This window comes from Enterococcus sp. DIV0546, assembly GCF_051712785.1.
In the GTDB taxonomy this organism is placed as follows: Bacteria; Bacillota; Bacilli; order Lactobacillales; family Enterococcaceae; genus Enterococcus; species Enterococcus faecalis.
The window spans coordinates 2,106,272-2,163,942 of the sequence record NZ_JBIOPO010000001.1 but is presented as its reverse complement, the minus strand read 5'-3'; the positions used below and the strand labels follow the sequence as shown (position 1 = coordinate 2,163,942).

The 57,671-nt window shown below is 37.4% G+C and carries 58 protein-coding genes (2 of these 58 running past the window's edge); 44 read left to right on the top strand and 14 right to left on the bottom strand.

The window, feature by feature from the left end; all coding sequences use genetic code 11:
* The 3 genes from IGJ24_RS10455 to pepF form a co-directional block, all read left to right on the top strand.
* Positions 1–502 carry the 3' portion of an adaptor protein MecA gene (locus IGJ24_RS10455; protein WP_002356478.1) on the top strand. The gene continues 161 nt to the left of window position 1, outside the view, so 502 of the gene's 663 nt are visible here — the last part of the coding sequence; the start codon falls outside the window, past its left edge; its stop codon occupies positions 500–502.
* A gap of 88 nt (positions 503–590) precedes the next feature.
* Positions 591–1,769, top strand: a complete 1,179-nt coding sequence (locus IGJ24_RS10450; protein ID WP_010824839.1) for a competence protein CoiA — start codon at positions 591–593, stop codon at positions 1,767–1,769.
* A 47-nt stretch (positions 1,770–1,816) separates the two neighbouring features.
* On the top strand, positions 1,817–3,628 hold the full coding sequence (gene pepF / locus IGJ24_RS10445) for an oligoendopeptidase F (protein WP_002380671.1): 1,812 nt from the start codon (positions 1,817–1,819) through the stop codon (positions 3,626–3,628).
* A 91-nt stretch (positions 3,629–3,719) separates the two neighbouring features.
* On the opposite strand, the gene IGJ24_RS10440 is transcribed toward pepF, so the two are convergent.
* Both IGJ24_RS10440 and IGJ24_RS10435 read right to left on the bottom strand, forming a co-directional pair.
* Positions 3,720–4,379 (bottom strand): ClpXP adapter SpxH family protein, encoded by a 660-nt coding sequence (locus IGJ24_RS10440; protein WP_002356482.1) that lies wholly within the window; start codon positions 4,377–4,379, stop codon positions 3,720–3,722.
* Between the two features lie 69 nt (positions 4,380–4,448).
* The gene (locus IGJ24_RS10435) at positions 4,449–5,027 is read right to left on the bottom strand and encodes a CYTH domain-containing protein (protein WP_010712743.1); all 579 of its coding nucleotides are present in this window, start codon (positions 5,025–5,027) and stop codon (positions 4,449–4,451) included.
* A gap of 196 nt (positions 5,028–5,223) precedes the next feature.
* Here IGJ24_RS10435 and IGJ24_RS10430 point away from each other — a divergent pair, with 196 nt between their 5' ends.
* Genes IGJ24_RS10430 through mgtE form a run of 4 tightly spaced genes read left to right on the top strand, consistent with a single transcriptional unit; the run spans position 5,224 to position 9,001 of the window.
* Positions 5,224–5,898, top strand: a complete 675-nt coding sequence (locus IGJ24_RS10430; protein ID WP_002356484.1) for a GTP pyrophosphokinase — start codon at positions 5,224–5,226, stop codon at positions 5,896–5,898.
* Positions 5,899–5,910: 12 nt separating this feature from the next.
* On the top strand, positions 5,911–6,708 hold the full coding sequence (locus IGJ24_RS10425) for an NAD kinase (RefSeq protein WP_002356486.1): 798 nt from the start codon (positions 5,911–5,913) through the stop codon (positions 6,706–6,708).
* A gap of 7 nt (positions 6,709–6,715) precedes the next feature.
* Complete coding sequence (locus tag IGJ24_RS10420; RefSeq protein WP_289865622.1) at positions 6,716–7,609, top strand: RluA family pseudouridine synthase; 894 nt, start codon at positions 6,716–6,718, stop codon at positions 7,607–7,609.
* A gap of 30 nt (positions 7,610–7,639) precedes the next feature.
* A complete protein-coding gene (gene mgtE / locus IGJ24_RS10415; RefSeq protein ID WP_002362548.1) occupies positions 7,640–9,001 on the top strand; it encodes a magnesium transporter in 1,362 nt (453 codons plus the stop codon).
* Positions 9,002–9,118: 117 nt separating this feature from the next.
* On the opposite strand, the gene cutC is transcribed toward mgtE, so the two are convergent.
* Positions 9,119–9,748 (bottom strand): copper homeostasis protein CutC, encoded by a 630-nt coding sequence (gene cutC, locus IGJ24_RS10410; RefSeq protein ID WP_002359565.1) that lies wholly within the window; start codon positions 9,746–9,748, stop codon positions 9,119–9,121.
* Between the two features lie 129 nt (positions 9,749–9,877).
* Here cutC and IGJ24_RS10405 point away from each other — a divergent pair, with 129 nt between their 5' ends.
* The 4 genes from IGJ24_RS10405 (at position 9,878) to recD2 (ending at position 15,040) form a co-directional block, all read left to right on the top strand.
* Positions 9,878–10,723: a methyltransferase domain-containing protein gene (locus IGJ24_RS10405; RefSeq protein WP_129193750.1), complete on the top strand. Its 846-nt coding sequence runs from the start codon at positions 9,878–9,880 to the stop codon at positions 10,721–10,723.
* 313 nt (positions 10,724–11,036) lie between these two features.
* Positions 11,037–11,543 carry a tRNA (uridine(34)/cytosine(34)/5-carboxymethylaminomethyluridine(34)-2'-O)-methyltransferase TrmL gene (gene trmL / locus IGJ24_RS10400; RefSeq protein WP_002356493.1) on the top strand — a complete coding sequence of 169 codons (507 nt, stop codon included), beginning with the start codon at positions 11,037–11,039 and terminating at the stop codon, positions 11,541–11,543.
* A 216-nt stretch (positions 11,544–11,759) separates the two neighbouring features.
* Complete coding sequence (locus IGJ24_RS10395) at positions 11,760–12,404, top strand: histidine phosphatase family protein (protein ID WP_002365042.1); 645 nt, start codon at positions 11,760–11,762, stop codon at positions 12,402–12,404.
* Between the two features lie 26 nt (positions 12,405–12,430).
* On the top strand, positions 12,431–15,040 hold the full coding sequence (recD2, locus tag IGJ24_RS10390; protein ID WP_129193748.1) for an SF1B family DNA helicase RecD2: 2,610 nt from the start codon (positions 12,431–12,433) through the stop codon (positions 15,038–15,040).
* A gap of 66 nt (positions 15,041–15,106) precedes the next feature.
* Here recD2 and IGJ24_RS10385 read toward each other — a convergent pair whose 3' ends face one another.
* Positions 15,107–16,066, bottom strand: a complete 960-nt coding sequence (locus IGJ24_RS10385) for a diacylglycerol/lipid kinase family protein (RefSeq protein WP_002397978.1) — start codon at positions 16,064–16,066, stop codon at positions 15,107–15,109.
* A gap of 262 nt (positions 16,067–16,328) precedes the next feature.
* Here IGJ24_RS10385 and IGJ24_RS10380 point away from each other — a divergent pair, with 262 nt between their 5' ends.
* Positions 16,329–16,835, top strand: coding sequence for a QueT transporter family protein (locus IGJ24_RS10380; RefSeq protein WP_002356499.1), 507 nt, complete (start codon positions 16,329–16,331; stop codon positions 16,833–16,835).
* A 237-nt stretch (positions 16,836–17,072) separates the two neighbouring features.
* The gene (locus IGJ24_RS10375) at positions 17,073–18,278 is read left to right on the top strand and encodes an aminoacyltransferase (protein WP_016616089.1); all 1,206 of its coding nucleotides are present in this window, start codon (positions 17,073–17,075) and stop codon (positions 18,276–18,278) included.
* Between the two features lie 54 nt (positions 18,279–18,332).
* On the opposite strand, the gene IGJ24_RS10370 is transcribed toward IGJ24_RS10375, so the two are convergent.
* Genes IGJ24_RS10370 through IGJ24_RS10355 form a run of 4 tightly spaced genes read right to left on the bottom strand, consistent with a single transcriptional unit; the run spans position 18,333 to position 21,304 of the window.
* Positions 18,333–18,968 (bottom strand): ECF transporter S component, encoded by a 636-nt coding sequence (locus tag IGJ24_RS10370; RefSeq protein ID WP_002356501.1) that lies wholly within the window; start codon positions 18,966–18,968, stop codon positions 18,333–18,335.
* Between the two features lie 3 nt (positions 18,969–18,971).
* A complete protein-coding gene (gene coaC, locus IGJ24_RS10365; protein ID WP_289865624.1) occupies positions 18,972–19,526 on the bottom strand; it encodes a phosphopantothenoylcysteine decarboxylase in 555 nt (184 codons plus the stop codon).
* Positions 19,523–20,296: a phosphopantothenate--cysteine ligase gene (gene coaB, locus IGJ24_RS10360; RefSeq protein ID WP_129193747.1), complete on the bottom strand. Its 774-nt coding sequence runs from the start codon at positions 20,294–20,296 to the stop codon at positions 19,523–19,525. The genes coaC and coaB overlap by 4 nt, the downstream gene beginning before the upstream one ends.
* A 15-nt stretch (positions 20,297–20,311) precedes the next feature.
* Positions 20,312–21,304 carry a YhdH/YhfP family quinone oxidoreductase gene (locus IGJ24_RS10355; RefSeq protein WP_129193746.1) on the bottom strand — a complete coding sequence of 331 codons (993 nt, stop codon included), beginning with the start codon at positions 21,302–21,304 and terminating at the stop codon, positions 20,312–20,314.
* A gap of 263 nt (positions 21,305–21,567) precedes the next feature.
* Between IGJ24_RS10355 and IGJ24_RS10350 the strand changes: the two genes are divergently transcribed.
* From IGJ24_RS10350 to IGJ24_RS10300, 11 genes are all read left to right on the top strand, one after another.
* Entirely contained in the window at positions 21,568–22,110 is a 543-nt protein-coding gene (locus tag IGJ24_RS10350) for a helix-turn-helix domain-containing protein (protein WP_002356507.1), read from the top strand.
* A 25-nt stretch (positions 22,111–22,135) separates the two neighbouring features.
* On the top strand, positions 22,136–23,221 hold the full coding sequence (locus IGJ24_RS10345; RefSeq protein WP_002356508.1) for an ABC transporter ATP-binding protein: 1,086 nt from the start codon (positions 22,136–22,138) through the stop codon (positions 23,219–23,221).
* Positions 23,222–23,239: 18 nt separating this feature from the next.
* Entirely contained in the window at positions 23,240–24,046 is an 807-nt protein-coding gene (locus tag IGJ24_RS10340) for an ABC transporter permease (RefSeq protein WP_002356510.1), read from the top strand.
* Positions 24,046–24,882 carry an ABC transporter permease gene (locus IGJ24_RS10335; protein ID WP_002356512.1) on the top strand — a complete coding sequence of 279 codons (837 nt, stop codon included), beginning with the start codon at positions 24,046–24,048 and terminating at the stop codon, positions 24,880–24,882. The genes IGJ24_RS10340 and IGJ24_RS10335 overlap by 1 nt, the downstream gene beginning before the upstream one ends.
* On the top strand, positions 24,879–25,952 hold the full coding sequence (locus IGJ24_RS10330; protein ID WP_002359578.1) for an ABC transporter substrate-binding protein: 1,074 nt from the start codon (positions 24,879–24,881) through the stop codon (positions 25,950–25,952). Before IGJ24_RS10335 ends, IGJ24_RS10330 begins: the two co-directional genes overlap by 4 nt.
* Before the next feature lie 148 nt (positions 25,953–26,100).
* Positions 26,101–26,784 (top strand): TVP38/TMEM64 family protein, encoded by a 684-nt coding sequence (locus IGJ24_RS10325; protein ID WP_289865625.1) that lies wholly within the window; start codon positions 26,101–26,103, stop codon positions 26,782–26,784.
* Positions 26,785–26,893: 109 nt separating this feature from the next.
* On the top strand, positions 26,894–28,186 hold the full coding sequence (locus IGJ24_RS10320; protein WP_438775402.1) for a GntP family permease: 1,293 nt from the start codon (positions 26,894–26,896) through the stop codon (positions 28,184–28,186).
* Between the two features lie 21 nt (positions 28,187–28,207).
* A complete protein-coding gene (locus IGJ24_RS10315) occupies positions 28,208–29,356 on the top strand; it encodes a glycerate kinase (RefSeq protein ID WP_289865626.1) in 1,149 nt (382 codons plus the stop codon).
* A 141-nt stretch (positions 29,357–29,497) separates the two neighbouring features.
* A complete protein-coding gene (locus IGJ24_RS10310) occupies positions 29,498–30,511 on the top strand; it encodes a CdaR family transcriptional regulator (RefSeq protein ID WP_174097356.1) in 1,014 nt (337 codons plus the stop codon).
* A gap of 122 nt (positions 30,512–30,633) precedes the next feature.
* Positions 30,634–31,536 (top strand): diacylglycerol/lipid kinase family protein, encoded by a 903-nt coding sequence (locus IGJ24_RS10305; protein WP_289865627.1) that lies wholly within the window; start codon positions 30,634–30,636, stop codon positions 31,534–31,536.
* A 119-nt stretch (positions 31,537–31,655) separates the two neighbouring features.
* The gene (locus IGJ24_RS10300) at positions 31,656–32,390 is read left to right on the top strand and encodes a YcjF family protein (protein WP_002384134.1); all 735 of its coding nucleotides are present in this window, start codon (positions 31,656–31,658) and stop codon (positions 32,388–32,390) included.
* Positions 32,391–32,673: 283 nt separating this feature from the next.
* Here IGJ24_RS10300 and IGJ24_RS10295 read toward each other — a convergent pair whose 3' ends face one another.
* The 4 genes from IGJ24_RS10295 to IGJ24_RS10280 form a co-directional block, all read right to left on the bottom strand.
* Positions 32,674–34,383: an ABC transporter permease/substrate binding protein gene (locus IGJ24_RS10295; protein WP_002356521.1), complete on the bottom strand. Its 1,710-nt coding sequence runs from the start codon at positions 34,381–34,383 to the stop codon at positions 32,674–32,676.
* Positions 34,376–35,566, bottom strand: a complete 1,191-nt coding sequence (locus IGJ24_RS10290; protein WP_289865628.1) for a quaternary amine ABC transporter ATP-binding protein — start codon at positions 35,564–35,566, stop codon at positions 34,376–34,378. Before IGJ24_RS10290 ends, IGJ24_RS10295 begins: the two co-directional genes overlap by 8 nt.
* A gap of 199 nt (positions 35,567–35,765) precedes the next feature.
* On the bottom strand, positions 35,766–36,398 hold the full coding sequence (locus tag IGJ24_RS10285; protein ID WP_085444096.1) for a GntR family transcriptional regulator: 633 nt from the start codon (positions 36,396–36,398) through the stop codon (positions 35,766–35,768).
* A gap of 14 nt (positions 36,399–36,412) precedes the next feature.
* Complete coding sequence (locus IGJ24_RS10280) at positions 36,413–38,359, bottom strand: ABC-F family ATP-binding cassette domain-containing protein (RefSeq protein WP_002381483.1); 1,947 nt, start codon at positions 38,357–38,359, stop codon at positions 36,413–36,415.
* A gap of 213 nt (positions 38,360–38,572) precedes the next feature.
* Here IGJ24_RS10280 and IGJ24_RS10275 point away from each other — a divergent pair, with 213 nt between their 5' ends.
* Positions 38,573–39,223, top strand: a complete 651-nt coding sequence (locus IGJ24_RS10275; protein ID WP_002356528.1) for a redox-sensing transcriptional repressor Rex — start codon at positions 38,573–38,575, stop codon at positions 39,221–39,223.
* A 39-nt stretch (positions 39,224–39,262) separates the two neighbouring features.
* Here the strand turns inward: IGJ24_RS10275 and IGJ24_RS10270 are convergent, their stop codons facing one another.
* Positions 39,263–39,916 (bottom strand): CPBP family intramembrane glutamic endopeptidase, encoded by a 654-nt coding sequence (locus tag IGJ24_RS10270; RefSeq protein ID WP_002356529.1) that lies wholly within the window; start codon positions 39,914–39,916, stop codon positions 39,263–39,265.
* A gap of 18 nt (positions 39,917–39,934) precedes the next feature.
* Complete coding sequence (locus IGJ24_RS10265) at positions 39,935–40,111, bottom strand: hypothetical protein (protein WP_002356530.1); 177 nt, start codon at positions 40,109–40,111, stop codon at positions 39,935–39,937.
* Positions 40,112–40,343: 232 nt separating this feature from the next.
* On the opposite strand from IGJ24_RS10265, the gene groES reads away from it, so the two are divergent.
* The 19 genes from groES to atpH all read left to right on the top strand — a co-directional run.
* A complete protein-coding gene (gene groES / locus IGJ24_RS10260) occupies positions 40,344–40,628 on the top strand; it encodes a co-chaperone GroES (protein WP_002356531.1) in 285 nt (94 codons plus the stop codon).
* Positions 40,629–40,685: 57 nt separating this feature from the next.
* Positions 40,686–42,311, top strand: coding sequence for a chaperonin GroEL (groL, locus tag IGJ24_RS10255; protein ID WP_002362559.1), 1,626 nt, complete (start codon positions 40,686–40,688; stop codon positions 42,309–42,311).
* A gap of 302 nt (positions 42,312–42,613) precedes the next feature.
* The gene (locus tag IGJ24_RS10250) at positions 42,614–43,333 is read left to right on the top strand and encodes a response regulator transcription factor (protein WP_289865629.1); all 720 of its coding nucleotides are present in this window, start codon (positions 42,614–42,616) and stop codon (positions 43,331–43,333) included.
* Between the two features lie 23 nt (positions 43,334–43,356).
* Entirely contained in the window at positions 43,357–44,067 is a 711-nt protein-coding gene (locus tag IGJ24_RS10245; RefSeq protein ID WP_289865630.1) for a hypothetical protein, read from the top strand.
* A gap of 15 nt (positions 44,068–44,082) precedes the next feature.
* On the top strand, positions 44,083–45,630 hold the full coding sequence (locus IGJ24_RS10240) for a glucosaminidase domain-containing protein (protein WP_289865631.1): 1,548 nt from the start codon (positions 44,083–44,085) through the stop codon (positions 45,628–45,630).
* 218 nt (positions 45,631–45,848) lie between these two features.
* Positions 45,849–46,259 (top strand): GtrA family protein, encoded by a 411-nt coding sequence (locus IGJ24_RS10235; RefSeq protein ID WP_002356537.1) that lies wholly within the window; start codon positions 45,849–45,851, stop codon positions 46,257–46,259.
* Between the two features lie 77 nt (positions 46,260–46,336).
* The gene (locus IGJ24_RS10230) at positions 46,337–47,821 is read left to right on the top strand and encodes a nicotinate phosphoribosyltransferase (RefSeq protein ID WP_077932753.1); all 1,485 of its coding nucleotides are present in this window, start codon (positions 46,337–46,339) and stop codon (positions 47,819–47,821) included.
* A 2-nt stretch (positions 47,822–47,823) separates the two neighbouring features.
* Positions 47,824–48,651, top strand: coding sequence for an ammonia-dependent NAD(+) synthetase (gene nadE, locus IGJ24_RS10225; RefSeq protein WP_141428739.1), 828 nt, complete (start codon positions 47,824–47,826; stop codon positions 48,649–48,651).
* 168 nt (positions 48,652–48,819) lie between these two features.
* Positions 48,820–50,649 carry a heavy metal translocating P-type ATPase gene (locus IGJ24_RS10220; protein ID WP_002368884.1) on the top strand — a complete coding sequence of 610 codons (1,830 nt, stop codon included), beginning with the start codon at positions 48,820–48,822 and terminating at the stop codon, positions 50,647–50,649.
* A 91-nt stretch (positions 50,650–50,740) separates the two neighbouring features.
* A complete protein-coding gene (locus tag IGJ24_RS10215; RefSeq protein WP_002356543.1) occupies positions 50,741–51,025 on the top strand; it encodes a (4Fe-4S)-binding protein in 285 nt (94 codons plus the stop codon).
* A complete protein-coding gene (locus IGJ24_RS10210; protein ID WP_002356545.1) occupies positions 51,015–51,290 on the top strand; it encodes a GNAT family N-acetyltransferase in 276 nt (91 codons plus the stop codon). The genes IGJ24_RS10215 and IGJ24_RS10210 overlap by 11 nt, the downstream gene beginning before the upstream one ends.
* Before the next feature lie 167 nt (positions 51,291–51,457).
* Positions 51,458–51,694, top strand: coding sequence for a preprotein translocase subunit SecG (secG, locus tag IGJ24_RS10205; protein WP_002356546.1), 237 nt, complete (start codon positions 51,458–51,460; stop codon positions 51,692–51,694).
* A 145-nt stretch (positions 51,695–51,839) separates the two neighbouring features.
* Positions 51,840–52,613, top strand: coding sequence for an alpha/beta hydrolase (locus tag IGJ24_RS10200; protein ID WP_002384145.1), 774 nt, complete (start codon positions 51,840–51,842; stop codon positions 52,611–52,613).
* Positions 52,613–54,976 carry a ribonuclease R gene (gene rnr, locus IGJ24_RS10195; protein WP_289865632.1) on the top strand — a complete coding sequence of 788 codons (2,364 nt, stop codon included), beginning with the start codon at positions 52,613–52,615 and terminating at the stop codon, positions 54,974–54,976. Before IGJ24_RS10200 ends, rnr begins: the two co-directional genes overlap by 1 nt.
* 12 nt (positions 54,977–54,988) lie before the next feature.
* Positions 54,989–55,453, top strand: coding sequence for an SsrA-binding protein SmpB (smpB, locus tag IGJ24_RS10190; RefSeq protein WP_002356550.1), 465 nt, complete (start codon positions 54,989–54,991; stop codon positions 55,451–55,453).
* Positions 55,454–55,755: 302 nt separating this feature from the next.
* Positions 55,756–56,475 carry a F0F1 ATP synthase subunit A gene (atpB, locus tag IGJ24_RS10185; protein ID WP_002356551.1) on the top strand — a complete coding sequence of 240 codons (720 nt, stop codon included), beginning with the start codon at positions 55,756–55,758 and terminating at the stop codon, positions 56,473–56,475.
* 48 nt (positions 56,476–56,523) lie between these two features.
* Positions 56,524–56,745 carry an ATP synthase F0 subunit C gene (gene atpE, locus IGJ24_RS10180; protein ID WP_002356552.1) on the top strand — a complete coding sequence of 74 codons (222 nt, stop codon included), beginning with the start codon at positions 56,524–56,526 and terminating at the stop codon, positions 56,743–56,745.
* 137 nt (positions 56,746–56,882) lie between these two features.
* On the top strand, positions 56,883–57,413 hold the full coding sequence (gene atpF / locus IGJ24_RS10175; protein ID WP_002365031.1) for a F0F1 ATP synthase subunit B: 531 nt from the start codon (positions 56,883–56,885) through the stop codon (positions 57,411–57,413).
* Positions 57,400–57,671: the 5' portion of an ATP synthase F1 subunit delta gene (gene atpH / locus IGJ24_RS10170; protein WP_002356554.1), read on the top strand. It continues 271 nt past the right edge of the window; only the first 272 of its 543 coding nucleotides appear in the window; it begins with the start codon at positions 57,400–57,402; its stop codon lies off the right edge, out of view. Before atpF ends, atpH begins: the two co-directional genes overlap by 14 nt.

The following is a 57,671-nucleotide window of genomic DNA, read 5'->3' as shown; positions in this document are numbered from 1 at the left end:
CCAAGGCAGTGAAGCAGTCACTTTCCAAGTCTTACCTAAAAATGATGGTTTAGAACTGTTTATTAGTAAAAATGTCGCTATGGACGACTTGTCTTCCTTAGAAGGTCTGAGCGAAGTCAATGCAGATGTTAGCGAATTAATTCGCAAACAAATTGAAGCAGACAAAGCAGCCGCCGATGAACTTGATGAGATGGAAGCCACAGATGAAACAAACAGAAATGTAATCTTTGAATTAGATAATTTTGAAGCGATGATCCAATTATCCAAAGAAGTCTTCATGCAATCTGTTTTGACTAACTTATACACGTACAACGATCGTTATTACTTACAAGTTTTGTTCTTAACCGATGAATTAGAAAAAACAAATGTTGACAATGAAATTGCACAGATTTTAGAATTTGCTCATAAAACAACTGTCACTCAGGATACTTTAGTCGAATATGGCACTTGTATTATGGAACGCAGTGCGTTGGAATTAACACGTTATTACTTTAATGATTAAGCAAAAAAGCAAAAACTTTCGAGTTTTTGCTTTTTTTTTGATGAAAATTAAGAAACTTTGCGTAGTTTATTTATGAGAGGTGAAAATCATGTTAACAGCTTTAACGGCAGACAACCAAGAGTTATTTTCTTTAATCGATTGCTCGATTGATGAATTAACACAGATACGAAGCGAACAAGCTTTTGTGTGTCCAATGTGTCATCAATCGGTCATTTTGAAGGCAGGCCCCATTAAAATACCCCATTTTGCTCATCGTAAAAAGAATAGTTGTTGGTACGAAGCAGAAGCTGAAACAGAAGAACACCTCCGCTTGAAGCAGCTTTTTGCGGAAAAGTGTTTACGTGAAAAGCTGTCTTTTCAAGTTGAGGCATACTTACCCGCCTTGAAGCAACGCCCAGATTTACTCATTGGGAAGATAGCCATTGAAATTCAATGTAGTCCATTGCCAATTAAACGTTTGGTGGAACGGACGGAGACTTATCAAGCTCATGGCTATCAAGTTGTTTGGATTTTAGGTGAACGATTAGTGCCTAAAGACAAGCTCACGCAATTAACGAAACAATTTCTTTACTTTTCGGAGTCCTTGGGGTTTTATTTATGGACGGCCAATAAGAAGCAAGAACGAATAGAATTACTTTGTCATATTGAAGAGAGTCAATGTCAACAATTTTATAGAAGAAAACAATCATGGGATTTTTACGAAAAAAAATTACTAGAAATCATCCAACTACCGACTGCTAATTTAAATTTACTGCCAGATAGACGGCACACTGGCCAATTGATGCATGATTATTATCAAAAATTGACGCAACAACTTGGTTACAGAAATGCTCAGTTGCTTAGAACACAAAGCTTTTTATACACGAAAGGTTGTCACCTTCTCCAGTTACCTTCTTGGTTTTACTATCCTGGATTGAAGCTATTACCTTCTTCTGAAGAAGATATTCATTTAAAAATGCTTGTTTGGGAAGCACTAAAAACCAAAGAAGAGCGTTTAGTGACCAAACAGGAACTATGGCGTATCTTGGAAGTTAGTTTTTTGGAAGAAGGAAACTTTATTTGGCAACCGCTGCCGAATATTGACTTAAAAAAACTTTTTAAAATCGTGGGGAATAGCTTATTGAGCTGGTTACAAGAATGTTATGTGTTAATTAAAGTAAATAATAAGTACCTAATAACTAGTATTTTCCTAAGAGAAGATCCTGAAAAGCTCATTCATTGGCTAAAAAAAGTGAAAAAACAACATTTTTTTAGTCACACGTGTTAAATTATGATAGTATAATGAGTAAAACGTTTCTTAAAGGAGAGTAAACTATGAGCGAAATTAAACAATTACCAACACGTGATGAAGTTCCAACTCCATTAACTTGGGATTTAACCAAAATTTTTAAAGATGATGCTGCTTTTGATGTTGCGTATAATCAGTTGACAGAAGAGCTAAATCAAGCAGAATCATTTAAAGGAACCTTAGGGAATGGTGCAGAAGCTTTTCTAGCTGCGTTAGAATACGTTTTAGATGTCTATCGAAAAGTGGAAACATTATATGTCTATTCTCATTTAAAAAATGATCAAGACACTACAAATACAGCTTACCAAGCTTTATATGCCAGAGCTAGTTCTTTATATGCACAAGTTAGTGAAGCTGTTTCTTGGTTTGACCCAGAGGTTTTAACATTAAGTGATGAACAAATCTGGGGATATTTTGAAGAGCAGCCGAAATTAGCTGTTTATCGTCACTATATTCAAAATATTTTAGATGAACGTCCCCATGTTTTATCGATGGAACAAGAAGCTTTACTGGCGGGGGCTAGTGAAATTTTTGGTGCCTCAAGTAATACATTTTCAATTTTAAATAATGCAGATTTAGAATTTCCAACTGTACAAAATGCTGAAGGCGAAACGATTCAACTTTCTCATGGCGTTTATGGTCAGTTAATGGAAAGTGTCGATCCATCTGTTCGTGAAGCAGCATTTAAAGGTTTGTACAAAGTGTACAAACAATTTAGAAATACCTTAGCCTCAACTTTAGGTGCACATGTTAAAACGCATAATTATAAAGCAAAAATTAGAAATTATGATTCTGCTCGGGCAGCATCTTTAGCAAGTAATCATATCCCTGAAAGTGTTCACGAAACATTAGTAGCTGTAGTAAATAAACATTTACCTTTGCTACATCGTTATGTAAAATTAAGAAAAAAATTATTAAACGTAGAAGAATTACACATGTACGACTTGTATGCGCCTTTGCTAGGTGAAGCACCAATTCGTTACAGCTATGAAGAAGCAAAAGAAAAAGCAATTGAGGCTTTAAAACCACTAGGTGAAGACTATTTATCTATTGTTAAAGAAGCTTTTTCAAGTCGCTGGATTGATGTGATTGAAAATCAAGGAAAACGAAGCGGCGCATATTCTTCAGGAGCTTATGATACAGCCCCATACATTTTAATGAATTGGCATGATAGTTTGGATCAACTATTTACATTAGTCCATGAGATGGGCCATAGTGTTCATAGTTACTATACAAGAAATAATCAGCCGTATGTTTATGGCGACTATTCAATTTTCTTAGCTGAGATTGCTTCAACCACAAATGAAAATATTTTAACAGAATATTTATTACAAACAGAAACAGATCCTAAAGTACGTGCGTATGTCTTAAATCACTATTTAGACGGCTTTAAGGGAACCATTTTCCGTCAAACGCAATTTGCGGAATTTGAACATTTTATTCACACGGAAGATGCTAAAGGCACGCCATTAACAAGTGAATATTTGAGTGAGTATTATGGCGAGCTCAATGCTAAATATTATGGACCAGAAGTAGTTAGAGACGAAGAAATCAGTTACGAATGGGCGAGAATTCCACATTTTTATTACAATTACTATGTTTATCAATATGCAACTGGCTTCTCAGCCGCTTCGGCATTGTCTAAACATATTTTAGCTGGAGAAGAAGGAGCTTTAGAGAAGTACCTTAACTACTTGAAAGCAGGAAGTAGTGACTTCCCAATTGAAGTGATGAAAAAAGCGGGCGTGGATATGACACAAGCCGCGTATATCGAAGATGCAATGAAAGTTTTTGAAGAACGTTTAACGGAATTAGAAGCTTTGGTTGAAAAATTATAGACAAAGAAGTGGGATATAAGTCCAAATGACTTATATCCCACTTTTTAACTCTTAAGATAATTGGTTAACAGCTTTTGTCGCAGCATCTTTTTTATAATAAATGTAAATGTCCATTTGGAAAATGATAATTGGAGCGACGTTTAAATTCAAAGGTTGCGTCACCTTGGTCCAGCAACGGTTCGTTATGTGGATGGACACGACAAAGTTGTTTAATTTCATCCATGTTTTCAAAATTTTCGACTAAAATGCCGAAATCGTTCTCGCAAGTATAGTTGTAAACGACTGCGGTAGGGTGTTGTTTAATCCCCATTTCTCGAGCAACTTTTTGGTCGGTTTGGAAAGATTCTTTGACAAAATCGGATTGTCGGTCTTTACGATACATATCAATATCCCCGCCGGCCGCTAGAAGTAGTTCTTCTGATAACTCAGGAGAGTAAGCTAGACCGTCTTCAGCTACTGCTTTTTGTAAGCCAATCAACAATTGTCGGCCTTTTTTTCGGCCTTGTAACTGTGCTGCTTTATAGTCAAGAGCGGCTGAGTATAAATCTTCAAAAATTCGATTCCGTCGTTTAATGTCATTAATCGGAATATGTTGACGACTCAAAAATTCATTGATCGTCTTCATGTTTAATAAAGGGATAAAGCGCAATTGTATTTTCTTCTTGTCGTTAACAGACAATTGTATAATTTCTTTTTCAATTTCTAAACAGACGCCGCCTAAAGGATTGACGAACAAATAAATTTCAACCATTCATACTTCCTCCAATGCCATGCTTTTTCAAATACAGGTGCCAGAACGTCAGTGCTTCGAATACTAATACTAAGGGGCAGTGGTCCGCATCATGCGTTGAATCTTGTTAGGTGCAAGCGTAATGGGAATGTTCAAATCAGCCATTAATGTTTGAAACGCTTGCTTGCCGCTTTCAGCTTCAGTAACTTCTAACTCTAATTCAAAATCGTGCTGTTGGTTATACCAACTTTCGTCTAACGCAAGTAGTCCTTGAGGAATTTGTTTTTCTGCACGTGCTGTTTTTAATGAACCAATTAAATGGATCGAGGCGATTTCAATACCTAATTCTTGTAATTTCTTCGCCACAGCCCCCTCAGTAGGGAGGTGATTCCTTTTGATAAAGTGGTTCGCCGACTCAAGCGATAAAGGGTCATTGATTTCTAATAATCCTTCTGGCGCAGGAACTTTTAAGGTTAACTCACCACGATCTGCTAATACGCGAATTCTTAAGCCCATTCGTTGTGCTTTTAATTGAAAATCGTCCGTATCAAAATAATGATTTGTTTGCGTAAAAAAGTCCGTTTTTTGAATAGCAAAATGGTCGATTAATCGTTTGAAATCTTGCGGACTAACTAATGTTTTAAATTCAATTTCTAAGTGCTCACTCATGGGGTTCTCTCTCTTTCTTAAATCACTCCAATTTTCACATATTATATAGGTTTCCGTCAAGAAAAGTGGTCTTCTCTGTGAAAAATTTTTCTAATGAAAGGCGTTTGGAAATCAAATAGCGAATAACACCCTATTTTAGGGAGGACTGTGGTAAAATAATCAGTGAATGAAATTCAAGGAAATTGAGGGATCTACCATGGAACGAGAGTGGGAGCTGTTTTTAGCGCCATATGAACAGGCGGTCAGCGAATTAAAAGTAAAACTACGAGGTATTCGTAAACAATTTCGGGAGCAAGATAAACACATACCAATTGAATTCGTTACGGGACGTGTGAAACCAGTAGATAGTATTTTGACAAAGACGGCAATTCGGCATATTCCTTTAAATCGGATTGAAGAAGAAATGCAAGACATTGCTGGTTTGCGGATTATGTGCCAATTTGTGGAAGACATTTACCAGGTAGTCGCACTTTTAAGAAATCGTAAAGACTTAAAAATTGTGGAAGAACGGGACTACATTGAAAATAAAAAAGAAAGTGGCTATCGTTCGTACCATGTGGTGGTGGAATATCCTGTGCAATTAGTCACCGGGGAAAAGATTATTTTGGCCGAAATCCAAATTCGGACACTCTCCATGAATTTTTGGGCAACGATTGAACATTCTTTGAATTATAAATATCAAGGTGTCTTTCCTGAAGAAATGAAAGAACGCCTTCAGCGAGCGGCAGAGGCAGCCTATTTATTAGATGAAGAAATGTCATCTATTCGTGAAGAAATTCAAGAAGCACAACATTACTTCTCTCATGGCCGTGGATTGCTAGAAAACGAATACTATAAGCAAATTAAAAACGAAACACCAGAAAATCAGTAAAGGAGTCTGCTTATGAAAGTGGCGATTGTTCATAACTCGGAAGAAAAATCGAAACAAGTCACAAAACAACTGACAACACTATTAGAGCAAAACCAAATTCAAATAGACAATCGTCAACCTGAACTTGTGATTTCAGTCGGCGGAGATGGTACGCTTCTTTCCGCTTTTCATCGATTTAATCATCTGTTAAACGAAGTAAGTTTCTTAGGTGTACATACCGGACACTTGGGTTTCTATACAGATTGGCGTGATTATGAATTAAAAGAACTAGTTGAGAGTTTGTGTATTCATCGTGAAAAAAGTACGAGTTATCCATTATTAGATGTGCGGATTCGGTTTAGAGATGGGAAACCAGATAAACATTTTTTAGCATTAAATGAATCGACAATTAAACGAGGAAACCGGACGATGGTGGGCGATGTGTTTATTAAAGACGAACTGTTTGAACGATTTCGTGGTGATGGGTTGTCGATTTCGACCCCAACCGGCTCTACTGCGTATAATAAAAGTATTGGTGGAGCTGTTTTGCATCCTAGCATTAATGCGTTTCAGTTAACCGAAATCGCCTCCTTAAACAATCGTGTCTTTCGAACATTGGGGTCACCGATTGTAATCGCACATACGGAGTGGCTGGAGATTAAATTACAGGAAAGTGATGATTATTTTGTCACGGTGGACCAATTAGATATTTATCAAGAAAATATCGCTTCTGTCTGCTATCGAATTGCAGACGAACGGATTCATTTTGCCTCTTATCGGCACATGCATTTTTGGCATCGAGTGAAAGATGCCTTTATTGGTGAGGATTAATTAAACGATGGAATTTCAATGGACATATGACAAAGAAACAACACAACAAGTGAAATATTTTTTAAAGGAACAAGGCGTTTCAAAAGGGTTATTAGCTAAGGTGAAATTTCAGGGTGGTAAAATTCAAGTGAATGGGACCGTTCAAAATGCCATCTATCCTTTACAAACTGGCGATGTCGTTAAAATGACGATTCCAGATGAAGTGGAACATGAGACATTATTAACAGATGATGAACCGATTGAAATTGTGTTTGAAGATGATCATTTTTTAGTAGTTAATAAGCCCGCTGGCATTGCCTCGATACCTGCTCAGTATCATCCTTCAGGAACGATGGCGAATCGTGTTAAGGGCTATTACAAGCGTCAAAATTACGTGAATCAAGTTATTCATGTCGTGACTCGTTTAGATCGAGATACTTCTGGGCTGATGTTATTTGCGAAACACGGCTTTGCTCATGCTTTAATTGACCAAGAATTACGAGAAAAAAAGGTGACAAAAATTTATTATGCCCTTGTTGGTGGTGCGATTGAGCAGTTAAACGAGCATCAATTGATTGAAAAGCCAATTGGGCGCGACTTGTCCTCTTTATTAAAACGCCAAGTTATCGAAACAGGTCAATTTGCTAGCACAGAATATTGGCTCGCAAAAAGAGGAGCCCAAGCAGCAGCTGTGCGCATTCAGCTCCATACAGGACGAACACACCAAATTCGGGTACATTTTGAAGCAATTGGCTGTTCATTGTTAGGGGATGAGATGTATCATGGAGAGATGGATCAAGGAATTGAGCGGCAAGCGTTGCATTGCATGGAACTAATTTTTACTCATCCTTTTACCAAAGAAACGGTTCATCTGATTTCCCCACTAGCGGAGGATATGAAAAGTGTAGATGATACGTTATAATAATAAAGAGGCAGGAGGGGAAAGTGTAAGATGAATGAAGGCCAAGAAATGGAAGAGCAATTTGCCCTTCTTTTAGAAACGCTAAAAAATCAACAAATGAACGAATTTCGTGAGCTATTTTTAGCGTTACACATTTATGAACAAGGACAATTTTACCAATCGTTAGATGAAAAAGACCGACAACATTTATACAATTACCTATCTCCGAAAGAACTAGCGGATATGTTTGATGTTATCGAAGAAGATAATGAGAATATGAAAGATTATTTAGCTGAAATGCGCCCAAGTTATGCAGCAGATATGTTAGCTGAGATGTATACCGATAATGCGGTGGATTTACTAAATATGTTAGATAAAAGTCAAAAGGCGAAATATCTTAGTTTGTTAAGTAGTGAAGAAGCAGGCGAAATTAAAGAGTTACTTCATTACGAAGATGAAACTGCTGGGGCGATTATGACCACCGAATTTGTTTCGATTGTGGCGAATCAAACAGTGCGTTCTGCGATGTACGTCTTAAAGAATCAAGCGGACATGGCGGAAACAATCTATTACGTTTACGTAGTCGACCAAGAAAATCATTTAGTCGGCGTTATTTCGTTGCGGGATTTAATTGTTAATGATGATGATACCTTGATTGCTGATATTTTGAATGAACGGGTTATTTCAGTTCATGTTGGCGATGACCAAGAAGATGTCGCGCAAACAATTCGTGACTATGACTTCTTAGCTGTGCCAGTTACAGATTATGATGATCATTTGTTGGGGATTGTAACAGTTGATGATATTATTGATGTTATCGATGATGAAGCCGCTAGCGACTACTCTGGTTTAGCCGGGGTCGACGTTGAAGAAGTTAGTGAGAACCCTTTAAAAGCCGCTTCTAAACGATTACCTTGGTTAATTACGCTGCTGTTTTTAGGGATGTCTACGGCCTCGTTAATCAGTAATTATGAGTCGTTAGTTAGCGAAGCGAGTATTTTAGCCGTTTTTATTTCTTTAATTACCGGAACAGCCGGCAATGCCGGGACACAATCATTGGCGGTCGCGGTACGCCGTTTGGCTATGAAAGATGAAAAGGATAGTAATTTTGGTCGCTTAATCTTAAGTGAAGTGCTCACGGGACTAGTGACGGGGGCTGTGACAGGTTTAACCATTATGATTGTGGTTGGCGTGTGGCAACATAATCTTCCACTTGGATTTGTGATTGGGATGGCAATGCTCTGTGCAATTACTGTGGCGAATTTAGCAGGGAGTTTAATCCCAATGTTAATGGATAAATTAGGGTTTGATCCCGCAGTTGCCAGTGGCCCGTTTATTACTACCTTAAGTGATTTAACCAGTGTATTAATTTATTTCAATATTGCAAGCATGTTTATGCGTTATTTTGTTTAAAAAATTGCACTTATTTATCATGAGACTGAGGTAAAAGGATTCGTTGGTTTGCTTGTATCTAAAAAAGTGAGATAGCCGTTAATACGACGGCTACCTCACTTTTTTAGATACAAGAAATTAAACAATTTTTGTGCCATGGACTTCTGTGACTTTTAAAGTGTCCATCACAGTTTGAACGTTTTCTGTGGAAATACCGCCACCTGGTAAAATAAGAATCCGTTGATCTGCGTAGGCAATTAATTCTTTTAAATGATCAAAGTTGTCTTCGATAGGGGTACCAGCTGGCCCGCCATGAGTTAAAATACGCGTCACACCACGCTCAGCTAACCAGTCGATCGCCTTAAATTGGTTTTCTTTCGACAAGGCATCAAAAGCCATATGGAAAGTGATTTGCAAGCCTTCAGCTGTTTCAATGAATAAGTCCAAAGCTTCTTCATCTAACCAACCGTCCTCAGTTAAACAGCCAATAACAATGCCGTCGGTTCCTAATTTCTTTGCTTCGATTAAATCGGTATGCATAATTTTTAATTCAATATCATTATAGACAAAATTGCCGCCACGAGGACGAATGATTGTCATCACTGGTACTGAATGTTCGCCAGCGTATGCTAAGACTTCTTCAATAACACCAGTACTTGGCGTCGTTCCACCTACGGCTAAGTTATCGCATAATTCGATGCGATTCGCACCTTTTTGAATGGCTTGGGGAATCTTAGTGAAATTTTCGGCACAGAATTCTTTAATCATTTCTTATCGCTCCTTGCTTTTTCTTCACAGGCATTGTACCATAATTCTGCTTACTACCATAGCCCTGAAAAAAAGAGTGCAACTTTTTATAAGAGAAAATGTTCATTTAATGAACGTAAGGAGTTTTAAATGTTAAAGAAAATTGAACGAGCACAACAATTATTGAAAAAAGAAGCAGCCGTATTTCGCTGTCCAACTTGTCATGAACCAATGCATGTAGAAGGGGTTGGTCTGATTTGTCAACAGAGGCATCAATTTGATTTATCCAAGAAAGGCACGCTATACTTTCTAAATCATGGCGTTCAGACAGAATATAATAAAAAAATGTTTACTTCTCGAGGAAAAATGATTCAAAGTGGCATGTACGCGCCTGTTTTAAACAAAATTATGCACTATCTTCCTCAAAATAAAACAGTAGTCGATGTTGGTTGTGGTGAAGGGAGTTTTCTAGCTGAGTTAAGTCAAGCAGGCTTATCTGGACTGAAAATCGGGTTTGATTTATCAAAGGAAGGAATCTATTTAGCAAGTAATCAGCCAATTGATGCGTTTTGGTGTGTGGCGGATTTAACGAATTTGCCATTCGCGAATGAAGGGCTTGATACGATTTTGAATATTTTTTCTCCTTCACATTATCAAGAATTTCGGCGAGTATTAAAAGCTGACGGGACTGTGATTAAAATTATTCCTGAAGAGAATTACTTAAAGGAATTACGAGCGGCTTTTTATCCCAATGACGAAAAGAAACAAAGTTATTCCAATCAAAAAGTAGTCCAACGTTTTTCCGAGGAATTAGCTGTGGAAGTAGATGAACGAATAACTTATTGCTTTGACATTCCCGAGGAAAGACGGTTGGATTTATTAGAAATGTCGCCATTAGAGTGGCAAGTTTCTCAAGAAGTTAAAGCCGAGCTACAACAGCGACCATTGGAAAAAATCACGATTGACGTCCGCTTGTTAGTAGGTCGTAAAAGATAGACTTTTTTGTGAAGAAAATCCTAAAAAAGTCTTGCAATAAAGTGACATTGGTGTTATATTACTTACAAGTTGTTTTTTCATTGGTTTTTATCAGGGTCCTGTTCTGATAAAAGTTAGTGAAGAGACCTTCACTAACGTAACGACTCGCCGTGCTAGACACCGAGACGGTACGTTTTTTTTATTGGTTAGAATAGCTGCCGCCTGACATCATCGCGTCATGCGGTTTTTTTTTTGAAAATAAGTATTGTGGGCGCTATTTATTTTGAATTTATGCTAAAATGAACACGATTGATATTTGAGGAGCTGAAGATAGTTGACGAACCATATTGTTTTATTTGAACCACAAATTCCAGCAAATACTGGAAATATTGCACGGACATGTGCAGCGACGAATACACCGTTGCATTTAATTGAACCTTTAGGATTTTCAACAGATGATAAACACTTAAAACGTGCCGGATTAGATTATTGGAATGATGTAAATATTACGTATCATAAAGATTTGGCTGCCTTTTTAGCCCATGTGGCAGGCAAACACTTGCATTTAGTAACCAAATTTGCTCACCAAACATACAGCGAGGTCAATTATAATGATGGCGAGGACCATTATTTTCTTTTTGGAAAAGAAACAACGGGCTTACCAGAAACGTTTATGCGAGAAAACGAAGAAAAGTGTATCCGAATTCCTATGAATGATGAACATGTGCGCTCATTGAATCTTTCTAACACTGCCGCACTAATTGTTTATGAAGCCTTACGTCAGCAAAATTTTCCGAACTTAGAACTGACGCATCATTATGAAAATGATAAATTGGATTAAAAAAAGTTAAGACAGTAGCGCTTTTTTCAAAAATGTCAGAAGAAAGTGGTTTTATTTTTACTGTTGCCCAATTTTCAAGCCTAGAACAAAAAACAATTTAGATTTTTGTTCTAGGCTTATTTTGCTTGGATTGCTAGAAACTTCCATGGATATTTTCGCAGGGAAGTGATAAACTAGAAAGACATATGAAGAGATAAAGAAGTTTGGAGAAGTTACATGAAATTATATTTTACACGACATGGAAAAACTGAATGGAATCAACAGAAACGATTTCAAGGAATGACAGGAGATTCGCCGTTATTACCAACTAGTTATGACGAAATTAAACAATTAGGCCAATATTTACAAGATATTCCGTTTGAAAAAATTTATTCTAGTCCGCTATTACGTGCCAAAAATACTGCGCGGGGAATTCAACAAGAATTGAATCGTCCAGTTGAAATTGTTTATACAGATAGCTTAAAAGAATTAGGTTTAGGTCGTTTAGAAGGACAATATATTGAAGAAATGCGTAATTTTTATGGAGAAGAATTAGATCATTTACGGCATCGTTTAGATTTGTATGATCCAACAATTTTTGATGGTGAACCAATCGAGCAAGCGATTCAACGGATTTCAGAAACAGTTGCTGAAGCGGCGAAGCAACACGAAGGTCCAGTTCTATTTGTCGGACACGGAGCAGCCCTGACGGCGGCAATCCAAGCGATGGCTGGTAAACCATTATCAGAATTACGGACAATGGGCGGGCTGTTAAACAATAGCCTTTCAATCCTTGAAACCAAAGAGGCATCAAGGAACATGCCGTACGACTTAACGTTATGGAATGATACGTCTTTTTTAGCTAAAGAAAAAGCACAATAAGCGCACAACAGAAAGGAGGGCTTGTAGTGGTAACACTTTTTGGTGAGGACGAAGAAAAAGCCTTTATTGTTGGGACTGTACAAGCAATCTTTTTTGAAAATCCCAGTAATTTTTATAAAGTCGTTCTTGTAAATGTGACCGATACAAATACAGATTATTTAGAAAAAGAAATTGTAGTAACTGGAAGTTTTGGCCAAGTTCAAGAAGAGGAACCCTATCGTTTCTTTGGTCATTTTGTGGACCATCCTCGTTATGGCAGACAGTTTCAGGTGGATAGTTATCAGCAAGAAAGACCGACTTCGGCTAGTGGGGTGGTTAACTATTTATCAAGTGACAAATTTCCTGGCATTGGTAAACGAACAGCTGAAAAAATTGTTGAAGTATTAGGGGAAAGTGCGATTGACCGAATTATTGATGACCCGAGTGTTTTGGAAGAAGTTACTGTTTTAAATGAAAAAAAACGTCAAGTAATCGTCGAAACAATTCGCTTGAATCACGGGATGGAGCAAGTGATTGTGGGACTAAATCGATACGGCTTCGGTAGTCAGTTAGCTTTTTCAATTTATCAAACCTATCAAGAAGAAACCCTTTCTGTGATTCAAGAAAATCCTTATCAGTTAGTTGAAGATATTGAGGGAGTCGGATTTAAACGAGCGGACAATATTGCTGAACAAATCGGCATTCAGGCGGATTCTGCTGTTCGAATTCGAGCGGCGATTTTACATGAAGTGTTTGAGCACTCCATTCGCTCAGGCAATACGTATGTTCAAGCAGATGTTTTGTTAGAAGAAGCGATTCGGACCTTGGAAGCAAGTCGCCCAGTGGAAATCTCACCTGATCAAGTGGCCAATGAAATCATTACGTTAGTCGAACATGGAAAAATCCAACAAGAAGAGACTAAACTTTTTGAGAACAGTCTCTATTTTTCTGAATGGGGCATTGGTACTTCGATTCAGCGTTTACTTTCTCGTAAAAAAGAAATTCATTATGAGGAAGAAGAAGTCCAAAAAAATATCCGAATGATTGAGAAACGTTTAAATATTCAGTATGGCGACTCGCAACAAGCAGCGATTGAAGAAGCGATTAAATCACCGTTATTTATTTTAACTGGAGGGCCCGGAACAGGGAAAACAACTGTTATTAATGGGATTGTCTCGTTGTTTGCGGAACTAAATGGTCTTTCATTAGATCTCAAAGACTATACGCAGGAGATGTTTCCAATCTTGCTAGCGGCGCCAACTGGGCGAGCAGCGAAACGTATGAACGAAACGACAGGTTTACCTGCAAGTACCATCCACCGTTTGTTAGGCTTGACAGGTCGTGAAAAAAATCCGAGTTTAACCGCCAAAGAATTAGAAGGCGGTTTGCTAATTGTAGATGAAATGTCCATGGTGGATACTTGGTTAGCCAATACGTTATTAAAAGCTATTCCGACAAACATGCAAGTGATTTTTGTTGGTGATAAGGATCAGCTACCGTCTGTCGGTCCAGGTCAAGTCTTACATGACTTATTGCAAATTAACGAAATTCCCAAATGTGAGCTAAACGAAATTTATCGTCAAGGAGACGGTTCAAGTATTATTCCTCTTGCCCATGAAATTAAAGAAGGAAAGTTGCCTGCTGATTTTCAAAAAAATCAAAAGGATCGCTCGTTCTTTGCAAGTGATATTGGTCATATCGAAGAATACATTCGACAAATCGTCACAAAGGCAAAAGCAAAAGGGTTTACGCCACAAGATATCCAAGTTTTAGCGCCAATGTATCGTGGCGCAGCTGGCATTGATGCCTTGAATAAGATGATGCAAGAAATCTTCAATCCAAATGATGGTAAGAAAAAAGAAGTCAAATGGAATGACACCGTCTATCGGATTGGGGACAAAGTTTTGCAACTAGTCAATACGCCAGAATTAAATGTGTTCAATGGAGATATGGGAGAAATCGTCGGAATTACTTTAGCCAAAGACTCAGAGGACAAAGTGGACGAGTTGGTTTTACAGTTTGATAATAATGAAGTAACGTATAAAAGAAATGAATGGAATAAAATTACGCTATCGTATTGTTGTTCGATTCATAAAGCGCAAGGTAGTGAATTCCGCATGGTGTTACTGCCAATGGTTCATCAGTATAGCCGAATGCTGCAACGAAATTTGCTGTATACAGCAGTGACACGTAGTAAAGAATTATTAATTCTACTAGGTGAGGTTTCTGCTTTTGAAACATGTGTCAAAAACGAATCGGCTAGTCGCATGACGATGCTAAAAGAACGAATCGTGAACGCAGAACAAATGACCTTAACGACTAGAACTCAGTTAGAAGCCTATGAAGAAGGTTTAACGGCAGACTATCCATTTACTGAAAAGGAAACAAAAGCTGTCTCTTATGAAACTGAACAGCAATCAACGAAAGCCAATCAGATCAAAGAAACAGACGAGCAATTAGTTGACACGACGGTACAAGAAGTTTCACTATTTGCTGATGAAGGGGAAGAGTCAACCCCAGAAACAGCAAAGAAAGCGACAAAAGTTGTCGAAGAACCATTACCAAAAGAACCACGACTAACAGTCGAAATTATTCAAACAAATGCTGTTGATCCAATGATTGGAATGAAGGATACGACGCCTTATCAATTTATGTGAGAAAAGGAAAGAGTGCCATAAGTCGTTTTGACTTATGGCACTCTTTTTCAACCTTAAGGGACTCAGTTAAAACCAAAACAAACGTTTTTGTGTGGTATAAACCATATCAATACTTCGTTTGCCTAAAATCTCGCCATCTGCGTGAATGGTTTGTGGAATCGTCGAAACAATTCGAATTTTACTTGATTGAAAATGATGAAAATGTTTAGATTTCCCTTGTTTTTGGCGAAGCAATAGGAAAATAAGCCACAAAATTTTAAAAATATTGATTCGTTCCACGACAACTAAGTCCACGACTGCTTTGCGAGGATTGGCCGTCGGCATAATTGATACGCCCCCGCCAAAATAAGGATGATTTGTGACCGTACATAGGAAAGCACGATTAAATGTGTATTGTTTACCATTCATTTCAACTAAAATTGGAAAGCTTTTTTGTTTAAAAAAGACATGAATGATTGAAGAAATATAGGAAAGCGAGCCAAGCTTAAATTTATTTAAGGCTTTTTTTGATGACGATTCGTTGGTTTTTTCCACGATTGCCGCATCTAACCCTAAGCCAACATTATTGGTGGCTAAGCCGATTTCTTCTTGGTTGGCTTCTACATAATGAATTGTTTGAATTTCTTTTGGTCGTCTGGTGCGCAGGATTTGATGCAATGCTTTATCAATATTTCTTGATAATCCCACCCCTCGTGCAAAATCATTTCCAGAGCCGCATGGAATATAGCTTAAAGGAATAGCTGAATCATATGGAAGTAATGAATTAATGACATTATGTAGTGTGCCATCGCCGCCTAGCACGACTAGGATTGGAAAAGTTGAAACGTCTAAGTCTTCAGACCAAGGAAGTAAAGTTGTTTCTGCAAGTTCCTTCGTCAATTCTTTTTCATGTCCAGCGTAATCAGTGTAAAGAGCCGTATATTTAAGTTCTTGTTGCTTGAGTTGTTGAATCACTTTTCTAGCGACTTTTCGGCCATTGCCGCTACTTGCCTGCTCGTTGATAATAAGATAGTAGTGAATGTTCATTGAGCTCCTCCTTTGAATCGCTATTGTCCATTATACCAGAGGGAGGAACTTCTGCGAATAAAGATTGCTTAAAAAAGTAAAAAATGACTAGAAAAAGGCACGAAACAATGCATGAGAGGTGAAAACTGCAAATAAGTGCAAAGTAAAACAGGGCTTTCATTGACTATTTTGACTTTCCATATTAGAATGTGAACTGTTGCAATTGTAACCAAGGTTCATCAACCATCCCTTGTAAAAAAACTCGGAGAAAGAAGGAAAAAGTATGCAAAATTCGTTTCAAGCCAATCGAAAGCTAAGAACAGTCTTAGCCAATGGTATCATTATGGGCTTATATATTGTCCTCTCTTTATTGGTTCGGCCAGTTTCTTCTGGTATGATTCAATTTAGAATTTCAGAAAGTTTGAATCACCTAGTCGTTTTCAATCGCAAATTGATGTGGGGTGTTTTAGGCGGCGTTATCTTTTTTAACTTATTTTTTGGTTTCGGTGTAATGGATGCTCTGTTTGGTGGAGCGCAAACATTATTTGCGTTGAGTTTAACAGCTTTTTTACAAAAAAAGGTACCAAGTATTCCTGTTAGAATGTGTCTAAATAGTCTATTTTTCACTGTAAGTATGTTTTTTATTGCCTTTATGCTAGTACCAAGTGGCGGTCAAGCATTTTGGACAACTTATGGTTGGTTAGCATTAAGTGAAGCGATTATTATGACGATTTCAGCACCAATCATGTATTTTATCAACAAGTCATTAAAATTTGAAACACGTATTTAATTGAAAAGATGTGGATAGAAATGATTCATCCTTTGAATGGCAGTGAAGAAAAGTGTCGTTGCTATTAGTGAACTAAGTGATAGAATGAACTGTTTCTACCTCGTCTTTTTTACATAAAGAATAAGATCTACATTTTTTCTAAAAATTTTCATGTAAAACTTTACTAGTCTGTTGGAATACACTATGATAGTGTAAGATAAACGGACTATTGGAAAGTCACAGCAGAGGAGTTTGAACATGTACACATTTAAAATCGGTATTCCGGCAGAAGTACACGATACATTTGTTAAAAATCACCCATTATGTAATTTACTACAGTCATCTTCATGGGCAAAAGTCAAGGATAACTGGGGTTCTGAAATTGTTGGGGTTTATGAAAAGGATACATTAGTCGCATCAAGTTTAGTTTTAATCAAACCATTACCAGCCGGTTTTACGATGTTATATACACCAAGAGGTCCAGTAATGGACTATACAAATGAACGTCTGGTCAGCTACTTTATGGCTGAATTGAAAAAATTTGGCAAGAAAAAACGAGCTTTATTTATAAAAATGGATCCAGCGGTTCACTATCAAGATTTTCATTTAGGAGAAGAACATCAACCGCATGCTGAAGCGACAGCTATTATTGAGACCTTGAAAAAAGCAGGGGCCAAATATCAAGGACTGACAATGGATATGGGGGCCACCATCCAGCCCCGCTTCCAAGCGAATATTTATCGTGAAGATTTTAGTGAAGAACAATTGTCAAAAAGCACCAAGAAAATGATTAAAACAGCTGAAAAAAAAGGGGTCGTTGTGCAGCAAGGGCATGTTGACTTTGTTGATGAATTTGAAAAAGTCATTCAATCAACCATGGAACGCCAACATATTTCTTTACGGAATAGTGATTACTTTAAGAAGCTGTTGAACATTTACCCAGAAGACTCCTTTATTATGCTGGCGGAAGTCAATTTAAAGGAACGCTTAGATAGCACGCGACAACGCTATGACAAAAATCAAAAAGACTTGAGTAATTTGAAAGAAAATCAAGTGAAAAAGCGCCATAATTTAGAAGAATTAGATGCTTCCTTGACTCGGGAACTAAAAGAATTAGAAGAAAATATCGCAGAAGCTGGTGAAATTGTAACGGTTGCTGGCGCCTTGGCTGTGACATTTGGTCCAACAAGTGAAATCCTTTATGCTGGCTTAGATGATCGTTATAAACGCTACATGCCAACATATGTGACTTGGCGAGATGCCATTCAAGAATGTTTTAACCGTGGCTGCGAAAGCTGTAATATGGGCGGCTTAGAAGGTAGTTTAAATGATGGCTTAATTAAGTTTAAAGCGAACTTCAACCCAACGATTAATGAATTTATTGGGGAATTTGATTTACCGGTTAATAAATTATTATTTAAAGCCAGTGAATATGCTTATAAATTACGAAAACAAAAAAAATAAATAAAAAACACAGGGACTAAAAATCAAACTTGATTTTTAGTCTCTGTGTTTTTTCTATAATTTTTGCGTTGCATTCCGTTTCATTAAGCGAAGCAAAACGCTAGCAATTGCTGAAGCAGCTACACCAGCAACAAGAGCTTCTGGCACACCAGAACTGAAAATCGTCGCAATAATAGCTAGGTAAACAGCAGTTCCAGCTTTACCAATAATTTCAGCATAAGCTGAATTAAAAAGAAAATAAATCATGTTCATGACTAAAATGGTATTCGTTGCTGAGCCTAAAACACCAGCCACAAATAAGGAGACAGGTTGCGCTTTTTCCTTCGTTAATTTATTTAGCCATTTGTAAGCGAAATAAGGAACGACCCCAATTAAAATCCGCGGAATGAGCACAATTAAAAGAGCCTTCCAACTACCGTGATCGGTACCGATCACGGGAATAAATGGAGAAAAAACAAACGACAAAGGTGTTGGTGCTGTCGTATTTTTAATTAAGCTAATGATCCCAAACGTGCCGCCCAACATACTACCGATTTTTGGCCCTAAAACAATGGAACCAATAATTACAGGAATATGCATCGTGGTCGAATTTAAAGGACCTAATGTGATAAATCCTAGCGGGGTTAAAGCCAGTAAAAGTAAGATAGCTAAGAACATTGCTGTTAACGTAAATTTTTTCGTGTTATTCATAAATTACTCCTTGTTATCAGATGCTAAAATTTTCATCACTGTTTGAATGATATCTTCAACAGTGGCAAGTGCGCCACGACCATAATCGCCACAAGCTAATAGAGCTTCACGTGGGATTATTTCTTGATAGCCGACTTCTTTTAAAATGCCAATATTTCGTTGGACAATGGGGTTTTGGTACATATACGTATTCATCGCGGGCGCAATAATTTTTGGTGTTTCAGGATAAAGTGCCAAAGCAACTGTTGATAATAAGTCATCGGCAATCCCATGGGCTAATTTCCCAATTGTATTGGCCGAAGCAGGTGCTACTAAAAATAAATCCGCTTTTTTAGCTAACTCAATGTGATTAATTTTACTGGGATCAATTTCCATCATGACATCCGTATGCACTGGATTCTTAGAAAGTGATTGTAACGTCAGCGGAGTGATGAACGCCGTGCTGCTTTTAGTCATTAAAATTTCCACATTGTAGTCAAGCTTAGCTAGTTGACTTGTAATATCTGCTGCTTTATATGCAGAAATGCTGCCAGAGACGCCTAATAAAATAGTTTTCATTGTTGTTCTCTCCATTTCTTTTCAACATTTTTAACGATCATTGAACCAATCCCTTGTTTTGAACAAGCTTCTTGGACAATGCCCGTTTCGTTAATTAATAATCCTTCGTGTTCTGTTTCATGAACGTTCATCAAGTCATTGGCTAAGACAAAGTCACACCGATTTTTAACCAAAGCGGCTTGTGCAACATGGACAAGTTCTTCTTGTGAAACGTCGACAAGTAATTTAAAGCCCACTAAAACAGTTTGGGGTTGCTTGTCACGAATCATTTGGATGACTTTAGGATTTTTCTTTAGAAAAATTAATAATCGGTCCGTATCAGATGAAATTTTTGTTGCTGTTTGAGGAATATCAGCAATCTGATTCAATGTGTTTTGAACGATAGTTGCCAAGGCTTCTTTGGTCTTTGGCAATGTTTGTTCGCTTAATTGTTGAGCAAAAGAATCAATAAATTGTTCTTCCGTTTGCGCGGTTTCCGTCGTAAAATCACTGACTGCCATTGCGTGAACAATCGCATCAAATTGCTTTTCAGCAAAGAGTTGTTCTAACGTAGTAGCTAATTCAACCGTTGTTTCTATTTCTTTAATTGATAAGTCCAATTGTTGGGTTGGACGTAATGCATGTTTGGTTGTTACGTAGGTTACGTTGTGTCCAGCAGCTAAAAAACTTTCAGCAATTGCTTTTCCTAGTCCGCCAGAAGAATGATTGGTAATCGAACGAACATTATCAATCGGTTCTGACGTTCCACCAGCAGTAACTAAAACATCCATAATCAAAACGCCTCCTTAAGAAATTCGGACAATGGTCCGTCCAATATGTTGGCCTGCTTGTAATGCTTCAAAAACAGGGGGAAGTTCTTCTAAAGTAATCTCTTGATACACAGCTTTTTCAGTGATGTCTAAATCAGTGGCAAGACGTTGCCAAACTATTTTTCGTTTGTCCATACCAACATTAACCGAATCAATGCCCAATAAATGAACGCCCCGTAAAATAAAGGGTAAAACGGTTGTCTCTAATGTAATTCCAGCAGCGCGGCCACAAATGGCTGAACGGCCATCATAACGAAGTTGTGGTAAAACAGCAGAAGTAATTTCCCCACCAGTGGTATCAATTGCAAAAGCAAAACGCTGTTTCATCAATGCTTTAACAGGAGTTGCTAAGAAATCTTCTACTAATAAGCATTCACTAACACCTAACTCTTTTAAAAGCTCAAAAGAATCTGGCTTTCTAGTTAATGCAGTGATTGAAGTGTAGCCTAATTGATGCAACATCGCAATAGACAATGTCGCAACACCGCCTGTCGCACCAGTTACAATAATGGGGGCTTCTTTGTCGTCGCGTAAGCCATCGTCTTCTAAAGCTGTGACAGATAATCCGGCCGTAAAGCCAGCAGTTCCGAAGATCATTGCTTCTTTGAGACTCATTTTTTCAGGAAGTGGAACTACCCAATCGCCAGGAACACGCACATATTCAGAATAACCGCCAGTATGACTAACCCCTAATTGATAGCCTGTTACGATCACTTTATCGCCTTCTTTGAAACGAGGATCTTCCGATGTGACAACAGTGCCACTGACATCAATTCCTGGAATCATTGGATAATTGCGAATCACACCTCCGTCTTTTTTTGAAGCTAAAGAGTCTTTAAAGTTAACTGAGGAGTAGGCTGCTTTGATTACTACAGTGCCTTCTGATAAATCGTCTAAAGTAATGGTTTCTAGTTGACTAATAACAGATGTATCTTGTTCTCTTAACGTAAATGCTTGAAATGAATTCATATAAAAACTCTCCTTCCAATTATGTAAAAAAGCAACTCGTCTTATTTTATCATATTCTGATTTTTTCGTATCATTTTTCTTCTTATAAACAGTAAGTTATACAGAAAAGAAAGATTGTGTGACAATTAGACTAGAAAAATAAAGAAAAATGGTTGAAATTTTTCAAAAAGTTCGTATACTAAAAAAGGTAAAACTAAACTGTAAGTTTAGTATTACAAAACTTTTGTTGAAAAGATTAGCTGAAAATAGAAACGAGGTGTGCCATGGAAATTGGTGAGAAGTTGAGAAATTTACGCATTCAGAAAAATTTAACACAAGAAGAATTAGGCGAAAGAACGGATTTATCCAAAGGCTATATTTCCCAATTGGAGCGGGATTTAAGCTCACCATCAATGGAAACATTTTTCTCAATTTTAGAAGTACTAGGCGTGACGCCAGAGCAGTTTTTTAGTCAGCAACCGCTTGAACAGAAAATTGTCTACAATGAAGAAGAAAGTACCCTCTATTATGATGAAGAACATGGCTATGAACTAAAATGGTTAATTCCAGCCTCAAATGAAAAAGAAATGGAACCTGTCATTATTACTTTTGATAAAAATGGCGAATATAAAACGTTTGAACCTTCTCTATCAGAAACATTTATTTATGTGATTGATGGCTCCATTCGTTTGACATTAGGGGAAGCCACGTATATTGCTAAAAAAGGTCAAACCATGTATTACCAAGCAACAGAACCTCACCAAATTAGCAACAATGGTCGAGGAAAAAGTCGTGCGTTAATTGTGGCGACAGAATCGTATTTATAAAGGACGAAATGGAGGAGTTTATCCAGTGAGAAACCATGTGATTTCATTTGAAAATGTTGTCAAACAATTTGACGATGAACCAGTATTAAAAAATGTCAGCTTTGAAATTGAAGAAGGAAAATTTTATACCTTATTAGGACCTTCAGGATGTGGCAAAACAACGATTTTGCGTATTATTGCGGGATTCAATGACGTGACTTCTGGCGATGTTTATTTTGATGGTAAAAGAATAAATGATGTACCTGCCAATAAACGCCAAGTCAATACCGTGTTTCAGGATTATGCTTTGTTTCCTCACATGAATGTTTTTGATAATGTTGCGTTTGGTTTAAAAATCAAAAAACTATCCAAAGCAGAAATTGAAAAAAAAGTGAAAGAGGCATTACGTTTGGTTCAATTACCGGGCTACGAAACACGTGAAATTAGTGAAATGTCTGGGGGCCAGCGTCAGCGGGTCGCAATTGCACGAGCGATTGTCAATGAGCCAAAAGTATTGCTTTTAGATGAGCCGTTATCCGCTTTAGATTTGAAATTACGCACAGCGATGCAATATGAACTACGTGATTTACAACAACGTTTAGGAATTACTTTTATTTTTGTAACCCATGATCAAGAAGAAGCATTAGCGATGAGTGATGAAATTTTTGTCATGAATAAAGGTCATATCGTGCAAAGTGGCACACCAGTTGATATTTATGATGAACCGATTAATCACTTTGTTGCTGACTTTGTGGGGGAAAGTAATATTGTGGACGGTGTGATGCTGGAAGATAATTTAGTTTCATTTGTGGGCAAAAAGTTTGAATGTGTCGATGGCGGCATGCGGAAAAATGAACCTGTAGAAGTCGTTTTACGTCCAGAAGACTTAACGATTACCACGCTTGAAAAAGGCAAGCTAACCGTAACGGTGGACACGCAGTTATTCCGCGGCGTTCATTATGAAATTATTTGTTTTGATGAACAAGGAAACGAATGGATGGTGCATTCCACTCGAAAAGCCAAAGAAGGCGCTCAAGTAGGGCTCTCTTTTGAGCCAGAAGATATTCACGTGATGCGCTTCAATGAATCAGAAGAAGACTTTGATGCCCGTTTAGAAAGTTACGACGAGTAAACGAAAGGGGAAAATAAAATGAAAACAATGCGTCGAATTTATTCGATTCCCTATGTAATGTGGTTACTTTTATTCGTCATTGCGCCAGTGCTAATGATTATTTATCAATCATTTTTCGATATGAATGGACAGTTTACTTTGGCGAATTACCAAACGTATTTTACATCAGGAACGTATTTAAGTATGACCATTAATTCGGTTTGGTATGCTTTTCTGATTACCATTTTTACGTTATTGGTAAGTTATCCTACGGCTTATTTTTTGACAAAGCTCAAGCATAAACAGTTGTGGTTAATGCTCGTTATTTTACCAACGTGGGTGAATTTATTATTAAAAGCTTATGCCTTTATTGGGATTTTCAGTATTCATGGGAGTATCAATCAGTTTATGAGTTTTATGGGTTTGGGCACGCACCAAATTCTGTTTACAGATTTCAGTTTTTTATTTGTCGCAACGTATATTGAAATTCCATTTATGATTATGCCGATTTTTAATGCCTTAGAAGAGATGAATCCTTCATTGATTAGTGCTAGTCGGGACTTAGGAGCTAGCAGTGCGGAAACGTTCCGCCGTGTCATTTTTCCTCTCTCCCTAAACGGTGTGAAAAGTGGCGTTCAAGCTGTCTTTATTCCTTCGCTCTCGCTCTTTATGTTAACGCGTTTAATTGGCGGCAATCGGGTGATTACGTTGGGAACGGCGATTGAGGAACACTTCTTAGTAACGCAAAACTGGGGCATGGGTTCAACAATAGGTGTGATTTTAATTGTTGCCATGTTTATTGTGATGTTGCTGACGGGTGAGAAGAAGAAAGGGCGTGGCAAATAATGCAAAAGAAAAAGTTTAAATGGTCTTATGTGTATTTATTCGTTGTCTTTGCGCTACTGTACGCACCAATCTTTTATTTGATTTTTTATTCGTTTAACGACACGCAAACGATGAATCAGTTTACTGGTTTTACGTTAGATAATTATCGGAACGTTTTCGAAGACACACGCTTGTTAACCATTGTTCTGAATACGTTTTTGCTAGCTTTCTTATCGGCTTTAATAGCAACCATCATTGGAACATTTGGTGCGATGGGGATTTATTATACAAAACGTCGTAAAAACCGGAACACGTTGCTTAGCTTTAATAACATTTTACTCGTTTCACCAGATGTTATTATTGGAGCCAGTTTCTTAATTTTCTTCACGGCAGTAGGGTTTATCAGTTTAGGTTTTACAAGTGTATTATTGTCGCATATTGCCTTTAGTATTCCAATTGTTGTTTTAATGGTTTTACCAAAACTACAAGAGATGAACGATTCCATGGTAGATGCGGCACGGGATTTAGGGGCCAATAATGTTCAAGTGATTAAAAATATTATTTTGCCTTTTTTAGCGCCTGGAATTATTGCTGGCTACTTTATGGCCTTTACTTATTCGTTGGACGATTTTGCCGTAACATTCTTTGTGACAGGCAATGGTTTTTCTACATTATCTGTTGAAATTTATTCACGAGCACGTCAGGGAATTAGTTTAGAAATCAATGCCTTAAGTGCGTTAGTATTCCTATTCTCAATGATTCTAGTTGTCGGTTATTACTTTATCAGTAAAGACAATACGCCAAAACGTTTAAAGAAAATGCGTCGGGAACAAAGTGAGGTGGCCAAGTTAAAATGAAAAAATTACAGTCACTTTTTATTGGAATTATCGCTATTATTGTCATCTTGTTTTTTGGCGTGCGCCAATTGGAGAAAGCAAGTGGCATGGCAGGAGCAGATACCTTAACCATTTACAATTGGGGGGACTATATAGATCCGGCCTTGATTAAGAAATTTGAAAAAGAAACAGGCTATAAAGTCAATTACGAAACCTTTGATTCTAATGAAGCCATGTATACAAAAATTCAGCAAGGTGGTACAGCCTATGATATTGCCATTCCTTCTGAATATATGATTCAAAAAATGATGAAAGCGAAGATGCTTTTACCACTTGATCACAGCAAATTAAAAGGCTTAGAAAACATTGATGCACGCTTTTTAGATCAATCCTTTGATCCCAAAAATAAGTTTTCCGTTCCATACTTCTGGGGCACGTTGGGGATTATTTATAATGATAAATTTATTGACGGCCGTCAGATCCAACATTGGGATGATTTATGGCGCCCGGAATTAAAAAATAATGTCATGCTGATTGATGGCGCTCGCGAAGTGTTAGGATTATCTTTGAACAGTTTAGGCTATTCGTTAAACAGTAAAAACGACCAACAATTACGTCAGGCTACCGATAAGTTAAACCGATTAACGAACAATGTCAAAGCAATTGTTGCCGATGAAATCAAAATGTACATGGCTAATGAAGAAAGTGCAGTTGCTGTAACTTTCTCTGGTGAAGCTGCTGAAATGCTAGAAAACAATGAACATCTACATTATGTGATTCCCAGTGAAGGCTCTAATCTCTGGTTTGATAACATTGTGATGCCTAAGACAGCCAAAAATAAAGACGGCGCCTATGCATTTATGAACTTTATGTTACGACCAGAAAATGCAGCACAAAACGCAGAATATATTGGTTATTCCACACCAAATAAAGAAGCTAAAAAACTATTACCAAAAGAAGTTGCTGAAGATAAACAATTTTATCCAGATGATGAAACCATCAAACATTTAGAAGTTTACCAAGATTTAGGTCAAGAATACTTAGGAATTTATAACGATCTGTTCTTGGAGTTTAAGATGTATCGGAAATAAAAAAGTACCTTCGTAACTTTCGAATCGCCCCTAAAAGCTAGATTTTTAGTCTAACTTTTAGGGGCGGCTTTTATTCATACAAGCTTCTAATTGAGGCACGAAGAAACCTGTGCTACACTTTGTATAAAGCATAAAAGGAGCAAAGAAAATGAAGAGGAAAACAATCCGAATACTACTAATCAGTAGCGGGCTTATTTTAATCCTGCTGGTGGGCTACCGTTTGTATCTAGAATATCAAACAGATATTCAATTATTTTTGAATCCTAGAGCCAGTAAGACACAATTATTAGAGCGAATTCGTTCACATGGTTTTTCAGCAGCGCTGTTGTTAGTTTTTTTGACCGCGATCATGTGTGCAGTACCAGGGATTCCAACCTCGGTAATGGGTGTGATTGCAGGATTGAGTTTTGGTCCCTTCAGCGGCACACTCATTAACGTTTTAGGGAATAGTATGGGAAATTTAGTTGCAATCTTTTTGATGCATCATATAAAATTTTTAGATAGAAAAACGGATACCAATCATTGGGTCCAGTCCATTCGACGGATGAAGCATCCAAAAATTGGGATTATGGTGGGCTACATGATTCCAATTATTCCTTCTTCTGTGATTAATTTTGCTGCAGATACTATGCAGTTGCCATTAAAAAATTTAATAGCCGCTATATTCATTGGTGTAATTCCTTCCTCAATACTTTACGCATGTGGAGGCGAAGCGCTCTTTCATGGATATAATAAAACGGCAGTATTGTTAATTGTGAGTGTTCTTTTGTTCGTTGGATTGGTGGTCATTATTGAGAAAGATAGAAAAAGATTTCAAAAAACTGTTCTTTAAGAACGGTTTTTTTGTGCATTTGAACAATAAATCCTGTTAAATTTACAATTTTAAAAAGAAAGGACTTTGATAGAATGAAAGCGTAAACAATTTAAGGAGCTGATTTTGAATGCCAGATATTACAATATCTTGGGTTGCTGCAATTTTAGGATTAGTTGTAGCGATAGTATTAATTTTGAAAAAATTTAATCCTGTGTATTCCTTGTTTTTTGGTGCAATTGTTGGTTGTCTTATTGGAGGCGCTTCCCTGTCAGATACAGTCGCTGTTCTATTAAACGGAACACAAAGTATTATGGGAACCGCAATCCGTGTCTTAGCAGCCGGCATGTTGGCGGGTGTGATGATGGAATCAGGTGCGGCAGAATCAATTGCCAACGCCATTGTACAAAAGCTTGGCGAGAAAAAAGCTATTTTATCTTTGGCATTATCTACAATGGTAATTACAGCTGTGGGCGTATTCATTCCTGTTGCAGTGTTGATTGTTGCCCCGATTGCTCTATCTGTTGGGAAAAGTACGGGTATCAGTAAGTTATCATTATTGATTGCCTTATCAGGTGGCGGCAAAGCGGGCAATATTATTTCGCCTAATCCAAATACTATTGCAGCGGCGAACGGCTTTGATTTACCTCTAAGTGACGTTATGATTGCTGGCTTTATTCCAGCCGTATTTGGCTTAATTACAGCTGTTGTTCTTGCAAATATCATGAGAAGTAAAGGATCAATGGTCAAAGAAACGGATCTTGTGGAGGAACAAACAAAAGAATTATTACCTTTGAAAAAGGCGTTAATCGCGCCAGTGTTAGCGATTGTCTTATTATTACTTAATCCGATTGGCGCCGTTTTAAATATTTCTTTCATCAAAAGTTTGAATATTGATGCTCTGTATATTTTGCCGTTCGCTTCAGTTGTTGGGACAATTGCGATTGGGCAAACAAAACAACTGGCCTTTTATGCATCTTCTGGCTTGAAGAGAGTAACCGATACCGTTTTAATTTTAATTGGTGCAGGTGCAATTGCTGGATTAATTTCTGTTTCTGATTTATCAATACAAATTGTCCACTTAATTTCTGTTATGGGAATTTCTGGAACCTTCTTGGCACCGATTTCTGGTATTTTAATGGGCTTAGCAGTTGGTTCAACATCCACAGCGGTTATTTTAGCGACAGGTTCTTTTGGACCAGCGATTTTAGATATGGGCACATCTTCACTTTCAGCAGCAGTCATGGTGCATACTGGGGCAACTGTGATTGATAGTGTTCCTCAAGGCAATTATTTCCATATTACGGCACAAAGTATGAATATGACGATTAAAGAAAGAATTCGAGTGATTCCTTATGAAATGTGTGTCGGTGGGGTAATGACGATTGTTGCAACCATTTTATATGGCTTTATTTTAAACTAGTTGGAAAGTAGGCGCGAAAAGATGACGAAAAAATTTGTTTTGGCTCCAGACTCATTTAAAGAAAGTATGAGTGCAAAAGAAGCCTGTCTGGCAATGGAAAAAGGGATTTTAGCTGTATTTAAAGATGCAGACATTCAACATGTCCCGATGGCAGACGGCGGGGAAGGAACGGTGGATTCCTTAGTGGATGCAACAGGAGGCACAAGAGTACCAGTGCGTGTGGCAGGACCGCTTCCTGATCAAATCGTTGAAACCTATTACGGCTTATTAGGTGACCAAGAAACGGTGGTCATTGAAATGGCGAAAGCCAACGGAATTGAATTGGTCAAAGCAGCAGAACGTAATCCCTTGATCACTTCTACTTATGGTACAGGAGAGATGATTCAACATGCGCTCAATCATGGGGCAAAAAAAATCATTATCGGCATTGGCGGTAGCGTGACAAATGATGGGGGTGCAGGTATGATTCAGGCACTTGGTGCGCGTTTGTTAAACAAGGAAGGGCAAGAATTGACACGTGGCGGTGGTGCATTAGATAAACTGGCGCAGATCGATTTAACACAGTTTGATCAACGTATTTTTGCTACCGAAGTTCTAGTAGCAAGTGATGTGAATAACCCACTAACAGGGCCAACAGGGGCGTCTCATGTCTTTGGCCCGCAAAAAGGTGCGACAGAAGAAATGGTGGCTCAATTAGATAAAAACTTAGCCCATTATGCAGCGATCATCAAAAAAGAGGTCGGCATTGATGTTGAGATGATGCCAGGCGCAGGAGCTGCTGGTGGTTTGGGTGCAGGGTTACTAGCATTCACAAAAGCTCAGTTACGCCCAGGGATTGATATTGTCGTAGAAGTGAATCAATTAGAAGAAAAAATAAAAGCTGCTGATTATGTCTTTACTGGTGAAGGCGGTATGGATTTTCAAACAAAATTCGGCAAAGCCCCTTATGGCGTCTCGCGTTTGGCCAAGAAGTATCAAAAACCGGTTTTCGCTTGTGCTGGCTATATCGGCAAAGATGTGGATGTCCTCTATGAAGAAGGGATGACGGCTATTTTTGGAATTTTGGCCAAAGCTGAACCATTGGAAGCAGCATTGAAAAATGGACCAGTTAACTTAGAAAGAACCGTTGAAAATATTGCTCGTACATTACAGCTGGTGCCTTGTGACTAAGAACTAACCATGGTATCATCAGTAATGAAAGCTGAAATAAAAATGTTCAGTCGTTGATCTGAAGAATTAAGCGTTTGGGACATAAGTCATTGCGGCTTATGTCCCAAACGCTACTCGCTTTTTAGAAAGTTGGCGATAGCAATGTTAAAATTAGACAAAATCCAGGCAAATAAAATTGTTGAAAAGTTAATGGCAGATATTCCTTATAACATCAATATTATGGATGAACGAGGAAAAATTATTGCGAGTGGAGATTCTGCTCGAATTGGGGAGCGCCATCGTGGCGCAGAAAGAGCCATCAATGAACGGAAAAATATTGAAATTTATAAAGATACTTCTTTAGAGAAAAAAGGCACCAATGAACCGATTATTTTGAATGATCACATTCTAGGTGTCGTAGGCATTTCAGGAGAACCAGACGAGGTGCGCAAATTTACCAAGCTTGTGCGCTCGATTGTTCTTTTACTGACAGAAGAATTAAATACACAACAAGAACGCGAAAAAAAGAAAAAACAAAAAAATCAGTTTATCCAGCACTTAATGCATGTTGATTCTGCTTACTCAGAAGCCTTAAAATTTGAAGCGTTGGAACTATATAACCTTCAATTAGATGACCAGAATCATTGTGTACTGACTAAGGACAAGCACTTATTATCCAGTTATTATCCTGGCCATGAAATATTTGAATGGGAAAATTGTTATCTGGTGATTACTTCTGAACCACCTCAGATAACAAAGCCAGTAACAGAATACCTTGTGATAAGTTCGGAAAAAGCCACGATTCAACAAATGGTCCAAGAGGCACAAAACACGTATTTACTTCTATCGTTTCTCCAATTAGAAAAGGCTAAGTTTTACCAAGCAGAAGATTTTTTCATTCAAGGAATTTTTAATTTTCCTTTTCATATTGAATTGGATTTTTTTGAAACCATCCAGACGATTTATGATGAATACTATGAAACCGTTATTTTTTTCGCCAATCATAACTTAAACATCAATGAAACCTCACAAGTATTACATATCCATCGAAATACATTGAATTACCGTTTGAAACGAATTCATGAATTGACGGGGATGGATCCAAAAGTTTGGCAAGATTTTTGGAAATTGTTCTATTATTTTGCCTATTGCTTTAAAGAACGTTTTGAAAAGTAGTGAGGAGCAGGAATGCTTGTTTGTTAAGCAAGTGTCAGCATATTTTTCGCCAGAATCAAAAATATCTTTTATAATAATTGTAAGGAATCAAACGATTTAGTTATCAATGAGGAGTGATGCCAGTGAAAAAAGCAGTTTTAATTGTTAACCCCAGTTCTGGTGGTGAAAAAGCCAAAGAATTTGAAACGTTAGCAGAAGAAAAATTAAAGCAGTTATTTGATGAAGTTGTAGTGAAACAAACAGAAAAAGGCGGCGATGCAGAACAATTTGCCCGTGAAGCTGCGGAAAGTCACTTCGACAGTGTTTTCGTAATGGGGGGAGATGGAACCGTTAATGAAGGAATTAGTGGGTTGGCAGAACAAGCTTACCGCCCAAAATTTGGCTTTTTTCCTTTAGGAACGGTGAACGATTTAGCGCGAGCCTTGAATTTACCGATGGACCCCGAAGAAGCGATTCAACAATTAAATTTAGAAAAAACCAGTGCTTTAGATGTGGGGAAAATCAATGACGACTACTTTATGAATGTCGTTGCGATTGGGACGATTCCAGAGTCAATTAACGACGTGGATGTTGAACAAAAAACGAAGTTAGGAAAACTTGCTTATTTTATTTCAGGTGCCAAACATTTGGCGAATGCTCAAACGTATCCCTTTCATTTAAGCTTGGATCAAAAAGAGCAAACTGTTGAAAGTAGTACCGTTTTAGTTGGCTTAACGAATTCAATCGGTGGGTTTGAAACATTATTACCAGAGGCCCAAGTGGATGATGGCAAACTTCATTTAGTTTATTTAAAAGATCAATCATTGTGGGATGCAGTAAAAGCAGTCCCAGATTTGTTAAAAGGCGTCGACCAGTCCACTGATAATTTAGTTTACCTAACCTTTAAAGAAGGAACAATCTCCTTAGAAAACCAAGAAGAATTAACCACTAATGTGGATGGTGATGAAGGAGCTGCTTTGCCAATTACGCTGAAGATTTTGCCTAAACACTTGACGGTGTATTGCGGTGAAGAACAAACAAAATAGCTGATTTTTTGAGAAAAGCTAGAACATTTCTATTTGTTTAAAAAACAGATAAGTTCTGGCTTTTCAAATCATCTAAAAGAGAATCAATCAGGGGCTATGCTATACTTTGTTTCTACATATTGATAGATAAAGGAGTTAATGAGATGAGAAGAAAAAAACATAAAAACAAAAAGAAACAAGAACTTTTTGAAGAGATTGAAAAACAAGAATTAGCAGAACAAGAAACTAAGCAATTGAATGAAGAAATCGAAGACCCAGAATTTCGTTCTTTTTTTCAAGATGTCTTGAAAAAATTTCCACAAAAAACGTCTACGGCCATAATGAATGCTTTCGCAACTTCTAAAGGTAAAGCAGAACAATTAGTGACGAACAGTCAAACACAACTCGACAAAGTATTTGATGAATTTTTGGCTGGTGTTTCACCTGACGTGAAAAAGAAAAGTCATCAAACGATTCATTTTGCTGCATTGTCAGCAGCAATTATTGGGTTTTCGCCAATTCCATTTTCAGATGCTTTTTTACTGGTACCTGTTCAATTAACTATGATGTCACGGCTGCATAAAATTTTTGGTCAGTCTTGGTCTGAAAGCTTAGGGAAAAGTTTAACCAAAGAATTAGTAGTGGTTAGTTTAGGTAAGAGTGCAGTCGGGAATATTCTAAAAGTGATTCCTGTTGTCGGAACTGTGACTGGTGGCATGGTCAATGCTTCAGTTGCGGTAGCAATTACGGAAGCGCTTGGCTGGGTTACTGTCAAAATGTTAAATGATGGTGTTGATATCTTTGATGATGTGATGTCTTTCAAAGGACAATTTTCAACATTATTTAAAGCCATCCAAAATGCTAAAAAGAAATAATCGCTGTATCGATTAACTAGGGTGAGACACATTTAAAATTTTTTAAGTAATTCGTAGCAAATTTCCAAGGTTTTCGTCACAAATTATTCACAGGTTCTCGTTAATATATAAGCATACCAACAAAACACCCAACATAAACACTTTTCATTTTTACTCCTCAAGTAAAAATAACTCCTTTCCACTCAGTCTACCCAACTGAGTGGTTTTTTTGGCGAAAAAAGAGGGCGTTGAACAATTTGTTCAACGTCCTCTTTTAATAGATGGGGAAGTCATTTGTTAAGAATTATTTTTTCCATTCTGCTACTTGGTCTTTATGTGAATCAACCCAATCGCGTGCAGCTTCTTGTGGGTCTTTGCCTTCGTTAATTTCTAACATGACAGATTCCATATCCTTAGTTGTCCAATGGAAATTATCTAACACTTTGTAAGCTTCTGGTTGATCTTCTTTTAGGCCTTGGCGAGCCATTGTGTGAATCGCTTCTTCGCCGCCCATAGTGCCTTTTGGATCGGCTAAATATTTTAAATCATATTTTGCAAACATCCAGTGAGGAGACCAGCCAGTAATAACGATGTCTTCGTTGTTTTTAATTGCTTGTCCTAAGGCGACAGTCATGGCACCTGATGAAGAAGTTTCAACAGACCAATCTTTCAAATTAGGATAAGCTTCTTTAGTTTTCTCTGCTGCTGCAACAACACCAGCCCCAGGTTCAATTCCAGTAATCTTTTTCCCAGCTTGATCAGATAAATCTTCGATAGAATCAACATCCATATAAGAAGGGACGACAATTCCTAGCTTCGCACCTTTAAGGTTTTCACCAAGGTCGTCTAATTTATCTTTATATTGTTTATATTGCTCTGCGTGAGTTCCTGGCAGCCACGCACCAACCATGGCATCTGTTTCACCTTTAGCTACAGATTCCCACATAATTGCGTTATCTAAAGGAGTCGTTTTAACATCATACCCCATATCTTTTAAGACTTCGGCAACCACATGTGTGGAGGCTACTTCGGTATCCCATTCCACATAAGAAAGGGAAATTTGCTTATCATTTGTTGTTGTAAAAATTGAAGCACCAACTAAGCCAGCGACAATTACAACAACCGCTGCAATAATCCCGTATTTTTTCTTTTTAGAGGTGGCACCAGCTGCTTTAGGGGCTGCTTTTTTATTATTTAAATGTTGAGTAAAACGGTCAATGATAATCGCTAAAATAACTAAAGCCACACCATTTACGAAACCGTTCCCGACTTGTGCACGTTGTAAAGCGGAAAGGACGCCACGTCCTAATCCAGGCGCACCAATCATTGAAGCAATAACTACCATTGATAGGGCTAGCATGGTTGTTTGGTTAACACCAGCCATAATCGTGTTTTTGGCTAAAGGTAATTCTAGTTTGAATAATTTTTGCCAGCCAGTACTACCGTAAGAATCAGCTGCTTCAACAAGTTCATTTGGCACTTGTCGAATTCCTAAGTTCGTAAAGCGAACGGTTGGTGGTAAAGCGAAGATAACAGAGGCGAAGACCCCAGGAACCATACCAATTCCGAAGAATGCAACGGCTGGAATCAAGTAAACGAAACCAGGCATTGTTTGCATGAAGTCCAAAATCGGTGTAATAATACTCTTGGCTTTTTCACTTTTCGCCATTAAAATCCCTAGTGGCACACCAATGATAATGGAAATAACACTAGAAAGTAAAACTAACGTAACGGTACTCATTAAATCGTTCCATAAGTTTTGATTATAGATAAACATTAAGCCGATAAACGTGAATAAACTTAAGCCGATTTTTTTATTAGAAATAAAGAAAGCAGCAATCGTTAATAGCACAATCAGCACAAGTGGTGGTACGGCTGTTAGTAATGCAGTAATGTTGTCCATTACACTTTGACCAATTGTTTGTAAAAAGCTGAATAATCCAGCAAATGTTGAAGTTAACCAATCAGTAAAACTTTCAACCCAAGATGCGACAGGTAATTGATACTTATTCATGTTCGTTCACCTCTGTTTCTGCAAGTGCTTCAAGTACGCTACCACGGATGACCACGCCTAATAGTTTGCCGTTATCAGTCACGGCAAGAGGTGTTTGTGCATCATAAATCAGTGGGAAAATATCATTCACTAACATATCTTTGTCGATTGTTTGAATTTCTGAATCCACACATTCTACAAGAGAAGTCCCGTTTTTACGCGCTTCTAAAGCTTTTTCTGCGCGTACAACGCCTTTTAGTTGGCGTTTTTTATCCACGGCAAGTAACATACTCACTTCTTCTTGACGCATCCGTTTTAAAGCAACAGTTGGGCCATCAATTTCAATGTTAGTAGTTAAAGCAGGTACCATAATATTTTGGGCAGTTAAGACTTTTGAACGATCCACATCTTCCACGAAGGTTCGCACATATTCGTTGGCTGGGTTGGTTAAAATTTCTTCTCCAGTCCCAATTTGCATAATTTGACCATCTTTCATCAAGGCAATCCGGTCGCCGATTCGTAAAGCTTCATTCAAATCATGTGTGATGAAGATAATGGTTTTTTTGACATTTTCTTGTAAATCTAATAATTCGTCTTGCATTTCACGACGAATTAACGGATCAAGAGCAGAGAATGCTTCGTCCATTAATAAAATTTCCGGATCGTTAGCCAAGGCACGAGCAAGGCCGACACGTTGTTGCATCCCACCAGATAATTGACTTGGTAATTGGTCTTTAAAAGCAATTAAGCTAGAATTTTCTAAGGCTTTTTCAGCTTTTGCTTGGCGTTCTTCTTTAGGAACACCACGAATTTCTAAACCATATTCCGTATTTTCTAAGATAGTTCGATGGGGGAAAAGACCAAAGTTTTGGAAAACCATGCTCATTTTATTTCGACGTACTTCACGTAATCCTTCTTTATCTAAAGAAGAAATATCTTGTCCATCAATATAAATATTTCCTGAAGTTGGTTCAATCAAACGATTTAATAAACGAATTAATGTTGATTTCCCACTTCCTGATAACCCCATAATAACGAAAATTTCGCCTTCTTCAACTTCGAAATTTACATCATAAACACCGACTGTGGCACCCGTTTTTTCTAAAATTTCTGTTTTGCTTTTGTTGGCACGAATCATTTCAAGTGCCGGTTTGGTTTTCTTACCAAAGATTTTGGTAAGGTGATTTACTTTTACTTTTGGCAAATCATTGTTCCTCCTCAATAAAAAAGTGACTACATCAGACTACTATAAAGTTGTCACTTTGTCAAATTAGATGAAAATCTTTCTGAAAATGAAGAAAAACAGTATTTTAACTAGGTTTTATAGTGGTTTTTTATGAAAAATAGAAATAATAAATAAAAAAAGTGACTATTTACCGCAAGATAAGTAGTCACTTTTTTGTTTAAGGATAAAAGAAATTTTGGACACGTTGTAAGGTTGATTCATCATGTCCAACAAAATAAAGTGTGTCGTTCAACGAAATCTTTGCATATGGACCAGGTGAGACCAGAAGTTCTTCTTTGTGTTTGATGGCGATAATCGTTGCCGAAGTGTTTTGCCAAAAATTCATTTCGCTAATCGTCGCCTCAAGATAAGCAGCGTCTTCTGTTAAAACTAATGAATAAGGATTCATTGGATTGAAAGAATCAAAACGCTTTGTTTGTTCAACAAGAGTATCTAGAATGCTAGAAAAATGAGTAAGTTCTTCTTTTTGTTTCGCTACGCTATCTAGCAATTCTTCTTTAATTTCAGCAATCGTTTGAACGTCTTGATATTGTGTCACAAAGTCCTGCGCTTTTTCTTTTGATGCCACATAGAAGCCGCTACCGTGTTTGGCTTTAACGATTTCTAAATCAACTAAAACGATAATGGCTTTGCGGGCTGTTTCTGGCGACACTTGGTATTGGTTAGCTAGGGTGGAACGGGCATGGATTTTATCTCCGACATGTAATTTGCCTTCTGCAATTTTTTCCGCAACATCAACGGCGATTTGTTGATATTTGGGCTTCGTTAAACTGATTTTTTTGGAAGCCATAGTGAATCCCTCCGTTAATTGTTATTTTCCATTTCTTCTAATTCTAAACTGAAATTTTCCCATTGCTCAAGTAGTTCATCTTGTTGCTGACGAGCGTCATCTAATTGTTGGTTTAAAGCCAGCAATTCAACATGATTTTCTAGAATGTCTGGTTGACTCATTTGTGCTTCTAATTGTGCAATTGTCGTATCTAACTGAGCAAGATTTTCTTCGACTTGTGTTATTTTTCTCTGCAAAGTACGAAGTAATTTTTGTTGCTCCTTGTTTTGATAAAAGGTATTTTTGGCTGTAACTGGTTCGGGTTTTTTCGCCGCTTCTTCATTAGCTAAGAGGGCAGCGATTTCTTCTTCCTCTTGTTTCTTTTCCAAATAATAATCATAGTCGCCTAAATAAAGTTTGCTGCCTTTTTCAGAAAGCTCAACAACTTTTGTTGCAATTCGATTGATAAAGTAACGGTCATGGGAAACGAAGAGGATGGTTCCTTCATAATCAATCAGCGCATTTTCTAAAACTTCTTTATTATCGATATCCAAGTGGTTGGTTGGCTCATCGAGAATCAAGAAATTGTCACGATCCATCGCTAATTTTGCTAATGCCACACGGGCTTTTTCGCCACCGCTTAATAAAGGAATCGTTTTTTCAACATCATCTCCACTGAAGAGAAAGCCGCCTAAAATACTTCGAATCTCTTTTTCAGGTGTGGTTGGGTGTTCATCCCATAATTCCGCTAAGACCGTTTTATTGCCATGTAAATTGGCTTGCTCTTGGTCATAGTAACCTACAGAAACATTGGTGCCAAAAGTTTTACTTCCTTTAATGAAAGGAATGCGGTCAATAATTGATTTCAAGAGAGTGGATTTACCAATTCCGTTCGGTCCGACTAAGGCAATGGCTTCTTTGCGACGAATATCCAAGTGAATAGGTTCGGATAAAATATGTTCTGGGTCGTAACCAATGGCGGCATCTTCGACTTGTAAAACAACATTTCCCGAGACTTTTTCACTATCGAAAAGAAAATGCGCCGATTTTTCATCTCCTTGAGGTCGGTCTAAACGGTCCATTTTTTCTAATACTTTTCGGCGACTTTGTGCACGTTTTGTTGTAGATGCACGAACCAGATTTTTGGCAACGAAATCTTCTAACTTATTGATTTCTTCTTGTTGCTTTTCATACGCTTTCCATTCACTGGCTAATTGTTCTGCTTTTAACTCTAAGTATTTGGAATAGTTTCCTTTGTAGTGAGTCATTTTTTTGCGACTCAGTTCATAAACTTCATTAACTACCTTATCTAAAAAATAACGATCGTGGGAAACAATCAATAGGGCGCCGGCATAGCTTGGCAAATAAGATTCCAGCCAAGAAAGCGTCTCGATATCTAAGTGGTTTGTAGGCTCGTCCAGAATTAAAATATCTGGTTTTTGTAAAAGCATTCTCGCTAATGCAAGCCGGGTTTTTTGACCACCAGATAAGGTTTGAATATCTTTCGTGTAAAAGGATTCATCAAAGCCAAAGCCGTGAAGGACTGAGCGAATTTCATTTTCATAGCCGTAGCCATTTTTTTCAGAAAACGTATGTTGCAATTGATCGTACTCTTTTAAAATTCCTTCATAAACGGAAGTGGTTGGCTCCATTTCACTAATTTTGGTTTCTAATTCTCGCATACGCTGTTCCATTTCTAGGATGTCAGCAAAGGCTTTTGTCATTTCTTCCCAAACGGTTTTATCTGATTCTAAGCCGGTATTTTGAGCTAAATAACCTAACGTAGCAGTTTTATTTTTGGCAATGGTTCCGCTATCGGGAGCATCAATGCCTGCAATGATTTTTAAAAAAGTCGATTTTCCAGCACCATTACGACCAACTAAGGCAATCCGACTTTTTGTTGCAATTTCTAAATGTATGTTTTCAAACAATGTTTCCGAGCCAAAATGCCGGGCAACTTGATTTGCTTGTAATAAAATCATCAGTAGTCCTCATTTCTAAATTCATTGCCCTTAGTGTAGCATAAAATCTGCTAAAATAGCACGTATCAAAAAATGCTTTGTGAAGGTTTATACCTTTTATCACAAACTTTTGAAGAAAAATGCTATTTTTGAGCCATAGAATTGCTTTTTATTGTGAAAAACTGCTATTATGTTAATGGATAAGATTTAAGTGAAAGTATTGGAGGTCCAATTGTGAAAGATCAAGTTATTCCAAAAGCAACGGCGCGACGCCTTCCTTTATATTATCGCTACTTAAGAATGTTACATGATACAGGAAAAAATAAAGTCTCATCAACTGAATTAAGTGAAGCGGTACAAGTAGACAGTGCGACTATTCGTCGTGACTTTTCATATTTTGGTGAATTAGGTAAACGTGGGTACGGCTATGATGTTGAAAACTTAATGAACTTTTTTGCAAAAACGTTGAATGAAGATGAGTTAACCAATGTCGCATTAATCGGGGTTGGTAATTTAGGAAGTGCTTTATTAAAGTACAAATTCCATCAAAGCAACAGTATTCGTGTAAGTTGCGCATTTGATGTGAATGAAGATATTGTGGGACGCATTGTTGACGGTATTCCGGTTTATCCAATGGAAGATATGATGGAACAAATCCGTGTTCAACAAATCGAAGTAGCTATTTTAACTATTCCAGCTCGCAAAGCACAAGAAGTTGTGAACAAACTTGCCGAAGCAGGGGTTAAAGGAATTCTAAACTTTACGGCTGCGCGTTTAGTAGCGCCACCTGAAGTATTAATTCAAAATGTTGACTTAACCAACGAATTACAAACATTAATTTATTTCTTACATCATGACAACGAATTGATTGACGAAGAAGAATAAGAAAAAAAGGGCCTAGTCGTTTAGACAAAGGCCCTTTTCTTATTGAATTGCACCATTATGCAAAAGTAGTTGAACAATAATCACAATCGTATTCATGCCGCAATGGGCAATAATTGAGGTCCAAATTTTTCCAGTTTGCTTGTACAAAAGAGCAAAGAAAAATCCCATAAAGAAATAAACAAAAAAGTGACCATCGGCATGTGCGAGTGAAAAAATCGCCGAACTAACAGTAGCCGCAATCCAGAAATTTGTAAAAGGCTGGATTAAATGGATAAATGCATAACGAAAGACAAATTCTTCCATAATCGGACCACCGATAGTAGTTGCCAAAATAAATAAAGGATTTGCCAAAATCACCGCCACAATAGCTTGCGTATTTTGAGAAGTAGCTTGTTCTCCTGTGATGGCTACTTCAATGGCGAAAGTAACGCCTTGAATCAGCATGGCAATGAAAATCCCACTAACACCTAGTAAAAAAATAAAAATAGGTGATTTCAAGGTTGCGGTTTCCTCTAAAGGAGAAGGTTCTGTGGTTTTTAAAAAGATGCCAATCATTACAAGGGCGCCAATAATGTAGAGAGCAGTTGTCACATTAATCGCTGCATTGGGGGAAATACCCGAAAAAAGTAACGGCCCGAAAAAAGCGATAATGTATGTGACTAAAATAAATAAACTTGATTTTCTTAAGGTCATGGTTAATCCTTTCTATAATTATTTTTTACGATTATTGCGATATCCTAATAAAAGAAAAACGAATAAGAAAAAGAAAAGAGATTCCCAAAGTGTCGAAACAATTCCTTCTGTGACACTGAAAACAAGATTTCCTAAATTCGCTATCACAAAATAAACGAATGTTGCTATTAGTGCTGTAAGTAAACGTTGTTTCATTTTATTCGCCTCCAATCGTAGTCAACTTATTTTACCATGAATTAAAGGATTGGAAAAACATTCCATGAAAAAAGAATACGCAATAAAAAATGCGTATCTTATAATTGACAAGAAAAAGAGAGAAAAGACTTGCATTTTTAGAGTGAAATGAGTATTATAAATAGTGTGAGTTAGCACTCTTGTGTATCGAGTGCTAAAATAAGCGAAAACTTTTTATTTGGAGGGATTTATTGTGTTAAAACCATTAGGCGATCGCGTCGTAATTAGAGTCGCGAAAGAAGAAGAAAAAACTGTTGGAGGAATTGTTCTTGCATCCGTTGCAAAAGAAAAACCACAAACAGGTGAAGTTATCGCAGTAGGTGAAGGTCGTGTGCTTGAAAATGGCACAAAAGTTCCGATGGAAGTAAAAATTGGTGACACAGTAATGTTTGAAAAATATTCAGGAACAGAAGTGAAATACGAAGGCGTAGAATACTTAATTGTATCAGCCAAAGACATTATTGCCACTGTTGAATAATAAACAACTTTTACAGAATAATATAATAGAAGAAAAAAATTATGAGGTGAAGAAATCATGGCAAAAGAGATTAAATTTGCAGAAGATGCACGTGCAGCAATGCTACGCGGAGTAGATGTATTAGCAGATACAGTGAAAGTGACATTAGGCCCTAAAGGTCGTAACGTTGTTTTAGAAAAATCATTTGGTTCACCATTGATTACTAACGATGGAGTAACAATTGCTAAGGAAATTGAATTAGAAGATCATTTTGAAAACATGGGCGCAAAATTAGTTTCAGAAGTTGCTTCTAAAACGAATGATATTGCTGGTGACGGAACAACAACAGCGACTGTTTTGACACAAGCCATTGTTCGTGAAGGCTTAAAAAACGTAACTGCTGGAGCTAACCCATTAGGTATTCGTCGTGGGATTGAATTAGCAACAAAAACAGCAGTAGAAGAATTACACAATATTTCATCTGTAGTTGATTCAAAAGAAGCGATTGCACAAGTCGCTGCTGTTTCATCAGGTTCTGAAAAAGTCGGCCAATTAATTGCCGATGCAATGGAAAAAGTTGGTAACGACGGCGTAATTACCATTGAAGAATCAAAAGGGATTGAAACAGAATTAGATGTGGTTGAAGGAATGCAATTCGACCGCGGTTATTTATCTCAATACATGGTTACTGACAACGATAAAATGGAAGCTGTTTTAGAAAATCCATATATCTTAATTACCGACAAAAAAATCTCAAATATTCAAGATATCTTACCTTTATTAGAACAAATTCTACAACAAAGCCGTCCACTATTGATCATTGCGGATGATGTTGATGGAGAAGCTCTACCAACATTAGTATTGAACAAAATCCGTGGTACATTTAATGTTGTCGCAGTAAAAGCGCCAGGATTTGGTGACCGCCGCAAAGCGATGCTTGAAGATATTGCTATTTTAACAGGTGGTACAGTAATCACTGACGACTTAGGGTTAGAGTTAAAAGACACAACCATTGAAAACTTAGGAAATGCTAGCAAAGTAGTTGTCGACAAAGATAACACAACAATTGTTGAAGGTGCTGGTTCAAAAGAAGCCATTGATGCCCGCGTTCATTTAATTAAAAACCAAATCGGCGAAACAACGTCTGATTTTGATCGTGAAAAATTACAAGAACGTTTAGCTAAATTAGCTGGCGGGGTTGCTGTCGTTAAAGTCGGTGCTGCAACTGAAACAGAATTAAAAGAATTAAAATTACGAATTGAAGATGCGTTAAACGCAACACGTGCCGCTGTAGAAGAAGGCATGGTTTCAGGTGGTGGTACCGCACTTGTCAATGTAATTGGTAAAGTCGCTGCGTTGGAAGCTGAAGGCGATGTGGCAACAGGGATCAAGATTGTCGTTCGTGCATTAGAAGAACCAATCCGTCAAATCGCTGAAAATGCTGGTTATGAAGGATCAGTGATTGTTGACAAACTAAAAAATGTTGACTTAGGTATCGGATTCAATGCAGCTAACGGTGAATGGGTAAACATGGTTGAAGCCGGTATTGTTGACCCAACAAAAGTAACTCGTTCTGCCTTACAAAATGCAGCTTCTGTGTCAGCTTTATTATTAACAACCGAAGCAGTTGTTGCAGACAAACCAGAACCAGCTGCACCAGCTCCTATGATGGATCCATCAATGGGCATGGGCGGTATGATGTAAAAATAAAAAAGTATTCTAAAAGCTTACGATTGAAAAATCGTAAGCTTTTTTTTACATAAAGAATAAATAATCTAAATAATATCTTTGCTTATGGTATTTTCTCAAATATTTACTCAATTAACAAAAAAGATGATAATTTAAAGGCTTCGTTTTAGCTAGACAGCCTTGTTTTTATTCGATAAAATTTAGTAATAACAATCATTTTTTGAAAACTAGTAGTTGGTAATTTTTATTTATTAATAGAATATAAATAAAAATTATTATATTTTGAAGGGGAATATTAGGAAGATTGAGGTGGAAAAATGGAAAAATATACAATTGGTGTCGTTCCTTTGACAATTGAAACAAAAGAATGCTGTCAAAATTGGTTTGTTAGTAATCAAGTAGAATGTCAGATCATCCAAGGAACAAATATACTTCTTCATTTGCACCATATTGATGGATTAGTGATTGAAGTTACTGACCACCAGCAAGTAAATACTTGTTGTGAGTTATTAATGACGATTCGCAAGCAGTCAGATTTACCGATTTGGTTATTTTATCGGACAGAAGTAATTAGTAAAGTCAATCGAATTATTTATTTACAATTAGGTGCAGATGGCGTTTTTGATCATTCTTATGATCGTCAAGAATGCATGTTAAGCATGAGTAATTTATTGCAACGTGTAAAAAGACGTTTTTATCCTAAATTAGCTATTGCAAACGAGGAACAAACAGTTACTAAGAATCTTTCTGAGAGATTGTATTTAATTGCGCCAAATTTGAGTGTTTGCTTGGGAAGTGGAGAAGAAATTCTTTTAACAAAATTGGAATTTTTCACAATAGAGTATTTATACAAACACGCAGGACAAACAATTACATATGAAGAACTCTACAAAAATGTCTGGAAAGATACTGCGAATGAACGAAAATATCGTGTCGCTAATGTGATTTTCCATTTGCGCAAAAAAATTGAACAAGATGTGAACAAACCACAATATATCAAAACAATTCGTTCAAAAGGCTATATGTTAACGGTGTAAAAGGTACGAAGGGGGAGAAAAAGATGTGGCAATTTTTGACTAAAAACAATGAAGATGAGGAGTATGAGAAGATGCCGGATTTTGAAAATGAACAATCGATGAAAGCACAACCAAAGGTAACAGAGGAAGCAAGCTTTGATGACGAGGTTGTTTATGCAAAAGAGCAAGCCGCAAAAGTAAAACAGGTCCAGCAACAAGTGCCGACTGAACTGTCGGAAGAATCGTTTTCTTTTGCTGAAAAACTAGAAGAAGAAAATCAACTATATCAGCAATCCATAAAAAAACTAACGGAGCAATTATTAATGCAAACCAATGAAGTGGAAGCATTACAAAAACAAGTAGTCGAAAAAGATGTTCAACTTAAAGATGTTAAAGAAACGTTAAGTGATAAAGAAGCAACTATCACTTCTTTACAGAAAAAATTGTCTGAAGCAAAGATACAACAGAAACAGACTAGCGAAGAGAACTTAGACACAGCCGTTACGCTTTCTCAAAAAGAAATTGGCGAAGTCTTATTAGAAGCCAAACGTCAAGCAAAAGAAACAATTGCCCAAGCTAACCAACAAGTTGCAACAGTTCATGAAGAGATGGAACAACGTTTAGCAACTTTAACACGTATGAAGCAAGTGGCAAGAGAGTACCAAGCTTATTGTGAACAAATTCTAACCATCAAGAATGAATCAACAGGAATGTACCAACAGATAGAGCAATTATTAGCAGAAATAAAGAGGTAAATAAAGGAGAAATGGATGAAAAAAAGAAAGGCAAGATATTTGAAGTTGGTATGTCTTGGAGTCTTAGGGACTTATGCGGGAGCCAGTTATTACAATTCGGAACCATTAATCGCTCAAGAGGAGACCGAAACGAGTCACGAAAGCCGACAGCTAGTGCTGGAAGAAAAAAGAGCGGACCAAGTCAATCAAGACCAAGGAACCCTTACTTCTTCAACGCTGAACGAAACAGTAATAAGTTCGTCTGAACAACAAGAAAGTTCAATACAAAATGACAGAGGTGACCATCAGGAAAATAATGTGGAACCTTCAGAATCTGAAAATAGTTCACCGCCACAAGAAAAGCCAATTGCTAGTACTAAACTAACCGAATCGTTACAAAATGAGCAACCAGTATCTGAAGAGCGTAAAGCGCTCACTGAGAAGTCACCTCATAATCAGGAACCACAAAATTCTACGTTAACTGAAAAGACCAAAGAGCCGTTGGCACATTCAGAGATAGACAATAGTCAAGAAAAGGAAAAGCAAGCAGGAATTCAACAACAAGCCGAGGCAAATTTTGTTGTCCAAGAGAATGCTTCTACTTCTGAGTTTATTATAAAAATTGGTGAAGAAGCACGAGTTATTGGTCAGCGACATGATCTATACGCTTCTGTCATGATAGCTCAAGCTATTTTAGAGAGCGGCTCGGGCAATAGTGCGTTAGCGGCGCCGCCTAATTATAATTTGTTTGGCATTAAAGGCGCTTATCAAGGTCAAAGTGTCAGCTTTCCCACACAAGAAGATGATGGTAAAGGGAAGATGACCACCATTCATGCCGATTTTCGTCAGTATCCATCCTATAAAGAGTCATTAACAGACTATAGTAAATTAATCATCAATGGGCTGGCGGGTAATCCAACGTTTTATCACGGCATTTTGAAAGCAAACACGACGAATTATCAGCAGGCAACAAAATTTTTAACAGGTCGTTATGCAACGGATACATATTACGATAAAAAATTAAACGCGTTGATTGAAACCTATCAATTAACTGAATACGATCAAGAAAAGAAGAAACCAGTAGTGACTAATTTGGCAGAAGAAAAGAAACCTTCGTTTGATAAGGAAGCAGTCAAAGAACAGCTAAAAAAAGAAGCAGTCGTCTATGAAGTAAGCAAAGGAGATTCTCTCGCCACCATTAGCCAGACGTTTGGTGTGTCAGCAACAGCCATTTTAAAACAAAATTCAAAGACTCAAGAAATGTTTTATATTGGCCAAAAGATTACGATTCCTCAGCAAACAGCGGCGACTTCTCTAGAACCGAAAGAACAAGCGTTACTTCAATCACTAATAATCAGTAAATCGGTGACTAATGCTTTGAAGACAGCAGAGCAATCAAATGGTAAAGCGAATGACTCAAAAACAGAGTCTACTGAGTATTATGAAGTAAAAAGAGGAGAGACACTCGCAAAAATTGCTAAAAAAACGGGCTATTCCTTAACCGCCCTCAAGCAGGCAAATGACTTAACGTATTCTGTATTAACCGAAGGACAAACGATAGCACTTCCTAAGCTAAAGGACTAATGCTGATTTAACTTATCGGTCGATGGAGTCAATATATTATTAGAGTAAGAGTAGAGCGTAAGTTCATTCATGGATGAACTTATCCTCTACTCTTATTATGTTTTTCATAAATACTTAATAAATAGTAAAATTAGCAAGAGAATTGTGTCTTTACACAAAATAGATAGGTTTTCTTGCCGAAGTTTGATAAAATGATTAGTTGAAAGGATGCGTGAAAATTGAAAGAATTATTTCGTAAATACCGAGAAGTACTGGCTTATTTATTTTTTGGTGGTGCAACGACTGTCGTCAACTTAGTTGTATTTTTTGTTTGTCAAAATGTGTTAGGGCTGGATTACAAGATAAGTAACACAATTAGTTGGTTTTTATCTGTTCTATTTGCCTTTTTCACGAATAAATATTGGGTATTCGCAAGTAAGCATGAAAGCATAGCTGGTTTTTTTAAAGAAATGGGCTTATTTTATTGGTACCGAATTTTATCTTTTGTGGCTGATATGGGTTTAATGATTCTCCTAATTGATGGCATTCATTTTTCATCGTTTTGGGCGAAAATGATTACACAAGTTGTAGTAGTGATTTTAAATTATTTCTTCAGTAAATTTTTCATTTTTAAAGAAAAAGAGGTCTAAGCAGATTTTAGGCTAAAAAAAATTTTTTTGTTATAATATAAACAAGTTTTTAATACAAAGAATAGAGGTAGAAAACGATGAACTATACATATGCAGATGATAGTTTGACATTGCATACAGATATGTATCAAATCAATATGATGCAAACATACTGGGAATTAGGGAGAGCAGATTTACATGCTGTTTTTGAATGTTACTTTAGAGAGATGCCCTTTAATCATGGCTACGCAATTTTTGCAGGTTTAGAACGTTTAGTCAATTATCTCGAAAATTTAACGTTTACAGAATCTGATATTGCATATCTCCGAGAAGTTGAAGAATATCCAGAAGATTTCTTGACGTATTTAGCAAATTTTGAATTTAAATGTACTGTACGCTCTGCTTTAGAAGGGGATTTGGTTTTTAATAACGAACCGTTAATTCAAATTGAAGGTCCTTTGGCACAATGTCAATTGGTAGAAACTGCCTTGCTAAATATGGTGAATTTCCAAACATTAATTGCGACAAAAGCGGCTCGAATTAAATCCGTGATAGGCGATGATCCTTTATTGGAATTTGGAACACGCCGGGCACAAGAATTAGATGCTGCCATTTGGGGCACAAGAGCCGCCTATATTGGTGGGGCGGACGCGACAAGTAATGTTCGTGCTGGTAAAATTTTTGGTATTCCGGTTAGTGGGACCCATGCCCATTCATTGGTTCAGTCGTATGGAAATGATTATGAAGCATTCATGGCGTATGCCAAAACACATCGGGATTGCGTTTTCCTTGTTGATACGTATGATACTTTGAAAGCGGGAGTGCCAAGCGCAATTCGAGTAGCTCGAGAAATGGGGGATAAAATTAATTTCCTAGGTGTGCGGATTGATAGTGGCGATATGGCTTATATTTCTAAACGAGTTCGTGAACAACTGGACGAAGCTGGCTTTACTGAAGCAAAAATTTATGCATCGAATGATTTAGATGAAAATACGATTTTGAATCTAAAAATGCAAAAATCAAAAATTGATGTATGGGGCGTGGGTACCAAGCTGATTACCGCCTATGATCAACCGGCTTTAGGAGCGGTGTTTAAATTAGTTTCAATTGAAGGTGAAGATGGTCAAATGAAAGATACCATTAAACTATCTAGCAATGCTGAAAAAGTGACAACACCAGGAAAAAAACAAGTCTGGCGCATTACACGTAAATCTGATAAAAAGTCAGAAGGGGACTATGTGACACTTTGGAATGAAGATCCTCGCCAAGAAGAAGAAATTTATATGTTCCATCCCGTTCATACCTTTATTAATAAGTATGTCCGTGATTTTGAAGCACGGCCAGTACTCCAGGATATTTTCGTTGAAGGAAAACGTGTGTACGAATTACCAACTTTAGATGAAATTAAACAATATGCAAAAGAAAATTTAGATTCACTTTGGGAAGAATACAAGCGGGACTTGAATCCGCAGAAATATCCAGTGGACCTTTCAACAGATTGTTGGAACCACAAAATGAATTTATTGGAAAAAGTGCGTAAAGACGTTAAACATTTAACGGAAACGGTGAATAAGGAGGCCTAGAAATGACAACACTTCAAGAAAAAATCATTCAAGAGTTAGGTGTTTTACCGACAATTGATCCAAAAGAAGAAGTTCGTAAAAGTATTGATTTTCTGAAAGCTTATTTAACTAAACATCCTTTTTTAAAAACCTTTGTCTTGGGAATTAGTGGCGGACAAGATTCAACATTAGCTGGGCGCTTAGCACAATTAGCGATGACTGAAATGCGCGAAGAAACAGGAGATATGTCGTATCAATTTATTGCGATTCGCCTTCCATACGGTGAGCAAGCAGATGAAGCTGATGCACAAGCCGCGCTAGCCTTTATCCAGCCAGATGTTTCTTTACGAGTGGATATTAAACCAGCAGTGGATGCAATGGTTGGTTCGCTAGAAAACGCTGGTGTTCAAATTAACGATTTTAATAAAGGGAACATGAAAGCACGTCAACGTATGATTACACAATATGCAGTAGCTGGCGAAAATGCTGGCGCAGTAATTGGCACAGACCACGCAGCCGAAAATGTGACAGCTTTCTTCACCAAATATGGCGATGGCGGAGCGGATATTTTACCGTTATTTCGTTTAAATAAGCGCCAAGGAAAAGCTTTGCTGAAAGAACTTGGGGCACCAGAAGCCTTGTATCTAAAAATACCAACAGCTGATCTAGAAGATGACAAACCGTTAGTTGCAGATGAAGTTGCCTTAGGTGTCACGTATGATGCCATTGATGACTATTTGGAAGGCAAAAAAGTCTCGGAAACAGATCAACAAACAATTGAAAACTGGTATAAAAAAGGACAACACAAACGGCATTTACCCATTACAATTTTTGATGATTTTTGGAAATAAAAACACAGACCATCGGCGAATGAACGATGGTCTGTGTTTTTTTTACATAACTACTTTTCAGAAAGTAAACGTTGCTACAGCAACTATCCTATGATAATGAAAGTCGTTTTCATTTAGGCGTTTTCACTTTCTTTTTCAAAACAGAAAAGGTACGCTCAATAATGTAAAGTGAATGATGGGAGAGAAAAAGAGATGAAGCATGTAACAAAATTGGGGATTACAATTATAACAGGAGTTTTGGCATTATTATTTGAATTTATTTTACATCAGCCGAATTGGGCGTATGGCATTATTTTAATAACAGGTTCTGTAATGGCGTTAATGATGTTCTGGGAAATGATTCAAACCTTACGTGAAGGAAAATATGGTGTCGATATTTTAGCGATTACCGCTATCGTTGCAACCTTAGCTGTGGGAGAATACTGGGCCAGTTTGATGATTTTAATTATGTTGACTGGTGGTGATTCATTAGAAGACTATGCCGCTGGAAAAGCTAACCAAGAGCTGAAGTCATTATTGGATAACTCGCCACAAAAAGCTCATCGCTTGAATGGCGAAAATTTAGAAGATGTTTCTGTTGAGGAAATCAATGTTGGCGATGAATTAGTAGTAAAACCAGGGGAACTAGTTCCAGTTGATGGCTTGGTAAAAACCGGGACATCAACAGTCGATGAATCTTCATTAACAGGAGAATCAAAACCAATTGAAAAAAATCCTGGGGATGAATTAATGTCGGGTTCCGTGAATGGTGATGGCTCTTTGAAAATGGTTGCTGAAAAAACTGTAGCCGACAGTCAATATCAAACGATTGTGAACTTAGTGAAAGAATCTGCGGCGCGTCCAGCTCATTTTGTACGTTTAGCAGACCGCTATGCGGTACCTTTTACACTAATTGCCTACTTAATTGCAGGTGTTGCTTGGTTTGTTTCAAAAAGTCCGACACGTTTTGCGGAAGTCTTAGTGGTTGCTTCGCCGTGTCCTTTAATTCTATCTGCTCCAATTGCTTTAGTGGCAGGGATGGGTCGTTCAAGTCGTCATGGGGTCGTTATTAAATCGGGAACGATGGTCGAAAAATTAGCTTCTGCAAAAACGATTGCGTTTGATAAAACAGGCACGATTACGCAAGGACAACTTTCTGTTGATCAAGTCCAACCAATCAATGCTGAAATAACTGCTGCTGAATTAGTGGGATTGGCAGCAAGCGTGGAACAAGAATCAAGTCACATTTTAGCTAGATCAATTGTTGCTTATGCCAGAAAGCAAGATGTCCCATTAAAAAATATTACAGATCTAGCGGAAGTTTCTGGTGCTGGCGTGAAGGCATTTGTGGATGGTGCTGAGATACGGGTAGGTAAAAAGAATTTTGTGACACAAGAGTCTCAAACAACTGAAAAAATTGATAAAACGACCATTCATATTTCACGTAATGGCACATATTTAGGCCGAATTACTTTTACAGACACAGTACGACCAGAAGCAAAAGAGACTATGGAAAAATTACACCAATTACATCTTCAACGAATTTTAATGCTGACGGGGGATCAAGAATCCGTCGCAGAAACGATTGCTGCAGAAGTAGGAATTACCGAAGTACATGGGGAATGTTTACCACAAGATAAGTTAACTATTCTAAAAGAATTGCCCAAAGAAAACCATCCAGTCATCATGGTAGGGGATGGTGTAAATGATGCACCTTCGCTTGCTGCTGCAGACGTAGGTATTGCTATGGGCGCTCATGGAGCTACTGCGGCTAGTGAAACTGCTGACGTTGTTATTTTAAAAGATGACTTAAGTAAAGTCAGCCAAGCGGTCGAAATTGCCCAAGATACCATGAAAATTGCCAAACAATCTGTATTAATCGGAATTTTTATCTGCGTTTTACTAATGCTAATTGCTAGTACTGGAATCATTCCGGCGCTAATCGGGGCTATGCTACAAGAAGTTGTGGACACTGTGTCAATCTTATCTGCTTTGCGTGCTCGTCGAATTGGCAAGTAAGGTGGAACAATTAATTGCCTGAATGTCCAGCTTAGTGGTAAAATAAAGGTACGTTTTTAATATTAATAAGTTACAGGGGAGAGATTGTGCAATGAAAGGAAACCAAATAGATGGGCAACCAGTCACGGAAGAACAACTATTAAAAGAAGGTTACCGTAAATATACTGGGGAAGGAATTGATATCTTTTATAATAAAGATATTTGTGAACATATTGGTAATTGTGTTCGCGGAAATCCAGAAGTCTTTGAAGTTGGTCGGAAACCATGGATTATTCCAGATAACGGAAGTGTTGAAAATGACATGATTGTGGTAGATTCATGTCCAAGTGGTGCTCTAAAATATATTCGGAAAGCAGGGAACGAATATGCAAATTAAAGAAGAAAACAATCGTTTTGCTCTATATAACGATGAAAACCAAGAAATTGGTGAAATGACTTGGTCAGATGCTGGCGAAAGCATGATGATTATTGACCATACGTTTGTTGATCCAACTTATCGTGGACAAAAATTAGCTGAAAAACTTGTTTTAGCCGGTGTTGAAAAAGCGAGAAAAGAGCATAAAAAAATTATTCCGCTATGTCCATTTGCCAAAAAAGAATTTGATACTAAACCTGAATACGGAGACGTATTGAGAAAATAAAGAAGAAACTAGCAACAGCCGCAAGTAGAAATCTGATTCCTACTTGCGGCTGTTGCTATTAGAGACAAATAGGGAAAGACATTAAATTTCACTGGTGTTTACAGATAAAATATGCTACATTAAAGTAGATGAATTTCGCATATTTGTATAAAAAGGAGAATTAACGCATGTATAATCTAATCTTAACGTTGGTCATCATCTTATCTGTTTTAATCGTCATTACTGTTATGATGCAACCAAGCAAACAAAACAGTGCAGCAAGTGCCTTCACTGGCGGTGCAGATAAATTATTTGGGAAGCAAAAAGCGCGCGGTTTTGAAGCTGTTATGCAACGCTCAACAGCAGTTCTTGGCGCAATTTGGATGATTTTATTATTTGTTTTGGCGTTCTTATCTTCAAAATAAGTACGTAATCTTTTAAAATGACAAGTTTAGAACAGAGAGATGAGTGCGGACACTTATTTTTCTGTTCTTTTTCTTTCTGAAAAAGTCTTTGAAACTTATCATTTCGGAAGGTTTTCTTTTGAGAATATGATAGAATGAAGCTGAGGTGAGCGAAGTGGCAAAAAAAATCAATTTACCGAAGCCGTTATTTTCAGAAAAAGGAAAACGGGCGGTCCTTTTATTACATGCTTATTCTGGCAGCAGTAATGATGTACGGATGTTAAGCAGACGTTTAGAAAAAGAAAATTATACTGTCTATTCGCCTAATTTTTCAGGACATGGCACGCTAGTTCCTGAAGATATTTTAGATCAAACAACGGAACAATGGTGGCAAGATACACAAGAAGCAGTCGCTTTTTTGAGAGAAAGAGGCTACCAAGAAATTGCCATTTTTGGTTTATCAATGGGCGGGATTTTCAGTATGCATGCATTAACGGAACAATTAACAGGATTAATTGGTGGTGGATTTTTCTGTTCACCTATCTACCCTGTCGAAAATAAAGTCCCAGAAAATTTCGTATTATACGCAGAAAATGTGATGAAAATCGCAGAAGTTCCTGCAGAGGAACAACAAAGCCGGTTGCAATCGATTGAGCAACGAGTCAAACAACAATTAGGAGCGATTGAAACGATTGCTAGTCAGACGGCTGACAAACTAAACAAAATCCACGCACCTCTTTTCTTAGCGCAAGCTGGCAAAGATGAAATGATTGAGCCAATGGGCGTCTATCAAACGGCCCAAGCGCTAACACAAGCACGTGTGACCTTACAATGGTACCCAAACAGCGGACATGTCATTACGGTGAGTGGAGAACACAAACAATTAGAGCAAGATGTGGTGCAATTTTTAGCAACACTACCTTGGAATGAGGAGAAATAATGACAAAACAAACAATTAAAGAGCAAATTTTACATTTCATGGAAAGCCAAAAAAAGAAAAGCTTTTCAATGGAAGAAATTGCACAAGGCTTGAATTTAGAAAAAAGTTCAGATTTTAAAATTTTAGTGCAAACCATTGCACAAATGGAACGAGAAAAGTCAGTTAGTTTCAACAAAAAAGGCAAAGTCCTGTTACCAATGAAAGACTTATTAATAGAAGGAACGTTTCGTGCAAATGAACGAGGCTTTGGTTTCGTGACCATCGATCCTGAAGAACCAGATGTTTACATTCCTAAAGAGGCAACGAACTTTGCAATGGATGGGGACACGGTTTTAATCGACGTGATCCAACATGCGGATCCTTTTTCAGATCGCGGCGCAGAAGGTAAAGTCAAAGAAATTAAAGAGCGAGCAGTGAGCCAAGTTGTCGGAGAATTTGTGGCATATAGTGAAGAAGAAATGGCAGAAATGGGACTGTATGGCTACATGATTCCCAAAGATAAGAAATTGAATCAGTATACTGTATCAATTGCACCTGAAGGGATTAAGCCAGTAGATGGTAGTATTGTCATTGCTGAAATTACCTATTATCCAGATCAAGAATATCCAACAAGTATGGAAGGACTAGTCAAACAAGTGATTGGTCATAAAAATGATCCAGGAATGGATATTTTATCAATCGTGGTGGCTCATGGAATTCCCACAGCATTTCCTGATGAAGTTTTGGCTGAAGCGGACCAAGTACCAGAAACTATTGCAGAAAGCGATTTAGTCGGTCGTCGGGATTTACGTGATCAGTTGATTGTGACGATTGATGGAGAAGATGCGAAAGATTTAGATGATGCAGTAACGGTACAAAAGTTAGCAAATGGCAATTTCTTTTTAGGGGTGCATATTGCAGATGTTTCTTATTATGTAACTGAAGGAAGCCAATTGGATATGGAAGCGTATGAACGTGGCACAAGTGTCTATTTGACTGACCGAGTTGTGCCAATGATTCCGCAGCGATTATCAAATGGGATTTGTTCGCTAAACCCACATGTTCCACGTTTAACCATGAGTTGTGAGATGGAAATTACACCAGAAGGAGAAGTTATTTCGCATGAAATTTTCCAAAGTGTAATCCAAACAACGGAGCGAATGACCTATACAGCAGTCAATGAAATTTTAGAAGAGCAAAAACCTGAAACGTTAGAACGCTACAAAGAGCTAGTTCCCATGTTTAAAGAGATGGGCGAGCTGCACCATATATTAGAAGAGATGCGTATGCGCCGTGGTGCGATTTCTTTTGAAGATCGTGAAGCCAAAGTCCTAGTTGATGAAAATGGTCATCCCCAAGATATTCTTTTACGCACGCGTGGCGTGGGTGAACGATTAATTGAATCCTTTATGTTGGCAGCGAATGAAACTGTGGCACGTCATTATCATGACTTAAAACTGCCATTTATTTATCGGATTCATGAACAACCAAAAGAAGAAAAAATGCAACGTTTCTTTGATTTTGCTGCAGTACTTGGCATTCTTGTTAAAGGAACAAAAGAAAACATTTCACCGAAAGATTTACAAAAAGTTTTAGAGCAAGTTGAAAATAAGCCGGAAGAAGTGGTTATCAATACGATGTTGCTAAGAAGTATGCAACAAGCGAAATACTCAGAAGACAACTACGGACACTATGGGTTGGCTGCTGAATATTATACGCATTTTACTTCACCAATACGTCGTTATCCAGATTTAATTGTGCATCGTTTGATTCGCAGCTATAGCCAAGATCAATCTGAAAAAAATCAAGAAAAATGGAACGAAGCATTACCAGAAATTGCCAATCATAGTTCAAGTATGGAACGTCGCGCAGTTGATGCAGAGCGTGAAGTGGACGCCATGAAGAAAGCCGAATTTATGGTAGATAAAGTGGGAGAAACGTATGACGGGATCATCAGCTCAGTCACAAAATTTGGTATCTTTGTGGAACTGCCTAATACAATAGAAGGCTTAATTCACGTGAACAACTTAAAACAAGATTATTTCCATTTTATTGAAAATCATATGGCGTTAGTTGGTGAACGGACGGGAATGACTTTGAAAATTGGTCAGAAAGTTCAAATCCGTGTTGAAAAAGCTGATCCAGAAACAAGAGAAGTTGATTTTGAATTGATTTCAGCTGAGGAAGTCGCACCAGTCGAAGGACCAAAAGGACGTAAAAAAGGTAAAGCCAATTCTTCAACTCGTTCAAATAATCAACGAAGAAATAAAAAAGATGAATCATTTGATGGTAAGAAAAATAAGAAAAAAGGCAAAGGCAAAAAACAACCTTTTTATAAAGAAGCAATGAAACAAAAAAATAAAAAAGGGAAAAAGAAGAAGTAGAGGAGGTCGCTTATGCCAAAAGGGGAAGGAAAATTAATCGCACAAAACCGCAAAGCTAGACATGATTATTCAATTATCGATACGGTTGAAGCAGGTCTTGTTTTACAAGGAACAGAAATCAAATCTATTCGTAATGGTCGTATCAATTTAAAAGATGGTTTTGCACGAATTCGAAACGGAGAAGCCTTTTTGTATAATGTTCATATTAGTCCATATGAACAAGGCAATATTTTTAATCATGACCCATTACGTACCAGAAAATTATTATTACACAAAAAACAAATTAATAAGTTAATCGGCGAAACCAAAAATACAGGTATCACATTAGTACCTTTGAAGGTCTATATTAAAGACGGCTATGCCAAAGTTTTGATTGGTTTAGCTAAAGGGAAAAAGCAGTACGACAAGCGTGAAGACTTGAAACGTAAGGAAGTTGACCGACAAATCAGCCGAACATTAAAAAATAACCGACGTTAAAAATGTAAATTTATTCTTTTTCGCATATTTGCTTGCCTTTCTTCGGATTAGGTGTAAAATCTGGTAAGTGTTGAGTAAATGAATGTAAATGATTCATTTTTTAATCGCTTCGGAAAGCAGTACCACCCTGCATTAGATTGGTTTATGGAAAAGGTTTTCCAACCAATTTTCAACACATGAAATTTTAAAAGTAAACTATTTGTAAATTATCAACAAGTGGTGGTACGATAGCTTTGCCAGGGATTATCACTCAGGAGTAGGATGAAACTTCTGAAAGATTGTTGGAAAAGAGGTGAATTGATTTGGAAGAGAAGAAATTACTCTTCAATATCGGACCAATTTGGTTTGATGGAACCATTGTTTTGATGGTGCTGTTGACGTGTATCATTGTTTTCGCCTTTGTCTATGCTTGTACGAGAAATATGAAGCTACGACCTAAAGGCAAACAAACGGTCATCGAATGGTTAGTGGATTTTATTCGTGGAATCATTACAGACAATTTACCTCGTAAAGAAGTGAGCAATTTTCATTTAATGGCGTTTACCCTTTTCATGTTTGTACTTGTTTCAAACATCTTGGGTCTCGTTACAAAAATCGTTGTGGGCGACGATCTCAGCGTTTGGAAAAGTCCAACCGCCGATCCAATCGTAACCTTAACATTAGCGATGATGATGATTGTCTTAACACACTTCTTTGGTATGAAACGCTTTGGTTTTAAAGGCTATCTAGTTAATAGTTATTTAAGACCCGTTGGTTTCTTACTACCGGTAAAATTAATGGAAGAATTCACGAATCTATTAACATTAGGCTTGCGTTTGTACGGAAACATTTTTGCCGGCGAAGTTCTATTGGGCTTAATTGCTGGAACCGTAGCAAGCGTCGGATTATGGGTTATCCCACTAGCAATTCCGCTAGAAATGATTTGGGTAGCATTCTCAATCTTTATTGGATGTATCCAAGCGTTTATCTTTGTGACACTTTCAATGGTTTATATGTCACACAAAATTGAAACAGAAGAATAATCAAGAAATACGAAGGACAAAAATTATCTTTTAGGAGGATTTTACACAATGGAAGGATTAAATTTTATCGCAGCAGCAATTGCAATTTTCGGTTCAGCTATCGGAGCCGCTATCGGTAACGGACAAGTTATTTCAAAAACAATCGAGTCAATGACTCGTCAACCAGAAATGTCTGGTCAATTAAGAACAACAATGTTTATCGGGGTCGCTTTAATCGAAGCTGTGCCAATTTTAGGTGTCGTTGTTTCTTTATTACTTTTATTCAGATAAGCAATAAAATGGAGGCAGGACGCTGATTATTATCGGGACCGTCACTGCTTTCTTCTATCTTTAGCCTTTTCAATAGCTGGTGATAAAGCAGTTGAAGAAGCTAAATCGATTTTTGCAGGAAAGGAAGTTGAGACTTCATGCTACTTACTACATTGGTAGTCGGTGAAACGGCTCCTAGTACCACACTAGGCACGATGATTGTTGTCAGTGGTGCATTTTTAATCTTGATGCTCTTATTAAAGAAATATGCGTGGGGAGCAATCGTAGATATTTTGACACAACGTGAAGAAAAAATTGCCAACGATTTAGACTCTGCAGAACAATCTCGCGTAGCAGCAGCGAAAATGGAAAAAGAACGTCAACAACAATTACTTTCTTCCAGATCAGAAGCAGCTGAAATTATTAAAAACGCGAAAGAAAGTGGAGAACAGACTCGCCAAAAAACATTAAAAGAAACAACTGCGGAAGTTACTCGCCTACGCGAAAAAGCTCGGACAGATATTTCTCAAGAACGTGAAGAAGCATTGTCTTCAGTAAAAAATGAAGTGGCAGATCTTTCTCTTCAAATTGCAGCCAAAATTTTAAATAAAGAATTAACACCAGATGCACATGAAGCATTGATTGATTCTTATATTGAAAGTTTAGGTAAAGCAAATGAAACTAGATAAATATACAGTTGGTAAACGCTACGGCAAGGCTTTGTTTGAGTTGGCAGTTGAAAAGAACCAAGCTGAAGCAATTTATCAAGAATTATTGACGCTTCGCGAAGTCTATCACCAAGTACCTGGTATCGGCGATATTTTAAGTGATGATCGCTTAGAACCTTATGAAAAAGACAGCATCATGGAAAAACTAGTAACAGGTTTTAGTGAAATGATGCAAAACTTTTTGCGAGTGGTTTACGAATATCGTCGCATGTACGATCT

What these genes read in the sequence shown, in the direction of transcription:
- IGJ24_RS10270 (WP_002356529.1), bottom strand. Translation starts at nt 39,916, where the DNA reads ATGACCTTAAGAAAATCAAGTTTATTTATTTTAGTCACATACATTATC.
- groL (WP_002362559.1), top strand. Translation starts at nt 40,686, where the DNA reads ATGGCAAAAGAGATTAAATTTGCAGAAGATGCACGTGCAGCAATGCTA.
- nadE (WP_141428739.1), top strand. Translation starts at nt 47,824, where the DNA reads ATGACAACACTTCAAGAAAAAATCATTCAAGAGTTAGGTGTTTTACCG.
- atpE (WP_002356552.1), top strand. Translation starts at nt 56,524, where the DNA reads ATGGAAGGATTAAATTTTATCGCAGCAGCAATTGCAATTTTCGGTTCA.
- IGJ24_RS10430 (WP_002356484.1), top strand. Translation starts at nt 5,224, where the DNA reads ATGGAACGAGAGTGGGAGCTGTTTTTAGCGCCATATGAACAGGCGGTC.
- mgtE (WP_002362548.1), top strand. Translation starts at nt 7,640, where the DNA reads ATGAATGAAGGCCAAGAAATGGAAGAGCAATTTGCCCTTCTTTTAGAA.
- coaC (WP_289865624.1), bottom strand. Translation starts at nt 19,526, where the DNA reads ATGAAAACTATTTTATTAGGCGTCTCTGGCAGCATTTCTGCATATAAA.
- coaB (WP_129193747.1), bottom strand. Translation starts at nt 20,296, where the DNA reads ATGGATGTTTTAGTTACTGCTGGTGGAACGTCAGAACCGATTGATAAT.
- IGJ24_RS10450 (WP_010824839.1), top strand. Translation starts at nt 591, where the DNA reads ATGTTAACAGCTTTAACGGCAGACAACCAAGAGTTATTTTCTTTAATC.
- IGJ24_RS10280 (WP_002381483.1), bottom strand. Translation starts at nt 38,359, where the DNA reads ATGATTTTATTACAAGCAAATCAAGTTGCCCGGCATTTTGGCTCGGAA.
- IGJ24_RS10350 (WP_002356507.1), top strand. Translation starts at nt 21,568, where the DNA reads ATGGAAATTGGTGAGAAGTTGAGAAATTTACGCATTCAGAAAAATTTA.
- IGJ24_RS10250 (WP_289865629.1), top strand. Translation starts at nt 42,614, where the DNA reads ATGGAAAAATATACAATTGGTGTCGTTCCTTTGACAATTGAAACAAAA.
- IGJ24_RS10435 (WP_010712743.1), bottom strand. Translation starts at nt 5,027, where the DNA reads ATGAGTGAGCACTTAGAAATTGAATTTAAAACATTAGTTAGTCCGCAA.
- IGJ24_RS10420 (WP_289865622.1), top strand. Translation starts at nt 6,716, where the DNA reads ATGGAATTTCAATGGACATATGACAAAGAAACAACACAACAAGTGAAA.
- IGJ24_RS10245 (WP_289865630.1), top strand. Translation starts at nt 43,357, where the DNA reads ATGTGGCAATTTTTGACTAAAAACAATGAAGATGAGGAGTATGAGAAG.
- IGJ24_RS10320 (WP_438775402.1), top strand. Translation starts at nt 26,894, where the DNA reads ATGCCAGATATTACAATATCTTGGGTTGCTGCAATTTTAGGATTAGTT.
- IGJ24_RS10295 (WP_002356521.1), bottom strand. Translation starts at nt 34,383, where the DNA reads ATGAATAAGTATCAATTACCTGTCGCATCTTGGGTTGAAAGTTTTACT.
- smpB (WP_002356550.1), top strand. Translation starts at nt 54,989, where the DNA reads ATGCCAAAAGGGGAAGGAAAATTAATCGCACAAAACCGCAAAGCTAGA.
- IGJ24_RS10310 (WP_174097356.1), top strand. Translation starts at nt 29,498, where the DNA reads ATGTTAAAATTAGACAAAATCCAGGCAAATAAAATTGTTGAAAAGTTA.
- IGJ24_RS10375 (WP_016616089.1), top strand. Translation starts at nt 17,073, where the DNA reads ATGTACACATTTAAAATCGGTATTCCGGCAGAAGTACACGATACATTT.
- secG (WP_002356546.1), top strand. Translation starts at nt 51,458, where the DNA reads ATGTATAATCTAATCTTAACGTTGGTCATCATCTTATCTGTTTTAATC.
- rnr (WP_289865632.1), top strand. Translation starts at nt 52,613, where the DNA reads ATGACAAAACAAACAATTAAAGAGCAAATTTTACATTTCATGGAAAGC.
- IGJ24_RS10385 (WP_002397978.1), bottom strand. Translation starts at nt 16,066, where the DNA reads ATGAACATTCACTACTATCTTATTATCAACGAGCAGGCAAGTAGCGGC.
- atpF (WP_002365031.1), top strand. Translation starts at nt 56,883, where the DNA reads ATGCTACTTACTACATTGGTAGTCGGTGAAACGGCTCCTAGTACCACA.
- IGJ24_RS10315 (WP_289865626.1), top strand. Translation starts at nt 28,208, where the DNA reads ATGACGAAAAAATTTGTTTTGGCTCCAGACTCATTTAAAGAAAGTATG.
- IGJ24_RS10265 (WP_002356530.1), bottom strand. Translation starts at nt 40,111, where the DNA reads ATGAAACAACGTTTACTTACAGCACTAATAGCAACATTCGTTTATTTT.
- IGJ24_RS10215 (WP_002356543.1), top strand. Translation starts at nt 50,741, where the DNA reads ATGAAAGGAAACCAAATAGATGGGCAACCAGTCACGGAAGAACAACTA.
- IGJ24_RS10325 (WP_289865625.1), top strand. Translation starts at nt 26,101, where the DNA reads ATGAAGAGGAAAACAATCCGAATACTACTAATCAGTAGCGGGCTTATT.
- IGJ24_RS10240 (WP_289865631.1), top strand. Translation starts at nt 44,083, where the DNA reads ATGAAAAAAAGAAAGGCAAGATATTTGAAGTTGGTATGTCTTGGAGTC.
- IGJ24_RS10335 (WP_002356512.1), top strand. Translation starts at nt 24,046, where the DNA reads ATGCAAAAGAAAAAGTTTAAATGGTCTTATGTGTATTTATTCGTTGTC.
- IGJ24_RS10210 (WP_002356545.1), top strand. Translation starts at nt 51,015, where the DNA reads ATGCAAATTAAAGAAGAAAACAATCGTTTTGCTCTATATAACGATGAA.
- IGJ24_RS10330 (WP_002359578.1), top strand. Translation starts at nt 24,879, where the DNA reads ATGAAAAAATTACAGTCACTTTTTATTGGAATTATCGCTATTATTGTC.
- IGJ24_RS10230 (WP_077932753.1), top strand. Translation starts at nt 46,337, where the DNA reads ATGAACTATACATATGCAGATGATAGTTTGACATTGCATACAGATATG.
- IGJ24_RS10285 (WP_085444096.1), bottom strand. Translation starts at nt 36,398, where the DNA reads ATGGCTTCCAAAAAAATCAGTTTAACGAAGCCCAAATATCAACAAATC.
- IGJ24_RS10395 (WP_002365042.1), top strand. Translation starts at nt 11,760, where the DNA reads ATGAAATTATATTTTACACGACATGGAAAAACTGAATGGAATCAACAG.
- pepF (WP_002380671.1), top strand. Translation starts at nt 1,817, where the DNA reads ATGAGCGAAATTAAACAATTACCAACACGTGATGAAGTTCCAACTCCA.
- IGJ24_RS10355 (WP_129193746.1), bottom strand. Translation starts at nt 21,304, where the DNA reads ATGAATTCATTTCAAGCATTTACGTTAAGAGAACAAGATACATCTGTT.
- IGJ24_RS10380 (WP_002356499.1), top strand. Translation starts at nt 16,329, where the DNA reads ATGCAAAATTCGTTTCAAGCCAATCGAAAGCTAAGAACAGTCTTAGCC.
- cutC (WP_002359565.1), bottom strand. Translation starts at nt 9,748, where the DNA reads ATGATTAAAGAATTCTGTGCCGAAAATTTCACTAAGATTCCCCAAGCC.
- IGJ24_RS10405 (WP_129193750.1), top strand. Translation starts at nt 9,878, where the DNA reads ATGTTAAAGAAAATTGAACGAGCACAACAATTATTGAAAAAAGAAGCA.
- IGJ24_RS10440 (WP_002356482.1), bottom strand. Translation starts at nt 4,379, where the DNA reads ATGGTTGAAATTTATTTGTTCGTCAATCCTTTAGGCGGCGTCTGTTTA.
- IGJ24_RS10370 (WP_002356501.1), bottom strand. Translation starts at nt 18,968, where the DNA reads ATGAATAACACGAAAAAATTTACGTTAACAGCAATGTTCTTAGCTATC.
- IGJ24_RS10340 (WP_002356510.1), top strand. Translation starts at nt 23,240, where the DNA reads ATGAAAACAATGCGTCGAATTTATTCGATTCCCTATGTAATGTGGTTA.
- IGJ24_RS10425 (WP_002356486.1), top strand. Translation starts at nt 5,911, where the DNA reads ATGAAAGTGGCGATTGTTCATAACTCGGAAGAAAAATCGAAACAAGTC.